Consider the following 57,671-nt stretch of genomic DNA (forward strand, 5'->3'; position numbering starts at 1 on the left):
CTGGCCAGGCCGTAGCGGTTGGCCTTGTGCATCAGCGTGTGAGCCGGGAATGGCGGCTCCATGCCGCCGGCCTTGCCGGCATCGGTGCCGATCGTCTCCGAGCCCCAGCCCTTGATGTCCTTGCTGATCAGGAACTGGATTGCTTCCGCCGTCGGGCCAGGCGTGTGTGGGCCGGTCTCGTTGGCGTTGAGGAATTCGGCTTCCGAGCCGTTGCGCTTGTACCAGTCGGTGCGCATCACCACCCATTCGCCTGATTTGATGGCGCCATGCTTGGCTTCCCACGCCTTGATGTGATCGACGGTGAGCAGGAAATCATGGTCTGCGGCGGCTTCCTTGGAGCAGTCGATGACATTGACCGGACCAATAAAGTTCTGCGCCGGAATGGTGTCGGTGGCGCCATCCGGATAATCCTTGCCGCTGATCCAGTGCTGCGGCGCGTCGAAATGCGTGCCCGAGTGTTCGCCGAGCTTCAGCCAGTTCCAGGCCCACCAGGGACCATTCTTGTCGTAACGGGAGATGTTATGGATCTCGACCTTCGGCGTGTCGACGGCAAGTTCCGGCGGCAGCTTGATCAGCGGCGTGTCAGGACCGAGCGGCGCCGACAGGTCGACCACCTTGATGGCGCCTGAAAGAAGCTGGCCGGCGACTTCGCCGAGGAGTTGTTGCGTATCCATGGTCTCTGTTCCCTCTTGTCTGATGTGCTGAAGGCTCGTCTCGGCCCTTAATATCCTACTAGACGAAAACATATGCATCTGCAATTATCTTTAAGCATAAAGGAAATGGGTGCGGGGCGTGAGCGAGTTCGACGCCATCTTTGTCGGGGCGGGCCACAACAGTCTGGCTTGCGCCGCGCATCTGGCGCTCAAAGGCTGGAAAACCGGGGTTTTTGAGCGCAGTGCAAATATCGGCGGCGCCGTCCAGACCCGCGAATTCACGCTGCCGGGTTTCCGACACGATTTCGGCGCGATGAATCTGAGCCTGTTCGCCGGCTCGGCCTTCCACCAGAAATATGCAAATGAATTGAAAGCCCACGGGCTGGAATTCGCGCCGGTTTCCGACTGTTTCGCCAGCGCCTTCCCGGACGGACGCTGGTTCGGCGTCAGCAACGATCTGGAAAAGACGGCCGCGCGCATGGCTGCCTTCTCCGCCGCCGATGCCGCCACGTGGCGCAAGCTGGTCGCCGCCTTCTCGGCGGAAGCAGAGCATCTGTTTCGCCTCTTGGGATCACCGATGAGCGCCCGCGCCCTTGCCGGCACGGTGTGGAACCTTTGGCGCAAGAAGGGCCTTACCGGCGCGCTCGATACCGGGCGCCTGCTGCTTTCCTCGCCCCGCGCGTGGCTGGAGGAGACTTTCGAGTCGCCCCATGTGCGGGCGACGCTCGCCACCTGGGGCATGCATCTCGACTTTGCGCCCGACATCGCAGGCGGTGCCGTGTTCCCTTATCTGGAATCCATGGCCAACCAGAGTTTCGGCATGGTGCTGGGCAAGGGCGGCGCCCACACCATCATTCGTGCCTTATCGGGGATGGTCACGGGCGCCGGCGGCAAGATCTTCACCAACGCCGAGGTGGCCGAAATCACGGTTTCGGCCGGCAAGGCGACGGGTGTGCGGCTCAAGTCCGGTGAGACGCACACGGCCACCAGGGCGGTCATTGCCGGCGTTGCACCCAAGGCGTTGGCCGGCACGCTTTTGCCCAACGGTTCCGGCGACGCCGGCTTCGACACGGCGATGCAAAAATTCCGCCACGCGCCGGGCACCATGATGATCCATCTGGCGCTGGACGATCTGCCGGACTGGCGCGCCGGCGCCGAGTTGCGGCAGTTCGCCTATGTGCATCTGTCACCGTCGCTCGACGCCATGTCGCGCACCTATCAGCAGGCGATGGCGGGCGTGCTGCCGGACGAGCCGGTGCTGGTCCTCGGCCAACCAACCGCGGTCGATCCGTCGCGCGCGCCTCAAGGCAAGCATGTGCTGTGGGTGCAGGTGCGCATGCTGCCGGCAGAAATCCTTGGCGACGCCGCCGGCAAGATCACGCCCGCGCATTGGGATCAGGTCAAGGATCGCTATGCCGAGCGCGTGCTCGACATCGTCGAAACCTACGCGCCCGGCCTGCGAGCCAAGATCCTTGGCCAGGCCGTGTTCTCGCCCATCGACCTCGAGCGCGAGAACCCGAACCTCGTCGGCGGCGACCAGGTTTGTGGTAGCCACCACCTGGCACAGAATTTCCTGTTTCGCCCGGCACGCGGCTACGCCGGTTGGAACACGCCTGTGGCCAATCTGCATCTCACCGGTGCCGCCACATGGCCGGGCGCCGGCACGGGTGCCGCCTCGGGCTTCATGCTGGCGCAACAGCTTGGCGGGAGGTAGCAGCCGAAACGCATTGGGGTGGAGCAAGGCAAGGTACGGTTGCCCAGGGAACCCACTGATCAAACAACGAAGCCGTGCACGGAAAACAGAAAAACCAACAAGGGGAACGACCATGACAATCAACAGACGCGAATTGCTCGGATACGGTGCCGCCGCACTCGGGGCGACGGCCATCGGCCTGCCGAGGATCGCCGGGGCGGCGGCCGGCGAACTGACCATCGCCTACAATGTCAACCTGCCGTCCTGGGATCCGACCACCGGACCTTCGGCGGTCAACCCGACCATCCAGGGCCTCTACCAGTCGGTGTTCGATCAGTTCATCCCGCAGAAGCCGGACCTGTCCTTCGCGCCGGGGCTGCTCACCGAGTGGGGCTGGAATGACGACCGCACCAAGATCATGATGACGGTGCGCGAGGGCGTAACCTGGCATGACGGCTCGCCGTTCACGCCCGAGGACGTGGTCTGGTCGTTGCAGCGGGCCGGCGATGAAAAGACCGGCAACCCGATCCAGTTCGTGTGGAAGAACGTCAACAACTTCAAGATCGAGGGCAACAAGATCACGGGCGATGTCGTGCAGTTCGACCCGGTCTACTTCAAGTGGATGTCGTTCCTCACGGGCTACATCATGCCGAAGGCCTATTACGAGAAGGTGGGCGCCGAAGGTTTCGAAAAGGCTCCGATCGGCACCGGCCCGTACATGGTCGAGAAGTTCGAACGCAACGCCTTCCTGCGGCTGAAGGCCAATCCGAAGTACTGGGGCGGCAAGCCGGCATTCGAGAACGTGACGATCAAATTCGTCACAGACGCGGCGAGCCGTGTCGCCGAAATCGAGTCCGGCTCCTCGCAGGTGACGCTCGAGATTCCCTATGAGGAGTATGACCGCCTGATCGCCAAGGACGGCCTTGCCGGCTCGATCAAGAATGTTTCCGACATCGGCATGATCTTCTTCAACGACGTCGAGGCGATGCTGGACAAGAACGTGCGCCAGGCAGCCGTCATGGCGGTCGACAAGGAGCTTCTGGTCAAGCGGCTGCTGCGCGGCTACGGCCAGCCGCTCGCCACGCTGGAAACGCCGGAATACGCGGCCTACGACGCGTCGATCAAGGTCGAGCACAATCCGGAAAAGGCCAAGCAATTGCTGGCCGCTTCCGGCTATTCGCCGGAAAAGCCGGTCAAGTTCACCATCCAGACGACCAAGGGCTTCAAGCCCAAGGACTACGAGATGATCCAGGCGATCGTCGGCATGTGGCGCAAGGTCGGCATCGAGGCCACCATTGAAGTCTACGAGATCGCCAAGCATTACGAATTGCGCGCCGCCGACAAGCTGGCGCCGGCGGCCTTCTACAACTGGGGCAACGCCATCGGCGACCCGACCACCTCGACCGGCTTTGCCATGTATGGTCCGAGCCCGCACTCGGTGTGGGACAGCCAGGATCTGATCGACATGATCAACCCGCTGTGGGGTGAGAAGGACGAGGCCAAGCGCATCGCCGGCTGGAAGGCGGTGGACAAATACATCGCCGAGCAAGCCTATGTGCTGCCGCTGATGCAGTATGCGCAGCCGATCGTGCATGCCAAGGGCGTCAACGTCGTGCAGCATGTGTCCGGCGCGCTGTTGCCGGCCCTGATGACCCCGGCCTGATATCGGCCGGGCTTGCCGCGCGCCGTCCATAGCGACGGCGCGCATCTTCTTTCGGCATACGAGCCTCCGGGCTCCAGCAAAGATTTACATGCTCCTGCAACGATTCCTGATCCGTCTTTTGACGATGCTGATCACGCTGTTCGGCGTGGCCGTCGTCGTCTTCGTCGTGATCCGCATCGCTCCCGGCGATCCGATCGCCATGATGCTGCCGCCCGGCGCGACCGATGTCGACATCGCCCGGCTGCGGGCGCTCTACGGCCTCGACAAGACGATTGTCGAGCAGTTCTTCATCTGGCTGTCCGGCGTCGTCAAAGGCGATTTCGGCACCTCGATCTCGCTGCGGCAAGACGTGCTCGGGCTTGTCTTCAACCGGCTGCCGGCAACGCTGGAACTCGCCATCGTCGCGCTTATCATGGCGGTGGCGATCGGGGGGACGATGGCCATCCTCGGCGGCCGCGAACGAGGCACGGCGGTGGAAGCCGGCATCGACATCGCCAGCGGGGCGGCACTTTCCATTCCCGACTTCCTCTGGGGCCTGGTGCTGATCCTGCTGTTCGGGGTGCTGGTGCCGATCTTCGACATTTCCGGCCGGGTCTCGCCGCAACTCGACCTGCCCTTCGTCAGCCAGTTCTATCTGTTCGAAAGCTTGCTTCGGCTCCGCCTCGATCTCACATGGGATCTCCTGAAGCACATGCTTATGCCGGCAGTGGCGTTGGCATTGCCGCTGGCGGCGATCATCTCGCAGCTACTGAAACAATCGCTGAAGGAAGTGCTCGACCTCGACTATGTCGTGCTGGCGCGGGTGAAGGGTTTTTCGGAAACGCAGGTCATCCTGCGCGAGGCGCTGAAGAATGCCGCCCTGCCCACGCTGACGCTGGTCGGCGTGCAGTTCACCTTCCTGATCGGGGGCACGGTCATCGTCGAGCGGCTGTTTTCCTATGAGGGTCTCGGCAACATGGCGATCGACGCGGTCATCAACCGCGACCTGCCGCTGATCCAGGGCATCGTGCTGGTCTTCGCGCTGTTGTTCGTGCTGATTAATCTCGCCGTGGACATGATGTATGCGCTGCTCAATCCGAGGCTGCGCCATGGATGAGAGGCGCATCTCGAGACACGGCTCAAGCGCCAGGCTTTGGCTGGCCGGCGGCTGGCTGCTGCTGGTGCTGCTGGCGGCGATCCTGGCGCCGCTGGTCGCGCCGCGGGACCCGCTCGCGCAGGATCTTATGCTCGAACGTTTGCCGCCGTTCTGGCTCGATGGCGCGGAGCCCGGCTATTGGCTGGGCACCGACAGCCTCGGCCGGGATCTCTTGTCACGCCTGATCTTCGGCGGGCGCATCGCCTTCATCGTTGCGTTCGCCGCCGCCAGCGCCGCCTGCCTTGTCGGCTCGACCCTGGGCTTGATCGCTGGCTATTTCGGCGGCTGGGCCGACCGCATCATCTCGCGCATCGTCGATGTCTGGATGGCATTCCCGCCGGTGCTGTTCGCCATCCTTTTGGTTGCCGTGCTCGGCACGGGTTTGAGCTCTGTCATCCTGGCGATCGCGATCATCGACTGGACGCGTTTCTGCCGGGTCATCCGCGCCGAGGCGATGGGCCAGTCGCGCATGGACTATGTCGAGAACGCCCGCATCGCCGGCTATGGCCGCATCGGCATCATGCTGCGCGAAGTGCTGCCCAATGTGGTGCCATCGATCGTGGCGCTGCTGTCGCTGGAAATGGGCATCGCCGTCATCGTCGAGGCGATCCTGTCCTTCGTCAACCTGTCGATCTCGACCGACGACCCGACCTGGGGCGGCATCATCGCCGAGGGCCGGCTGTCGATCCACCAGGCCTGGTGGGTGCTGGTATTCCCGCTGATCACGCTGATCCTGACCGTGCTGTCGTTCAGCCAGTTCGGCGAGGCGCTGAAGACACGTTTCGATCCGGTGCTGCGATGAGCGCCTGTCTTGATATCAAGGAGTTGAGCGCCGTGCTGCCGAACGGCCAGCGCGTGCTGCGCTCGGTGTCGCTTGCCGTGCAGCCCGGCGAAGTGCGAGCACTGGTCGGTGAAAGCGGCGCCGGCAAGACGATGATCGGCAAGGCGGTACTTGGCGTCTTGCCGTCGAGCGTGCGCATCGTCGAGGGCGATATGCGGCTCGAGGGCGAAGACCTCGGCAAGCTCAACCCGAAGGCACGGCGCACGCTGATCGGCGCGCGCACCGCACTGATCCCGCAGGATCCGCTGACCGCGCTCAACCCGTCGCGCCGCATCGGCCCGCAAACGACCGACCGGCTGGTGCGCATCCTCGGCTGGAGCGGCGAGAGGGCCGAAACCCGCATCCGGCAATTGCTGGACGAGGTGCAGATCCGTGACCCCGACCGGGTACTGAAAAGCTACCCGCACGAGCTTTCCGGCGGCATGCGCCAGCGCGTGCTGATCGCCGCAGCCTTCGCCGCCGAGCCCCGGCTGATCGTCGCCGACGAGCCGACCACGGCGCTCGACGTCACCGTGCAGAAGCAGATCCTGCGGCTCATCGCTGCGTTGCAGCGCGAGCACGGCACGGCGATCCTGTTCGTCACCCACGACCTCGGCGTCGTCGCCAAGATCAGCCAGAAGGTCTCGGTGCTCTACGCCGGCAAGGTCGTGGAAGAGGCCGAAACAGCTGCCCTCTTCGCGGCACCGCAGCACCCCTACACACGGGCACTGATGGCGGCAACGCCGCGCTACACCGATCCCCTCGCCTCGCTAAAGCCGGTCGACGAGGCAGTGCTGGCCGGGCTTGCCACGGAGATTGCGGCCGCGGACCAGGCGTGGAGGCGACCGCATGGCTGAGCCGCTGTTTTCCGTGCGCGGTCTGAAAGTCGCGCTGCCCGACATGACCCGCAAGCCGCTGATCGGCCGCGCGCCGCTGGCGGAAATCCTAAAAGGCCTGGACTTCGACCTGCCCAAGGGATCGGTGACCGGCATCGTCGGCGAGTCCGGATCCGGCAAGTCGACGCTCGGCCGTGCCCTGGTACGACTGCTGGAGCCCAGCGCCGGCAGCATCAGCTTCGACGGCATAGACATCACACATCTGCCGGAGGCGGAGTTGCGGCCGCTGCGCCGCGATCTGCAGATGATCTTCCAGGATCCTATGTCGTCGCTCAACCCGCGCCGCACCATTGCCAGCATCATTGCCGCGCCGCTGAAGCAGAACGGGCTTGGCGACAATCTCAGGGACCGCGTGGCCGAGGCCTTGCAGCGCGTCGGCCTGCCGCAGAGCTTCGCCGGCCGCTACCGCCACGAACTGTCGGGCGGCCAGCGCCAGCGCGTCGGCATAGCGCGCGCGCTGGCGCTGGCGCCGAAATTCGTGCTGGCCGACGAGATCGTCTCCGGCCTCGACGTCTCGACGCAGGCGCAGATCCTCACCCTTCTGGAGAAACTGGCGGAGGAGATGGGGCTGACGGTCGCCTTCATCAGCCACGATCTGTCGGTCATCCGGCGGCTGTGCCGGCAGGTCATCGTCATGCGCGAAGGCAGGATCGTCGAAGCGAGCGCGACGGACGCTCTCTTCGAAAATCCCCGACAGACCTACACGCGCGACCTGATCGCGGCCATCCCACTGCCCGAAATCGACGACGGCTGGCTGGATATTCCTTCCGCTGCCAAGGCTCCGACATGAATGCATACGCACGCCGAAAAGCGGGCTCGGATGTGCGACCGGCCAATGACAAAGCCCCGCCAAATGGAGGAGAAACTGACATGAAGACAACAATTCGAAATGCAGCACTCGCTGCCGCCATCCTCGGCAGCACCGGTGTGGCGGCAGCAAGCTCGATCCCCGGCATGCGCGGGCACGACCACACCGGCATCACGGTTCCCGACATGAAGCAGGCGGTCGATTTCTTCACCGACGTGGTCGGCTGCAAGAAGGCAATGTCGTTCGGCCCGTTCGCCGACGACAAGGGCACCTTCATGCAGGATCTTCTCGGCGTCGATCCGAAGGCTGTCATCGAGCAGGTCACCATGGTTCGCTGCGGCACGGGGTCGAACATAGAGCTGTTCAAATACACCGCGCCGGACCAGAAGGACCTGACACCGAAGAACAGCGACATTGGCGGTTTTCACATCGCCTTCTATGTCGACGACGTCGCGGCGGCGAAAGCCTATCTCGAGGCCAAGGGCGTAAAGACCAGGTTGGGGCCGCTGCCGGTCAAGGAAGGACCCGCCGCCGGCCAGACCATCCTTTACTTCCAGGCGCCTTGGGGCTTGCAGCTGGAAGCGATCAGCTATCCCGACGGCATGGCTTACGAGAAGAGTGCCGAGACGGTGCTGTGGAGCCCGAAGAACCCGGAAAAGTGAGCCCACGGACCGCGCGTGCGGCGATGCGCGAGCGCGCGGTCCGCTATTTCGCATAATCGTTTCGGCATAAAACTTTAAGCTTGAAATACCTTGGCCCCGGCGCGATACTGAAATCAAGCAAGCGAAGAGGAGATCGCACAGATGAAGGTTGCGGTTCTCGGCGGCGGACCAGCCGGCCTTTACTTCGCCATTTCGATGAAGCTGAGGGACGCCGCGCACGATGTGACGGTTTTCGAGCGTAATCGCGCCGACGACACGTTCGGCTGGGGCGTCGTTCTGTCAGCCGAAACGCTTGAGAATCTGGCCAGGAACGATCCGGTCAGCGCCGTCTGGATCAAGAAGCATTTTGCGTATTGGGACGACATCGCCGTGGTCCATGACGGCGTGCGCACTGTATCCTCAGGCCACGGCTTCTGCGGCATCGGCCGCAAGCGGCTCTTGATCCTGTTACAACGGCGCGCACGCGAGCTCGGCGTCAAGCTGATGTTCGAGACCGACATCGCCGATCCCAAGCCCTATATGGAGACGCATGACCTGGTCGTCGCCGCAGACGGACTGAACTCCAGGGCGCGCAACAGCTTCGTCGACATCTTCAAGCCCGACATCGACACGCGCAAATGCAAGTTCGTGTGGCTCGGCACCCATCAGAAATTCGACGACGCTTTCACCTTCATCTTCGAAAAGACCGAGCATGGCTGGGTGTGGGCGCACGCCTACCAGTTCGACAGCGACACCGCGACCTTCATCGTCGAGTGCAGCGAACAGACCTGGGCCGCCTTCGGCTTCGGCGCCATGACGCAGAAGGAATCCATCGCCGTCTGCGAGCGCATCTTCGAAAAGCATCTTGGCGGCCACAAGCTGATGACCAATGCCAACCACATCAGGGGTTCGGCCTGGATCAATTTCCCGCGCGTGCTGTGCGAGCGCTGGTCGTTCGAGAACCTGGCGCTGATGGGCGACGCGGCGGCATCGGCGCATTTCTCGATCGGCTCCGGCACCAAGCTGGCGCTGGAAAGCGCTGTCGCGCTGGCCGAGTATGTCGAAACCGAACCGGACCTAAAGGCCGCATTCCGTAAATATGAGGATGCGCGCCGCACTGAGGTGCTGAAGCTGCAGTCGGCGGCACGCAATTCGCTCGAATGGTTCGAGGAAGTCGAGCGCTATCTCGGCCTCGATCCGGTGCAGTTCAACTATTCGCTGCTGACCCGCTCGCAGCGCATCAGCCACGAAAACCTGCGGCTGCGCGACGCGGAGTGGCTTGAAAGCGCGGAGGAATGGTTCCAGCGCCAGGCGGGCGCCGGCGCCAACAGGCTGCGCCGCGCGCCGATGTTCGCGCCCTTCAAGCTGCGCGACATGCGGCTCAGCAACCGCGTGGTCGTCTCGCCGATGGCGCAGTACAAGGCCGTCGACGGCTGCCCGACGGACTGGCATTTCACGCACTATGCCGAGCGTGCCAAGGGCGGCGCCGGGCTCATCTATATCGAGATGACCTGCGTCAGCCCCGAAGGGCGGATCACGCCCGGCTGCCCGGGCTTCTATGCGCCCGAACATGAGGCGGCGTGGAAACGGCTGGTCGATTTCGTCCATACCGAGACCGAGGCGAAGATCTGCGCACAGATCGGCCATTCCGGCGCCAAGGGTTCGACCCAGGTTGGGTGGGAAGGCACGGACGTGCCGCTCGCCTCGGGTAACTGGCCAGTCATGGCGGCATCGGCGGTCGCTTGGTCGCCGCAGAATCAGGTGCCGAAGACCATGGATCGCGCCGACATGGACAGAGTGCGCGACGAGTTCGTGGCTTCGGCTGAGATGGCCGACCGCTGCGGCTTCGACATGCTCGAGATCCACGCCGCGCACGGCTATCTCCTGTCGTCCTTCATCACGCCGGTCACCAACCGGCGCACGGATGCGTATGGCGGTTCGCTGGAAAACCGCATGCGATATCCCCTTGAAATCTTTCGCGCCGTACGCGCCGCCTGGCCGGCGCAGAAGCCGATCTCAATGCGCATTTCGGCCAATGACTGGGTCGGCATCGAAGGCGTAACACCCGCCGACGCCGTCGAGATCGCGCGGCTGTTGCATGAGGCCGGCGTCGACATTTGCGACGTCTCGGCAGGACAAACTTCGGTGCTGGCAAAGCCGGTCTATGGCCGCATGTTCCAGACGCCGTTTTCCGACCGCATCCGCAACGAAGTCGGCATGGCGACGATGGCGGTCGGCAACATCTATGAGCCGGACCATGTCAATTCGATCCTGATGGCCGGCCGCGCCGACCTGGTGGCGCTGGCACGGCCGCATCTCGCCGATCCCTACTGGACGCTGCATGCGGCGGTGGCGCTCGGCGACCGTGGCGTCAAATGGCCCGATCCCTATCTGCCCGGGCGCGACCAGATCTACCGGCTGGCCGAACGCGATGCCGCAGCGGGGCTGAAAGTATGACGGCCGCCGCGATGATCGCCGGCAGCCACGCCCTTGTCACCGGCGGCGGGTCTGGTGTCGGCCGAGCGATCGCTCTGGCGCTGGCTGGTGCCGGCATCGACGTCACCATATGCGGCCGCCGCGAGGCGGAGCTGGCCAAGGTGGCTGGCGAAAGCAAAGGCGTTTTCGCCATCACTGCCGATGTCACCAATGAGGCGGCGATGGCATCGCTTTACGAGACGGCGGAGGCCGCGCGCGGGCCGTTCGACATCGTCGTCGCCAATGCCGGCATGGCGGGCAGCACGCCGGCGCACAAGACCACGCTGGCCGACTGGCAGCGGACGCTGGACGTCAACCTGACCGGCGCTTTCCTGACGGTGAAGCCGGCGCTCGCCGGCATGGCCGCGCGCAAGGCGGGCCGCATCGTCTTCATCGCGTCTACCGCCGGACTGAAAGGCTACGCCTATGTCGCGCCTTACGTGGCGGCCAAGCATGGCGTCGTCGGCCTGATGCGGGCGCTGGCTGCCGAGACGGCGAAATCCGGCGTGACCGTCAATGCGGTGTGCCCGGGGTTTGTCGAGACGGACATGTTGGACGAGTCCATCGAGCGGATCGTTGAAAAAACCGGCCGTTCGACTGAACAGGCGCGGGCGAGCCTTGCCGCGACCAATCCACAAGGCCGCTTCATCCAGCCGCAGGAAATTGCCGCCGCCGTGCTGTGGCTGTGCGGCGATGCGGCGGCGTCGATCACCGGACAGGCAATTTCGATCTCAGGAGGCGAAACATGGTAGCCGGCCCCCTGCCCGCGCCGTCGGGACCCGGCAAGGACCGCTTGCGGCTGTGGATCAGGCTGCTGCGCGCCTCGCGCACGATCGAGGCCGAACTGCGCGAGCGGCTGAAGAAGGAATTCAACACGACGTTGCCGCGCTTCGACGTGATGGCCGCGCTCTACCGAGCGCCCGAAGGCATGCTGATGAGCGATCTGTCGCGCTTCCTGCTGGTATCCAACGGCAATGTCACGGGCATCGTAGATCGGCTCGTATCCGAGGGGCTGGTCGCGCGCGCCCGCCGCAATGGCGACCGCCGCACCTCGATGGTGCGGCTGACGGATGAGGGCTCGAAGTCCTTCGCAGTCATCGCTGCCGCTCACGAGGGCTGGGTCGGCGAATTGCTGGGCAAGGTGAGCGAGGACGACGCGCGCCGGCTGACCGGCATGCTGACCTCGTTCCGCAGCAACTGGGAGGGACGCGAATGAGCAAGATGGCCGGCTTCAAGCCGAAGCATTTCCTCTGGCAGGTCGAAGGCCGGATCGCCAAGGTCCGGCTCGACCGGCCGGAGCGCAAGAACCCGCTGACCTTCGACAGCTATGCGGAACTGCGCGATACATTCCGCGACCTCGTCTATGCCGACGATGTCGATGCCGTGGTGTTCCTGTCCAATGGCGGCAATTTCTGCTCCGGCGGCGATGTCCACGATATTATCGGCCCGCTGGTCAAGATGGACATGAAGCAGCTCCTGGCCTTCACCCGCATGACCGGCGATTTCGTAAAGGCGATGCTGAATTGCGGCAAGCCGATCATCGCGGCGGTCGACGGCGTGGCGGTCGGCGCCGGCGCCATCATCGCCATGAGCTCCGACATCCGCATCGCCACGCCGGACGCCAAGACGGCATTCCTGTTCACCCGCGTCGGTCTTGCCGGCTGCGACATGGGAGCCTGCGCGATCCTGCCGCGCATCATCGGCCAGGGCCGCGCCGCCGAACTGCTCTACACCGGCCGCAACATGACGGCTGCCGAAGGCGAGCGCTGGGGGTTCTACAACAGATTGGTCGATGCCGCATCGCTCGAGGCCGACGCGCTCGACATGGCGGCGCGCATCGTCTCCGGCCCGACCTTCGCCCACGGCATCACCAAGACGCAGTTGAACCAGGAATGGTCGATGGGCCTTGACCAGGCGATCGAGGCGGAAGCTCAGGCGCAAGCGATCTGCATGCAGACGCGCGATTTCGAGCGGGCATACAAGGCCTTCGTTGCCAAGGAGAAGCCGGTGTTCGAGGGGAATTGAGGATGAGCGGTTTTTGCCCAGGCACCCCCCTCTGGCCTGCCGGCCATCTCCCCCGCAAGGGGGGAGATTGGCAGCCTCAGCGTCGCCGCTCCTTCGGCAACGTCTATTATTGGCGAAAACATGACAGCCAGATGATCTCCCCCCTTGCGGGGGAGATGGCCGGCAGGCCAGAGGGGGGTGTGAAGGAACTCGGCGCAGAAGGAGATAGGCATGCCTGACCGCTCCTTCCTCGACTGGCCCTTCTTCGAAGACCGTCATCGCGAACTGGCCGAGCACCTCGAAGCATGGTGCGCGAAGAACCTACCCGTCGATCACCATGACGTCGACGCCGCCTGCCGCGAGCTGGTGCAAAAACTCGGCCGGGACGGCTGGCTGAAGCCGACGGCGCTCGACACCGGCAATCCCGGGCCGCTTGACGTGCGGACCTTGTGCATCACGCGCGAGACGCTGGCGCGGCATGACGGGCTCGCCGATTTCGCCTTCGCTATGCAGGGGCTTGGCACCGGAGCGCTCAGCCTGTTCGGCACGCCGCAACAGCAGCAATGGCTTTTGAAGACGCGCGCCGGCAAGGTCATTTCCGCCTTTGCGCTGTCGGAGCCGCGCTCGGGATCGGATGTCGCCAATATGGAGATGACAGCGACCCGCGATGGTTACGGCTATGTCCTGTCGGGCGAAAAGACCTGGATCTCCAATGGCGGCATCGCCGATCTCTATGTCGTCTTTGCCCGCACAGGCGAGGCACCCGCCGCCAAGGGGCTATCAGCCTTCATCGTGCCCGGGGACAGCAAGGGCCTCGGCATCGCGGAGCGCCTGGAAGTCATAGCGCCGCATCCGCTGGCACGACTGTCTTTCGATCAGGTCCGCCTGCCGGCCGCCGCACTGATCGGCAAACCGGGCGACGGCTTTCGCATCGCCATGTCGGTGCTCGACGTGTTCCGCTCGACCGTCGGCGCGGCGGCACTCGGCTTTGCTCGCCGCGCACTCGATGAAAGCATCAAGCGGGTGGCCGAACGCAAGCTGTTCGGGGCGCCGATGGCCGAGCTGCAGATGGTGCAGGGCCATATCGCCGACATGGCGCTCGACGTCGATGCCGCGGCGCTTTTGGTCTACCGCGCCGCCTGGACCAAGGACATGGGCGCGGCGCGGGTAACGCGCGAGGCGGCGATGGCCAAACTGTTCGCCACCGACAAGGCGCAGGAGGTGATCGACAAAGCGGTGCAACTGCATGGCGGCGACGGCGTCCGCAAGGGTCACATCGTCGAAAGCCTGTATCGCGAGATCCGCGCGCTGCGCATCTATGAGGGTGCTTCCGACGTGCAGAAGGTGGTGATCGCGCGACAGGTGATGGGGGCGGCCTGACTCCGGTCACGTCAAGGTTTGGACTGTTTCGAACGCGGATATTGCGGAGAGTTTGAAATGCACGAGATTCTGCAGCCGGATGGCTGGGCCAAGCCGGTCGGTTACTCCAATGGCGTAGCGGCTCGCGGGCGGCTTGTCTTCGTCGGCGGACAGGTCGGCTGGAATGGGCAGTGCCAGTTCGAGACCGACGATTTCGTCGGCCAGGTGCGGCAGACGCTTCAAAATATCGTCGCGGTGCTGGCGGAGGCCGGAGCTGAGCCGCGGCACATCACGTCAATGACGTGGTATTTCACCGATAAGAGCGAATATCTGGCCAATCTCAGGGGTATAGGCGAGGCCTATCGCAAGGTGGTCGGCCGGCATTTCCCGGCGATGGCCGCGATGCAGGTGATGGCACTGGTCGAGGACCGAGCCAAGGTGGAGATCCAGGCCACCGCGGTTATCCCGGAATAATCGGCAGTCGCTTCGTCATCCTGGGTGCAGCAAGGAGCGTAGCGATACGGCGCAGACCCCAGGATGAGAAATCAGGAAGGCATCGGCCAGACTATTTTCCGCGAAGGCCGGCCCGCTCCAGCAGCGGCAGCACGTGATCGCAGAAATAGGGGAGTTCCTGCGTGTAGTTGACGAAGGACAGCGCAATGCCCTGGTAGCCATGCCCGGCAATGGCGACCATATCGGCGGCGATCGTTTCGGGCGTTCCGACCAAAGGATAGGTGCCGGCGCCGCCGGCGAAACGCTGGCGGTAGCGGTCATAGGCATACGGGTCGTGCGACCGCGAGAATTCCTTCTTGCCGGCCATATGGGCATCGACCGCCTCACGGTCGGCCAGATCGACGGCATAGCGCGTGTAATAGGCCTGCGCCTCCTCCATCGTCGGCCGGCAGACGACATGCGCCACGGTGTAGACGCCGACCTCGCGGCCAGCCTTGTCGGCCCGCTCACTGATATCGGCGACATGTTTGCCGGCATCGTCCATTTCGGAAAAGGTCGTGAACAGATAGTCGCAACGGGCGGCGGCGAAATCGCGGCCCGGACCGCCGAAAGCCGCGTTCATCGTCACCGGGCGCGGAACTTGCAGGCTGGCCGGCCGGCTGACCGCCTCCTTGAGACGATAATAAGTGCCCTCATAGTCGAGAGGTTCAGCCGACGCATAAAGCCTTTCCAGAATTTCGATCCATTCGGCGGCCTGATCATACCCCTTCTCGACCAGCGGCGTGCCGAACATGCCGAATTCCTTCGGGTTCCAGCCGCAGACGATGTTGAGGCCGGCACGGCCCTGGCTGATATGATCGACCGTCGCCAGCGCCTTGGCGGCGTAGAGCGGATGCACGAGCGGCACATGCACGGTCATGAACAGCCCGATCTGCTCGGTGGCCACACTGAGCGCCGCCGCCCAGGTGAAGGTCTCGAACGACCATTCGCGCACCCTGTTGCGGCCGCCAAAGCCGCGCCAGCGCGCGATCGGCAGCAGGAATTCCAGCCCCGCCCGGTCGGCGATCTGCGCCGCCGTCAGATTATCCTGCCAGCTTGCCGTCCAGCGTTCAGGCACATCCGATATGGCAAGGCCGCCATCGGCATTGGTCGAGAAGACGCCGAGCTTCAGTCTGTTTGGGCCGTGCAGGGGATGCGCTTTGATCATGTCCGGAACTCGCGGCGGGAGATCGACACGCTAGGCTCGCGCGAAAATATTTCAAGCCTGAAATAGCTTCGCCTCGCCGCTGTTTGCGGATATGAATTCCGGCACGACAACAAGGGGATGGAACGATGAGCGGGTTTCGCCACAAATGCATCGGCAGGGAAAGCCTCGTCGGTTCCTTTGCCGCCATTCCGCATCCCGTTGCGGTTGAGGTGATGGCGCAGTCCGGTCTCGATTTTCTCTGCATCGATTGGGAACATGCCCAGATTTCGCGCGACATGATCGAGGCGATGGTGCGCGCGGCCGACATCCATCGCGTGCCGGCCATGGTGCGCGTGCCCGGCCATGCACCGGAAGCGATCGCCGCGGCATTGGACAGCGGCGCGCAAGGCGTGCTCGTCCCGCGCGTCTCGACCGCCGCCCAGGCGCAGGCGGCGGTGAAGGCCTCGCGTTATCCGCCGACCGGCGAGCGCGGCGTCGGGCCCGGACGGGCCGCCGGCTATGGCTACCGCATCTCCGAATATCTCGCTCAGGCCAATGACAGCATCGTCGTGGCGGTTCAGGTCGAGACATCGGAAGGGCTGGCCAATATCGAGGCAATCGCCGCCGTCGAGGGCGTCGACGTGATTTTCGTCGGGCCCGGCGATCTCTCCGTATCGATCGATGCGATCGGCCTCAAAGGCGCCGACAAGCTCGCGCAAGCGATCCGCAGGATCATCGATGCGACAATCGCGCATGGCAGGACATCCGGGATCTTCTGCGCGAAGCCGCAAGATGTCGCCCGATGGGCAGCACTCGGCGCCAGTTTCTTCATCCTGGCCAGCGACACGATGCTTCTGGGGGCTGGCGCTGCTGCCGGCAAAGCCGGCGCGGATGCCGAACTGGGCAGGAGCGGCCGCTAGCGCTATCGAAAGGTATGCCAGGCGCCGCCGCTGCCAACTTTTTAAGCTTAAAACTTTTGCCTTGAAAACTGCCGCGGTTTGGATAAGCATTCCTCGATCGATGGCGACTGCCGTTCCGGACGGGCTTGCCGGACATCCATCGTGGTGCATCGGGTGGGATCAAAGGGTTTCAGTCCTTGTCGTTCATGCTGCCCCCAGTCATCCTCCAGCACGCGCCATGCGTGCGATGGCGTGCGCGCGCCAGATCCGCGATCCGCATACCGAGAGCATCGCCAACCTTGCCTTCCCGCCGATGTGCGTCTGCCGCGACCGGACAGCGCCCGACCGTATGGCAGCGAGCATGAATTGACGCCCCGCTGGGAGGTGGGGCGGCAAGAAACCGTGCGGGCATCAGCCCGCCCGATCAACAACCAGAGGGAACACCCCAGAGGGACCAACAATGAGCCTGACCCGTCGCAATCTCATCCTTCTCGCGGCCGCCATCGGCATCGCCGCCGGACCGGCAACCGCCTATGCCGCCGATGTGCTCAATGTCGGCGCCTACCCGACCAACCCGCCCTTCGAGTACAAGAACGAGAGCGGCACTTTCGAGGGCTTTGAAGTCGACATCGTCAACGAAGCGGCAAAGCGCGTCGGCATGACCACCGACATCGCCGATCTCGGCTTCCAGGCGCTGTTCGCCGCCACCACCTCGAAGCGCATCGATGTCGCCATCTCGTCGATCACCATCACGCCGGAGCGGCTGAAGTCGCAGTCGTTCACGCAGCCTTACTATGATTCCGACATGGGCATCGCCACCAAGACCGACAGCCCGATCAAGGCCGAGGCCGACCTCAAGGGCAAGATCGTCGGCGTGCTGTCCGGCTCGACCGGCGAGACCTGGGTCAAGGCGCATCAGGAGGCCGATGGCCTCAGCGACGTAAAGGGCTATGACACACAGCAGAACCTTTTGCTCGACCTCAGCGCCGGGCGCATCGACGCGGCTGTCAGCGACATTCCGGGCATGCAGTACTCCTTCACCAAGATGAAGGATCTCACCGTCAAGGAACGCATCAAGACCGGCGAACAGTACGGGCTGATGATGACCAAGGACCACCCGCTGCTCGGCAAGCTCAACGACGCGCTGACGGCAATGAAGAAGGACGGCACGCTGGCCGCGATCCACAAGAAGTGGTTCGGCAGCGACGCGCCCGCCGATTCCTCGACCGCCAAGGAAATGCCGGTGCCGAAGGCCTGAGCGGCGGCCGCCAAGGAGAACGTGCCGGCTCGAAAGGCCGGCACGTTCCGTTTGATACATAGTCTCCCGGAACCAGCGCGGCGCGGCAAAACCGCTTTCGCTGTTCCGGACCTCTGCTCCGGCGTCAAGGGACGCCAAACGGTTCGGGAAAGCCTCCCATGTCGCTGCTCGATACCTTCTTCAACGCCGACGTCATCGCGTCCAGTCTGCCGGCGCTGCTGCGCGGCTTTCTCAACACGCTGCTGCTCGGCCTGCTCAGCATCGGCATCGGCATCCCCATCGGCCTGGTGATCAGCCTGTTGCGGCTTTATGCGCCGAAGCCGCTCCGGTGGCTGGCGGTCGGCTACACCGATATCTTCCGCGCGCTGCCGGTGCTGGTCGTGCTGATCCTGATCTATTATGCGCTGCCCTTCCTCGGCATCCGCCTATCGTCCTGGGCTTCCGCCGTAACGGCCTTCGCCATCATCATGTCGGCCTATTCGGCGGAAGTGTTCCGCTCCGGCATCGAAAGCATTCCGCGCGGCCAGTTCGAGGCGTCGCAGGCGCTCGGCCTGCCGTTCCTTTTGACCTTGCGCAAGGTGGTGCTGCCGCAGGCGGTGCGCGTCGTCATCCCGCCGATGACCAGCAACTGCGTCTCGATGTTCAAGGACACCTCGCTCGCCTCCACCGTGGCGCTGCCGGAACTCCTGAAGGAAGCGACCAATGCACAGTCGCTCTATGCCAATCCCTCGCCGCTGATCGGCGCAGCCCTGGTCTATCTCATCTTCCTGTGGCCGATGGTTCGCCTCGTCAGCCTGCTTGAAGGCCGTTTCAAAACCGAGAAGACGCGCTGACCGCGCCTTCAACTTCCCCTCTACCGAGCACTTCGCAGGAGACGACCATGAACAAGCATCAAGCCGCCAATGCGACCGGCACTTCCGGCGCATTCCCTGTTGAAAGAATCCGGGCGATGTTTCCGGCCTTGCAGCGGGCAGGCGACTTCATCTTCCTGGACAACGCCGCCGGCGCGCAGATTCCGCAGAGCGTGCTCGATGCGGTGACCAACCATCTGGTATCGCACAATGTGCAGCGCGGCGGCCGCTATGGCCGCAGCGTCACCGTTGACCAATCGGTCGCCGATGCGCGGACAAGCGTGGCACTGCTGATCAATGCCTACAGCCCATCCGAGATCTGCTTCGGCATGAACGCCACCTCGTTCATCCGCCTAGTCAGCCTCGGCATCGGCCAGATGCTTGGAGAGCGCGACGAGATCGTCGTCACCGACATGGACCATGACGCCAACATCGCGACATGGCTGGCACTCGAATCCGCCGGCGCCAAGTTCAAGTGGTGGCGCATGCGCGAGGACGGCAACCTGCATATCGACGATCTGCGCCCGCTTGTTTCCGATCGTACCCGGCTTGTCGCCTGCACGGTGACGGCGCATTCCATCGGCTCGATCGTCGACGTCGCTTCGGTGGCAGGGATCGCGCACGCCGCCGGCGCCGAAGTGTTCCTCGACTGCGTGCATTACGGGCCGCATGGGCTGATCGACGTCCAGGCATGGGATTGCGACTATCTCGTCTGTTCCGGCTACAAGAATTTCTCGCCGCATATGGGTTTCCTGTGGGGCCGCTTCGAAACGCTGAAGCGACTGCCGACCTTCCGCGAGGACTTCATCCCCGACGAGCCGCCCTACAAGGTCGAGGCCGGCACCTTCATTTACGAGAACGTGTCGGGCATGGATGCGGCCGTGCAGTATCTCGAGCTCATCGGCCGCAATCTTGCTCCGTCCAACAACCGCTCGCGGCGCGAAAACATCGTCGCCGGCATGGGCGCCATCCGCGACTACGAGCTGGTGCTGGCGCGCGAGATGCTGGCTGTGCTGAAGAGCTGCGGGGCAACAATCTACGGCGTTTCCGAGGAGGCCCGGATCAACGAACGCGTGCCGACCTTCTGTTTCAACATCGGCAAATTGTCGCCGCAGCGGATCGTCGAGGAAATGGCCGAGATGCAGATCGGCATTCGCGACGGCCACATGTACGCCCCGCGCCTGATGAAGCGCCTCAACCTGTCGATGGACAGCGGCGCCATCCGCGCCTCGTTGGTGCACTACAATACGGTCGAGGAAGTCAGGCGTTTCGGTGAAGCGCTGCGGGCTGTCATCGCGAAGCTGTCGTAGCGCTCGACCCTTTTCGCGAGAGAAACCGGAGGCGTGACTGCCTCCGTTTCGTCATCCACGGGCGGAGCAAGGAGCGGAGCGACGCGGCGCAGACCCGAGGATTCATGCCGTGATATGCGAGCGTTACCACGGTGCACAACCTGCTCCGCAGCGCTTTTCGGCTGAGATAACGGCATGGATCCTAGGATCTCCGCACCGCGTTGCGGCGCTCCGCCCTAGGATGACGAATTGGAGTCACGCCGCTTTCTTCTTCGCCAGCCTCGCCTTGATGCTGGCGACATCGGCGCGCGGCGTGGCGGCGAACAGCGTCCTGGTGTAGCTGTGCTTGGGGTCTGAAAAGACCTCGTCGCGCGAGCCGTATTCGACCGCCTCGCCGAAATACATCACCATCACGTCGTCGGCGATGTAGCGCACCACGGAGAGATCGTGGCTGATGAAGACATAGGTCAGCTGGAATTCGTCCTGCAGGTCGGCGAGCAGGTTGAGCACCTGTGCCTGCACCGACAGATCGAGCGCCGAGACCGGCTCGTCCAGCACCAGAAGGCTCGGGTTCAGCATCAGCGCACGGGCGATGGCGATGCGCTGGCGCTGGCCGCCCGAGAACATGTGCGGATAGCGGTTGTAGTGCTCGTGACCGAGGCCGACCTTCTTCAGCATCTTCATGGCGAGGTCGCGCCGCTCGGCGGCCGTCTTGTCGGTGTTGATCAGCAGCGGCTCGCCCAGCACGTCGCCGATCTTCTGGCGCGGGTTGAGCGATCCGTAGGGGTTCTGGAAGACGATCTGCACCTTGCGGCGCATCTCCTTGGTCAATCCGCCCCTGGCGATGTCGACCTTGTTGCCGTCGATGAACAGTTCGCCCGATGTCGCCGGATCGATGAGCGTGATGATGCGGGCGAGCGTGGACTTGCCGCAGCCGCTTTCGCCGACGATGGCGAGCGTCTTGCCCTTATCCACGGTGAACGAGACGCCCTTGACCGCGTGCACCGTGCGCGGCCCGCTGAACAGGCCGCCGCCGATATGGTAGTCGCGAACGATGTTCTTGCCTTCGAGGACGGTGGTGCTCATGCGGAGGCTCCCGCGGCCGAGGGCGCCGGCTCGAACAGCATGTCGGAAACGGTCGGCAGCCGGTCGCCGACCGCGTTCTCCGGCAGCGCCGACAGCAGCGCGCGCGTGTAGTTGCTTTTCGGGCTCTCGAACAGCGACAGCACGTCGGCCTCTTCCATCTTGCGGCCCTTGTACTGAACGATGACGCGGTCGGCTGTCTCGGCCACCACGCCCATATTGTGGGTGATCATGATCAGGCCCATGCCGTATTTGGCCTGCAGCGAAACCAGGAGATCAAGGATCTGCTTCTGGATGGTAACATCGAGCGCGGTGGTCGGCTCGTCCGCGATCAAGAGCTTCGGATTGCAGGCGATGGCGATGGCGATCATGACGCGCTGGCACTGGCCGCCCGACATCTGGTGCGGAAACGAGCTCAGCCGTTCTTCCGGATCGGCAATGCCGACGAGCTTCATCAATTCGATGGCGCGCGCGCGGCGCTGGGCGCGGTCCATGCCCATATGGAAGCGCAGCACCTCCTCGATCTGGAAGCCGACGGTGAAGCACGGGTTGAGGCTGGCGATCGGCTCCTGGAAGATCATGGAGATATCCTTGCCGACGATCTTGCGCCGCTCGGACGGGCTGAGCTTCAGCAGATCGACGCCGTCGAAGGCCATGCGGTCGGCCTTGACGGTCGCGGTGTTGGGCAGCAGCCCCATCACCGCCAGCATCGCCACCGATTTGCCGGAACCGGATTCGCCGACGATCGCCAGCACTTCGCGCGGCTCGATCGACAGGTCGATGCCCTGCACGGCCATGAACGGACCGGCGGCGGTGTCGAAGGAAACGGTGAGGTTCTTGATCTCGAGCAGGGACATGCTCACGACCTCTTCAGCTTGGGGTCGAGCGCGTCGCGCAGGCCGTCGCCGATCAGGTTGATGGCAAAGACGGTGATCAGGATGGCAAGGCCGGGGAAGGTCACCACCCACCAGGCGCGCAGGATGAACTCGCGCGCCTCGGCCAGCATCGTGCCCCATTCCGGCGTCGGCGGCTGCGCGCCCATGCCGAGGAAGCCGAGGGCGGCGGCTTCGAGGATGGCGTTGGAGAAGGACAGCGTCGCCTGCACGATCAGCGGCGCGATGCAGTTGGGCAGGATGGTGACCAGCATCAGCCTGAGATGGCTTGCGCCCGCGACCTTGGCCGAGATGACATATTCGCGGTTCTTCTCCGCCATCACGGCGGCGCGGGTGAGCCGGGCGAAGTGCGGCTGCAGCACGAAGGCAATGGCGATCATGGCGTTGACCAGCCCAGGTCCGAGAACGGCGACCAGCACCAGCGCCAGCAGCAGCGACGGGAAGGCCAGGATGATGTCCATGATGCGCATGATGAGCGTATCCACCCAGCCGCGGCAGTAGCCGGCGAGCAGGCCGAGGATGACGCCGGAGATCAGCGCCGTGGTGACGACGACGAAGCCGATGGCGAGCGAGAAGCGCGAGCCGTAGATCAGGCGCGAGAGAATGTCGCGGCCGACGGCGTCGGTACCGAGCAGGAACTGGGCGCTGCCGCCCGCCTGCCAGGCCGGCGGCGTCAGGAAGAAGTCGCGGAACTGGTCGTCCGGCGAATGCGGGGCGAGCAGCGGCGCGAAGACCGCGATCAGGATCAGCAGCGCGAAGACGAAGAGGCCGATCACCGCGCCCTTGTTGATCGAGAAATAGTGCCAGAACTCGGCGAACATCTGCAGCCGGGCGTCCTGCGGCCTGACGACGGTCGCGGCTTCGATTGTGGCAGGGCCTTCGTTGGTCATGTCAATTCGCCCGGATACGCGGGTTGATGACGGCATAGAGCACGTCGACGATGAGGTTCACCGACATGACGATGAGCGCGATCAAAAGCAACCCGCCTTGCACGGTGAAATAGTCGCGCTTGGAAATAGCGTCGATCATCCATTTGCCGATGCCTGGCCACGAAAAAATGCTCTCGGTCAGGATGGCGCCGGTCAGGAGCGTGCCGACCTGCAGGCCAATGGTGGTGACGACCGGGATCAGCGCATTGCGGAAAGCGTGCAGCCCGATGACGCGGCGAGGCGCCAGGCCCTTGGCGCGCGCGGTGCGCACATAGTCCTCGCCGAGGACCTCGAGCATGGCCGACCGCGTCTGCCTGGCGATGACGGCAAGCGGAATGGTGCCGAGCACGATGGTGGGCAGGACGAGGTGCGACAGGGCCGAGCGGAATGCACCCTTCTGTCCGGAGATCAGGGAATCGATGGTCATGAAGCCGGTTACCGGCTTGAAGAAATAGAGAAGGTCGATGCGGCCGGAAACCGGCGTCCAGTGCAGCATGCCGGAGAACACGATGATCAGCAGCAGCCCCCACCAGAAGATCGGCATGGAATAGCCTGCCAGCGCCGTTCCCATGGTCAGTTGGTCGAACCAGGAGCCGCGGCGGATCGCGGCGAAGATGCCGAAGGCGACGCCGATGACGATGGCGAAGATCATGGCGAAGATGGCAAGTTCGACCGTCGCCGGGAACCGCACCAGGAAATCCTTGAGCACCGGCGTCTTGGTGGAAAACGAGGTGCCGAAATCACCGCTGAGGATATTGGCCAGATAGGTCAGGTACTGTCGCCAGATCGGCAGGTCGAAGCCGAACTGGTGCATCAGCGCAGCGTGACGTTCGGGCGACAGGCCGCGTTCGCCCGCGAGCACCAGCACCGGATCACCGGGCAGGATGCGCACGAAGCCGAAGGCGAGGATGGTTATCCCGATGAAGGTCGGGACGATGAGGGCGAGCTTGCCGAGGATATAACGCAGCATGGCGGGCGAGGTGGGACGGCGCTGTGGCGCCGCCCCGTTTCGCGAACCTTATTCGGCGATATCGACGCCGTCGAAGCGATGGATGCCGAGCGGATCCATCGCAAAGCCGGAGACGGTCTTCTGCATCGGCATGAACACCTTGGAGTGTGCGAGCGTCGCCCACGGTGCCTGTTCCTTGAAGATGACCTGCGCCTGTTCGTAGAGCTTGGTGCGCTCGGCCTGGTCGGAAACCGTCTTGGCCTTGTTGATGAGCGCATCGAAGTCCTTGTTGCACCATTCCGCGCGGTTGTTCGAACCGACGGAAGCGCAGCTCAAGAGCACACCGAGGAAGTTGTCCGGATCGCCATTGTCACCGGTCCAGCCGACGATGACGGCGCCGTCGTGATCGACCGCCGAAGCGCGCTTGAGGTATTCACCCCAATCGTAGCTGACGATGTTGACTGTGACGCCGACCTTGGCGAAGTCGGCCTGGATCAGCTCGGCGGTGCGGCGCGCGTTCGGCATGTAGGGGCGCGACACAGGCATGGCCCAGACATTCATCTTGAGGTCCTTGACGCCGGCCTCTTCGAGCATCTTCTTGGCCGCATCCGGATCGTACGGATCGTCCTTCACGTCCTTGTTGTAGGACCACATGGTCGGCGGGATCGGGTTGACGGCCACCTGGCCGGCGCCCTGGAAGACCGCGTCGATGATAGCCTTCTTGTTGATGGCCATGTTGAGCGCCTTGCGCACGCGCACGTCGTCGAACGGCTTCTGCTGGGTGTTGTACATCAGCGCACCGACATTGAGGCCTTCCTGCTCGTCGACCTTCAGGTTCGGATCGGCCTGCAGGCCGGCGATGTCGGCCGGCGCCGGGTAGGACATGATGTTGCATTCGCCGGCCTTCAGCTTCTGCGCACGGACCGCCGGATCGGTGGTGATGGCGAAGACAAGGTCGTCGATCTTCTGCTTGCCGCCCCAATAGTCGGGGTTGGCCTTGTAGCGGATGGCAGCGTCGGTCTGGTAATCGACGAAGATGAACGGGCCGGTGCCGATCGGCTTCTGGTTGAACAGTTCAGGCGTCTTGTCCGCCTGCAGCTTGTCGGCATATTCCTTGGAAACGATTGAGGCGAAGTCCATGCCCAGCGTCGGGATCAAAGTGATCGCCGGCTCCTTGAGGGTGAACTTCACCGTCAGGTCGTCGACCTTCTCGACCTTGGTGATGTTGTCGCCGAACTGGTCATTGTAATACTGGTAGGCAATGCCCGGTATGTACTGGAACCAGGGGCCGTTCTTGTCGACCTGACGCTGGAACGAGAACACCACGTCGTCGGCGTTGAAGTCGCGCGTCGGGGTGAAATAGTCGGTAGCGGCGAACTTCACGCCCTTGCGAAGCTTGAACGTGTATTCCTTGCCATCGTCGGAAATGGACCAGCTTTCGGCCAGGCCCGGCGAGACCGTCGTCTTGCCATGGTCGAATTCGACGAGGCGGTTGAAGACCGTACGCGAAGACGCATCGAACGTCTGTCCCGCGGTGTAGGGCGCCGGGTCAAAGCCTTCCGGCGAAGCTTCGGCGCAGTAGACCAAGGTTTTTGCGTTGGCCACGCCGCCCAGGACGCTTGCAGCCAGCAACGCGGCTGCAAAAGTCAGTTTCTTCCTCATTGAGCACTCCCTGATGTTTTTCCAAGCCCCTCTATCAGGCTCGCGAAGCGCGCATATAAGCACCGTTTCTCCGGCTTTGGAACACCCAGTTTGCCTACCCCATGGTAAGCGGGAAAAAAATCCTCCTCTCCGCAAAAAAATGGAAAAATTCAGTATTTTTTTCTATTCACGACATTATTAACGACCGCATTTTTTTATTGATCACCAATCTTACGAGATCAACGTCGCGCCCGCTTTCATATGACCGGGGATGCCGGACGATGCAGGGCCGCTGCGCCCGTGGCGGGAAAGATTTTCGGCGGCAAATCTTTCGACGGCTTGCCGCTGGGGCAAGGCTTGCACGCCCGCCGATAGAGGCCATACATAGACAAGGCACCGTCGGCAGCGGGGGACGCCTCTCTTAGCAGGAGGCGAGCGCGGCAGGGGCGAACAAAACAGGGAGGGACGGTTGGCAAAAGCATCGAACAGGACGGCTCCGCCGAAGACGGCCAAGGCGACCCTGAAGCCGGCCGCGGGCGCCGACAAGCAGCCAACGCCCTCCGCCAAGAACGCAAAGAGCACAAAGGCAAAGGCCGCAGGGAAACCTTCCGCCGGCAAGGCGGACGCTGTTGTCAAACCGGCCGCGAAGCCGGCGGCCAAAGCCGTCCCCGCAAAGACGTCGGCGAAGGCCGGAACTGCTAAAACCGGGACGACAAAGACCAGTTCGACCAAGGCCGGGACGACGAAGACTGGCGCGAGCAAGACCGGGGCGACCCGGACTAGCAAGACTGGGGCCGCACAAGCCGCATCCGTGGCCAAGCCGGCACCGGCGGCCTCGAGACCGGCGGCCGCCAAGCGATTGCCGAAAGCGCTCACCGCCCTTGCCGCAGGCTTGCCGGAAAAGCCCTGGCTGGAAAGCTACCCGAAGAACATGCCGGCCGAGATCGGCGCCCTGCCCTACAGCTCCATCGGCGATTTCCTCGTTGCCGCCTGCAAGCAATTTGCCGGCCAGCCGGCCTTCACCTGCATGGGCAAGTCGATCACCTATGCGGAACTCGAACGGCTTTCGGCGGCGTTCGGCGCCTACCTGCAATCGACCGGGTTGCCCAAAGGCGCACGCGTCGCCCTGATGATGCCGAACGTGCTGCAATATCCGGTGGCGATGATGGCGGTGGCGCGCGCCGGCTACACGGTGGTCAACGTCAACCCTCTCTACACGCCGCGCGAGCTGGAACACCAGCTCAAGGATTCCGGGGCACAAGCGATCATCATCCTGGAGAACTTCGCCAGCACCTTGCAAGCGGTGATCGCCAGGACGTCGGTCAAGCACGTCGTCGTCGCGGCCATGGGCGACATGCTCGGCGGGCTCAAGGGAAGCATCGTCAATCTGGTGGTGCGCCGCGTCAAGAAGATGGTGCCGGCCTGGTCATTGCCCGGCCATGTCAAGTTCAACGCGGCGCTGAAGGTGGGCAGCGGCATGGGTTTCAAGCCGGCCAAGGTGGCGGCCGACGATATCGCGTTCCTGCAATATACCGGCGGCACCACGGGAATCTCGAAGGGTGCTATCCTGCTGCACAGCAACGTGCTGGCCAATGTCGCGCAGAATTCGCTGTGGCTGCAGGACGCTTACACGGTCAAGCCAAAACCCGCCCATCTCAACCTCATCTGCGCACTGCCGCTCTATCATATCTTCGCGCTGACCGTGAATGCGCTGATGGGCATGCAAATGGGTGGACAGAACATACTGATCCCCAACCCGCGCGACATCCCCGGCTTCGTCAAGGAAATGGGCAAGTATCCGATCCATATCTTTCCAGGCCTCAACACGCTGTTCAACGCGCTGCTCAACAATGAGGATTTCCGCAAGCTCGACTTCAAGCCGCTGCTCCTGACGCTGGGCGGCGGCATGGCGGTGCAGAAGGGCGTCGCCGAGCGCTGGAAGGCGCTGACGGGCTGCCCGGTCAGTGAAGGCTACGGCCTGTCGGAGACGTCGCCCGTGGCAACGGCCAACAAGTTCAGCTCCGGCGAATTCACCGGCACGATCGGCCTGCCGCTGCCGTCTACCGAGATCGCCATCCGCGACGAGGAGGACAACAATTTGCCGCTCGGCGAGGTCGGCGAAATCTGCATCAAGGGGCCGCAGGTGATGGCGGGCTACTGGAACCGGCCTGACGAGACCGCCAAGGTGATGACCAAGGACGGCTTCTTCAAGTCGGGCGACATGGGCTTCATGGACGAGCGCGGCTACACCAAGATCGTCGACCGCAAGAAGGACATGATCCTCGTTTCCGGCTTCAACGTCTATCCGACCGAGCTCGAGGAAGTCGTGGCGCTGCATCCCGGCGTGCTCGAAGTGGCGGCAATCGGCGTGCCGGACGAGCATTCGGGCGAAGTGCCGAAACTGTTCATCGTCAAGAAAGACCAGGCGCTGACCGCCGAGGCCATCACCGCCTATTGCCGTGAGAACCTGACCGGCTACAAGCGGCCCAGATACATCGAATTCAGGACAGAACTGCCGAAGACGCCGGTCGGAAAGATCCTGCGTCGCGCATTGCGCGAATAGGAGCCGGCTTGGACCACGATCTTGCCGGCGACGATGCGCCGGACCGGCGCCAGCGCCTCGACCCGGCCGAGTTCATCAAGGCCAACATGCGCCTTGTCCCTGCGCCTGCGCTTCCAGAAATCCGGTTTTACACGGCGCACCCCAGCAGCGGATTGAGACGGCTCGTCGAGCCCGAAGGCGATGCGGAAGATGCACCGGAGCCACAACCGCCCTACTGGGCCTACGCATGGGCCGGCGGCACCGTGCTCGCGCGCTATGTCCTCGACCATCCGATGACCGTGGCGGGACGCCGCGTGCTCGACCTTGGTGCCGGTTCCGGCATTGTCGGCATCGCTGCCGCGAAGGCCGGGGCCCGCGAAGTGATCGCCGCCGAGATCGACCGAAACGGCGTCGCCGCGCTCGGTCTCAATGCAAAAGACAACGGCGTCACGATCTCGGTGATCTGCAAAGACATTACCACCGGTCCGCCACCGGCGGTCGACCTTGTGCTGGCCGGCGACGTGTTCTACGGACCCGATGTCGCCGAACGCATGATCCCCTTCCTCGACCGCTGCCTTGCCGATGGCGTCGAGGTCCTGATCGGCGACCCGCGCCGCGCCGATCTACCATTGTCGCGGCTCAGGCTGCTCGCCGAATATCAGGTGCCGGATTTCGGCGACGCGAAGGGCGCCGCAAGCAGGCCGAGCGGCGTCTTTTCCTTCGAAGCCGAGACGCCGCTAGCGACGAGATCAGATCGTCTCCTTGACCCGCGCTGAAAGGAAATCCGGCAGGTCGACAACCGAATCCAGGATCACGTCGGCAATTCCGGCCAGAGATTCACGCGTGCCGGTGCCCGAGAGCACGCCGACCGCCAGGCCGCAGCCGCCGGCACGCGCCATTTCGAGATCGTGGCGGTTATCGCCGATCATGGCGACCTGCGTCGGCTTCAGGCCGGTGAGATCGCAGAAGGCCTGGATCGTATCCGGCGCCGGCTTGGGATTGGCCACCGCGTCATAGCCGTAGGCGGCGTCGAACAGCTGCGCGACGCCGAGCGTCACCAGCGTTTTTTCCGCGCCGCTGGTCGAATCGTTGGTGGCGACGCCGAGCCGATAGGACCTTGCGTGCAAGGTGCCGAGCGTTTCGACGATGCCCGGCAGAGCCACCGCCATCGCCGAGCCCTGCACCGAGGTGATCTGGTTGAAGCGGGCGACGGCCAGCATCTGGTCTTCGTCGGACAGGCGCGGAAACCACAATTCGACGACGTCGAGATTGGTGCCGGAGGCAAAGATGGAGTCGGGCTTGAAGCGCCTGTTGGCGAAATCGAAGCCCGCGGCCGCAAGCAGCCTGTCGGCCTTCCAGCGGTCGCCTTCGGAGGCGTCCATGGCCATGAAGTCGGCAACCCCGAGCCAGGTCGCATTGAAGTCGACAAGCGTTCCATCCTTGTCGAACAATATTCCCTTGATGTCTGCCAACTCAGTCACTCCGAACCACGCAATTGGTGGATGTGTTCCACCAGGCCGGCGGTCGAGGCATCCCGCTTTGCGGCACTTTCCTTGCCTTCCACGACTGGCAGAAGGCCGGTGGCCAGTTCCTTGCCGAGCTCGACGCCCCATTGGTCGAAGGAGTTGATGTCGAACAGCGTTCCCTCGACGAAGACGCGGTGTTCGTAGAGAGCGATCAGGCGGCCGAGCGTGCGCGGGTCGAGCTTGCGATAAAGAATGGTCACCGAGGGCCGGTTGCCGGAGAAGACGCGGTGCGGGGCAATGCGATCGACATCGGCCGGCTTCATGCCCTTGGCCAGCATCTGCGCGCGCGCTTCCTCCAACGTGCGGCCCCTCATGAAGGCTTCCGACTGCGCCAGGCAGTTGGCGAGCAGCAGGTCGTGGTGGTGCTTCAGCTCAGGTTCGTGGCCGTTCGCCGCGGCGAGGAATTCGACCGGAATGAAATCGGTTCCCTGGTGCAGGAGCTGGAAGAAGGCGTGCTGGCCGTTGGTGCCGGGCTCGCCCCAGACCAGCGGCCCGGTCGGCGTCGCCACGGGGCCGCCGTCCAGGGTGACGCTCTTGCCGTTCGATTCCATGTCGAGCTGCTGGAGATAGGCCGGCAGCCTGGACAGGCGCTGGTCATAGGGGATGACCGCGCGGGCCGGGTATTTGCAAACGACGCGATGCCACCAGCCGACAAGGCCAAGCAGCACCGGCAGGTTTTTGGCCAGCGGCGCGGTGCGGAAGTGTTCGTCCATTTCGTGCGCGCCATCGAGGAAGGCGCGGAAATCGCGTGGACCAATGGCGATCATCACGGGAAGGCCGATGGCGCCCCACACAGAATAGCGGCCGCCGACCCAATCCCAGAAGCCGAAGACGCGGTCCGGCTCGATGCCGAACTTCGCCACCAGGTCGAGTGCCGTCGAGACAGCGGCGAAGTGCTTGCCGATCGCTTCCTTGCCGAGCGCCTTCTGGACCCAGTCGCGCGCCGTCTGCGCATTGGTCATCGTTTCGACCGTGGTGAAGGTCTTGGAGGCGACGATAAAAAGCGTGCTCTCGGCGGAAAGGCGCTTCAGCGTGTCGTGGATATGGGCGCCGTCGATGTTGGAGACATAGTGCGCGCGCGGACCGTCATGATAGGGCGCCAGCGCCAACGTCGCCATGGCCGGGCCGAGATCGGAGCCGCCGATGCCGATATTGACGATGTCGGTGATCTTCTTGCCGGTGGCGCCTGTCGCCTTGCCGGAACGCACCGCGTCGGCGAAGGCGCCCATCGCGTCCAATACGGCGATGACCTCCGCCTTCACATCCTGCCCGTCGAGCACGATGCCCTTGCCGGTCAGGTTGCGCAGGGCGGTGTGCAGAACAGCGCGGCCCTCTGTAACGTTGATCTTCTTGCCGGCGAACATGGCGGCGCGGCGGCCTTCGAGATCGGCGGCGTCAGCCAGATTCTCCAGCAGGTCCATCGTGCGCGCATCGACGGCGCATTTCGACCAGTCGAGCAACAGGTCGCCGTAGCTGGCGGAGAACGTCTTGAACCGCTGCGGATCGGCGGCGAAGGCCTGGCGCATATCGCCGGCTGCCGCGGCGCGATGGTCGCGCAAGGCGGCAAGCTGTTTTTGGAAGGCTGACTGATCCACCGGCGGGCTCCTGGGACTGTTAAATTATCTTAGCAGACCGGATGTTTCCGGCGCGTGTCGTCGCGCCAAACTATTGAGCCGAATTCCGTCCGGTCAATACGCGGCGATGACGCACTGCGTTACACGGGATGCGAAGGCCGAAAGATCACTGGCATAAATCCCAAAGATCAGAAAAATTGATTGGCGCAACCCCTTGTGCCACCGTTACATTCGACTGGTCCAGCCAAACGAAAAAAGCTGGCCATCGAGGAACATTTCCCATGCCACAGCGCAACGACACGGCCATATGGTCCGGCCTGTTCCGGATTTCGGCCGAATCCGGCCAGACTTTGCAGGCACAGATCCGCCAGGCGATCGTGGCCGCTATTCTCGACCGCCAGATCGCCGCTTCGATGCCGCTTCCGTCATGCCGGATATTGGCCGAAAAACTCGGCGTGGCGCGCGGAACCGTGGTGCTGGCCTTCCAGCAACTGGTCGACCAGGGCTTCCTGGTGGCGCGCGAGCGGCGCGGCCATTTCGTCAATCCCGACGTTTTGGCGACGCCGGCCAAGCCGCACCAGAAGGCGCCCGACCAGGCCAACGAGATCGACTGGAAGGCACGCCGGCAGATCGCGGCCAGCGACATGCCGCCGCCGGCCAAGCACGAGAACTGGATCAAGTCGTCCTACCCCTTCGTCTATGGCCAGTTCGATCCGGCGCTGTTCCCGACCGCCGAGTGGCGCGAGTGCAACCGCATGGCGCTTGCCGTGCTGGAGATCCGCAACTGGGCCTCCGACATGGTCGATCGCGACGATCCGCTGCTGATCGAGCAGATCCAGGCGCGGCTGCTGCCCAGGCGCGGCATCTTCGCCAACCCCGACGAGATCATCGTCACGCTGGGCGCCCAGAACGCGCTCTACATGCTGGCGACGCTTTTGATGACCAAGGGCTCGAAGGTGGCGATGGAGGATCCGGGCTACCCCGACGCACGCTCGATCTTCCGGCTCGCCGGCGCCGACATCCAGCCGGTGCCGGTCGACCAGTCCGGCATCGTAACCTCTTCGATTCCCAACGATTCCGGCTTTGTCTTCGTCACGCCCAGCCATCATTGCCCGACCATGGTGCCGCTGTCGGCGGAACGCCGGCAGGACCTTCTGGCGCGCGCCAACCGCTACAACCAGATCATCATCGAGGACGGCTATGACAGCCAGCTTCTCGACGAGGCGCCGCAGCAAGCCTTGAAGAGCCTCGACCGCTCCGGCCGCGTGATCTATGTCGGCTCGATGTCGAAGACGCTGGCTCCGGGCCTGCGGCTTGGCTACATCGTGGCCTCGGCTGGACTAATCGCCGAACTCAGGGCGCTGCGCCGCTTCATGCTGCGCCATCCGCCGGCCAACAACCAGCGCGCGGTCGCGCTGTTCCTGTCGCTCGGCCACCACGAAGCGCTGGTGCGGCGGCTGTCGAGCGCCTTCGACGAGCGGCGCAAGCGCCTGGTCCATGCGATTTCCGCTTTCCTGCCCGAGTGGCGTTCGACCGACTCGGCCGGCGGCACGTCGCTGTGGCTGGAGGGACCGCGCGGCACCGATTCCCGCGGACTGGCCGAGGCCGCCGCCTCGCGCAGCGTCATCATCGAGCCGGGCGACCGCTTCTTCGACCGCACCGAAAAGCCTTCGCGTTTCATGCGCTTGGGCATCTCCTCGATCGCGCTGCAGCATATCGAGCCCGGTATCCGCGAACTTGCAACCGCCGCGGGCCGCAGGCCGGCCGCCGCCTGATCACCTGGGCCTGACCACCTCCCGGGAGCCGCGCAACAGCGGCTCCTGCTTCTTTAGCACTGGCATATGCAACCGGACCGGCTGGCTCATAGGCTGTGCCAATGCCGGCGGCATAGTCGAGGCCTAAAGGGGACGAAGCAGCCGATGGTGGACCAACCGCCGCCCTGCTTCCGAGAAAAGGTGGAGTGCTTCCATGTCAGTGGCTGTCGAAAAGCAGGAAGCGGCCGACCAGCGTTCGCGCCGCTCCGGCGGACGCGAAGCGCGTCGCGCCATGCGGGCGGCGCCGCTCGCCGACGACATCAGGCCGGTTCGCGCCGGCCTTGAGGGGGGGAGCTATGGCCCCCTGCGCGGCACTGATTGCGAGCGCATCCACGAAGCGGTGCTGACCCTGCTGGAGACGGTCGGCTTCGCCAACGCAATCCCGTCCTGCATCGAGGCGCTGACCAAGGCCGGCGCCAGCCATGGCGACGACGGCCGTATCCGTTTCCCGCGCGCACTGGTGCTCGACACGATCAAGCGGGCGGCGCGGCATTTCACGCTGCACGGCCAGGACCCGAAGCACGACATGGTGATCCAGGGCAAGCGCGTGCATTACGGCACGGCGGGTGCTGCCGTGCATCTTGTCGACGTCGAGAAGCGCGAGTATCGCGAATCCTTGCTGCAGGACATCTATGATGCCGCGCGCATCGTCGACGGGCTCGATAACATCCATTTCTTCCAGCGGCCCATGGTGCCGCGCGATATTCCCGATCCGCTCGAAATGGACTTCAACACGCTCTATGCCTGCGTGATGGGCACGTCCAAGCATGTCGGCACGTCCTTCACGGTGCGGGAGAACGTGCAACCGGCGCTCGAAATGCTCTACGCGATCGCCGGCGGCGAGGAGAATTTCCGGGCCCGGCCGTTCGTGTCGAACTCCAACTGTTTCGTCGTGCCGCCGATGAAATTCGCCGAGGACGCCTGCGGCGTGCTCGAGGCCTGCGTCGAAGGCGGCATCCCGATCCTGCTGCTTTCGGCCGGACAGGCCGGGGCCACCGCTCCGGCGGCGATCGCGGGTGCGGTGGTGCAAGCCGTGGCCGAAGTGCTGGCCGGCCTTGTCTATGTCAACACCATCAAGCCGGGCCATCCGGCGATCTTCGGTACCTGGCCGTTCGTGTCGGATCTGCGCACCGGCGCCATGTCCGGCGGCTCGGCCGAACAGGCGGTGCTGACCGCGGCCTGCGCGCAGATGGCGCAGTTCTACGACCTGCCAGGCGGTTCGGCCGCAGGCATGACGGATTCGAAACTGCCCGACATCCAGTCCGGCTATGAAAAAGGCATTACCAATGTGATGGCCGGCCTTTCCGGCCTCAACCTGGTCTACGAATCGGCCGGCATGCATGCGTCCCTGCTCGGCTTCTGCCTGGAAAGCCTGATCATCGACAACGACATGCTGGGCCATTGCCTGCGCTGCGTGCGCGGCATCGAGGTGACGGACGACGCGCTGTCGATCGACACCATTGCTGATGTCTGCCTGAAAGGCCCGGGCCACTATCTCGGCAACGAGCAGACGCTGAAGCTGATGCAGACCGAATATTTCTACCCCGCCGTCGGCGACCGGTTTTCGCCGAAGGAATGGAACGAGAAGGGCCGACCCGACATATTGCAGCGGGCGATCGTCGAGAAGAAGCGCATCCTCGCCGAACGCTTCCCGCGCCATGTGCCGAAGCCGCTCGACGACAGGCTGCGCGCCCGCTTCGGCGACATGATCAAGCTGCCGCGCAACGGCATGGGCGGCTGAGAACGCCCCCCCTTTGAAAATAGGTTAATCCGCGCTCAGCCCATAATGTTCGACGACCTCGGTATTGACCAGCTTGGCGTGTAGCGCCATCAGCACGATCTGGGCGTCGAAACTGTCTCCGGCATCGACCGCGGCCTCTATCCGACGCTCCACGTCCTGCCGCGGCTGCGCGCCATGAGAGCGCTCGAATGCCTCAGGCCCAGCAATACAATAGCTGAACAAACACGCCACTTGCGCATAAGCCTGCGGCGGCGGCTCGTCGGGCCAGTGATCCTTCATCAGGTTGACGATGGTGAGCTTTACGCCCTCCGGCACAAGGGCGGGATGCAAGTCGGCTCCGCGCAATGCGGCATCGAGCTGCCTGAGGTCGCTTGAACGGCCGAACATGCCGAGGAAACCGAGGGAAGAGCGTCGTTTGGCCATCATGGTCCAATCTGTTTCCCAGCAAATTGAGTGGCCTGGCAACGGAATGCAAATGCCGTGCAGGTGGTTTCTGCCCATGTCAGCTGGCTATTCGTGACAGCGACGCATTATCTGCGCCCCGGTTCGAACAGTTCCACCAGATTGCCGGATGGGTCCCGCAGCAATATCTGGCTGCCGCCCATGCCCTTGACGATTTCGTTCCTGAAAGCCTGGCCGGCAGTTTTCAGCTTGCGAACCACGCCTTCGAGATCCTCGACCTCGATCTGAATGCGGTTCCAGCCACCGGGTTCGGGCACGCTGCCGTCGGGCATCGGCTGCGACGCCCCACCAGGGCCGCCAGCGGCATTGAGCAGAAGCCGCAGGTTGCCCCTGGAAAGCATGGCGAAGGACGGCGCCGGGTGCATGGCGACCGTGAAGCCGAGATGGTCGCGGTAGAAGGCGATCGCCCTGTCGACGTCATTGACGATATAGCGAACGTTGACCGTTTCCATGGTCTCCTCCGTGCCGAAGCTACCCACTCGCCGCAAGCAATAAGACACCCGCCAGGGCCGATCCGGCAAGCGTCGGCAGCATGCCGATTTTCAGCTTGAGGATGGCGATCATGGTAGCGCAGGACAGCAGCGCGGCACGCCAGTCGATCGAGGACAGCACCGGCATCTCCATTCCGAGCCCCGTCGCGCGCACGTCGCGGAAGATGACGTGCAAGGCGAACCACAGGGCCAGATTCATGATGACGCCGACGACCGCCGCGGTGATCGCGCCCAATGCCGCCGACAATGCCTTGTTGCCGCGCAGCGCCTCGATGTAGGGCGCGCCGAGGAATATCCAGAAGAAGCACGGCGTGAAGGTAACCCACAGCGTAAGCAGCGCTCCAAGCGATCCGGCAAACAACGGATATGGCGATCCGGAATGGCGCAAGCCTGCAAGGAAGCCGACGAACTGCAGGACCAGGATGAGCGGTCCTGGCGTGGTTTCGGCAAGGCCCAGGCCATCGACCATTTCGCCTGGCGCAAGCCAGCCAAGAGAACCGACGGCCGCTTGCGCGACATAGGCCAGAACGGCATAGGCGCCGCCGAAAGTGACGACCGCCATGAGGCTGAAGAAGCCGCCGATCTGCGTCCAGACGCTGTTTGCCGATGTGAACGCCCAGATCAGCACAACCGGTCCAAGCCAGATCGGCAGCCAGATCGCGATGGTGCGCGGCGCGTGCCATCGCGTCGGCCTGGTGTGGGCCAGTTCGCCGCGCTCGAACATCAGATCGACCGCGCCCGTGGCGTCGGGAGCTTCGTCCTTGCCATGCGCGGCGCCAGAAAACAGGGCCGGCGCGATGCCGTTTCCGACCCATCCCACCAGTCCTGCAAACAGGACGAGGAGCGGAAAGGGGACGTTGAGCACGTAGATGCCGACAAAGGCGCAAAGCGCGATCGCCGCCATAACCCGGTTCTTCAAGGCGCGCCGGCCGATGCGGATCACGGCCTCGACCACGATCGCCAGCACCGCCGCCTTCACCCCGAAAAACAGCGAGTCGACCAGCGGCGCATCGCCATAGAGCGCATAGAGGATGCTCAAGGTCAGCATGACGACCGCCCCGGGCACGACGAAGAGGATGCCGGCGACAAGACCGCCGATTGTCTTGTGCAGCAGCCAGCCGATGTAGATGGCGAGTTGCTGGGCCTCGGGGCCAGGCAGCAGCATGCAGTAGTTCAGCGCATGCAGGAAACGCTGCTCGCCGATCCAGCGCTTTTCCTCGACCAATTCCCTGTGCATGAGCGCGATCTGCCCAGCCGGTCCGCCGAAACTGAGCAACCCGATCTTCGCCCAGAGTTTCGTGGCCTCGCGGAAGCTCGGGACCGCAGGCGCCTCGATGAGGTCAGCACTTTCCTCGGAAAGGAGGGAGCTCATGACGCCTTCGCCCCGGCCGGCCAATTGTGCGTTTCGTCGGTGGCATCGCGGCACCAGCGGAAGAACGCGTCGTAAAGCAGCATGCCGGCATCCAATTGTTGCAGGTCATCCCGAAACATGCGCGACAAGCCAAGCGAGGCGGCGAGAAATCCCGCCGCCTGCGGAACCAGGTCGAGGCTGGCCGTGTCGGCTGCGCGCACGATCACGGCGAGGCGGTCGAGCGCTTCGGATTCGAGCCCGAACTCCTCGAGCATCGTGTCGAAGGTGCAGCGCTCGCCGCGATGGCTCCAGAACGCATTGTCGATGTCGAAAGGCACGGCCTGAAAACGATCGGCGACATCGGGCACTTCCGCGGCGTCGACGAACAGGAAGACCGCTTGAGGATCGACGAAACGGCGGATCAGCCAGGGGCAGGCAATGCGATCGACTTTGGGCCGGGCCCGCGTCACCCAGACGGTGCGGCCCTTGTCGTCACGAGGCGGCATCCTGTCGGCACGGACCAGAAGGCCGTGGGCGTCCCGCCAGGCTTCGAAGCCGCCTTCGAGCGATTCGGCGGCAATCCCTTCATGACGCAACCATGCGGCGACGCCTTGCGAGAGCTTTTTTCCCTGCTGGCAGACGACCGCCACGCGGCCACCGGCGAAGTCGGCTGCCCAAGTCTGGACGGTTTTGAAATCGCGCCGGTACGACGCCGGCAGCAAACGTGGATCGGCGTTGTAGTCGTCCTCGGTACGGATATCGAGGATTGCAGGCGCGCCCGGCAAACCGACCATACGGATCAGTTGCGGCACGGTGACAGCGGTTGTTGACGGCATGGCGTCCACCTCCTGAAAGAGAAGCCTGGACGCGAACGTTGGGCTGACGCCTCACGGGGTCGTCGCGATGAACCCCTTGCAGCGATGGTGGATTTGTTGGGCAGGCTTGTCAAGGACGCAATGTCCCCGGCCTGTGGCAGGCCGCGAAACGGAAAGACGACCGGCGGCCGATCAGGCCGCCGATCGTCGATCGCTATCCGTCAATTGTCGCTTCAAACAATCGATGAATGTCCCGGGGAATAATCAGTGATTGTCCCGGGGCACGCCCTTCGTATGAGCGACGTCCTGGTATTTCACCGCCGGTTTCAGCACCATGCCGCCCGAGAACTGGTCGACCATACCGCGCTGGATTTCCTGCCATGGTGTCTGGTGCTCGGGATAATGGTAGCCGCCATTGTTCTGCAGCTCGGCGCGGCGGCGGGTGATCTCGTCATCGGTGACGAGAATGTTGGCCGTGCCCTTTTTCAGGTCGATGCGAACGCGGTCGCCTGTCTTGAGCAACGCAAGCCCCCCGCCGATGGCGGCTTCCGGCGAGGCGTTGAGGATGGAGGGCGAGCCTGACGTGCCGGACTGGCGGCCGTCGCCGATGCAGGCCAGCGCGTGGATGCCCTTCTTGATGAGATAGGCCGGCGGCTGCATGTTGACGACCTCGGCGCCGCCGGGATAGCCGACCGGACCGGCGCCGCGCATGAACAGGATGGTGTGCTCGTCGATCCCTTGCGCCGGGTCGTCGATGCGGGCGTGGTAATCCTCCGGACCGTCGAAGACCATGGCATTGCCCTCGAAGGCCTCGGGGTCCTTCGGGTTGGAGAGATAGCGCTCGCGGAATTCGGGCGAGATGCCGCTGGTCTTCATGATTGCCGAATCGAACAGATTGCCCTTGAGATTGATGAAGCCGGCATTGGCCTTCAGCGGCTCGGCGACAGTGCGGATGACCTCGCGGTTCTCGTTGACGGCATCGCGGCAATTGTCGCCCATTGTCTTGCCGTTGGCGGTCAGAGCATCCGGATGCGGCAGCAGCCCGGCTTTCATGAGCTCCGCCACCACGGCCGGCACGCCGCCCGCGTGATGGTAGTCCTCGCCCAGATATTCGCCCGTCGGCTGGAGATTGACGATGAGCGGCACGTCGAGGCCGATCTTCTGCCAGTCGTCATTGTGGAGCGGCACGCCGAGATGGCGGGCGATGGCGTTGAGATGGATCGGCGCGTTGGTGGAGCCGCCGATCGCCGAATTGACGACGATGGCGTTCTCGAAGGCCTTGCGCGTCATGATGTCGGAGGGCTTCAAATCCTCGTGCACCATATCGACGATGCGTTTTCCCGTCTCGTAGGCGATCTGGCCGCGCTCGCGATAAGGAGCCGGAATCGCGGCCGAGCCCGGCAGCTGCATGCCGAGCGCCTCGGCCAGCGAGTTCATGGTGGTGGCGGTGCCCATGGTGTTGCAGTAGCCGGTGGACGGCGCCGAGGAGGCGACGATGTCCATGAACTCGTCGTAGCCGATCTCGCCGGCCGACAGGCGCTGGCGCGATTCCCAGACGATGGTGCCCGAACCGGTGCGCTTGCCCTTGTGCCAGCCGTTAAGCATCGGACCGACCGACAGCGCTATGGCCGGAATGTTGACGGTCGCCGCCGCCATCAACAGCGCCGGCGTCGTCTTGTCGCAGCCGATGGTGAGCACGACGCCGTCAAGCGGATAGCCATAGAGCACTTCTACCAGGCTGAGATAGGCAAGGTTGCGGTCGAGAGCTGCGGTCGGGCGCTTGCCGGTCTCCTGGATCGGGTGGCAGGGGAATTCGAAAGGAATGCCGCCCATCGAGACGATGCCTTCGCGCACGCGTTTGGCGAGCTCGATGTGGTGGCGATTGCAAGGCGACAGGTCGGAACCGGTCTGGGCAATGCCGATCAGCGGCTTGCCCGACATCAGTTCGGCGCGCGTCAGCCCGTAATTCAGGTAGCGCTCCAGATAAAGTGCCGTCATGCCCGGATTGTCGGGGTTGTCGAACCACTCCTGCGAGCGAAACTTTTTCTTTCCTGTGGGGGCGCCAGCCATCATGGTCTCCGTATTTGTATGACAAATCGATATGACAACGCGCGGATGCAGGCAAGGGGCACGCGTGATCTGAATCCGGACTTTGGTGCGATAGACATCAATCGGGCCGCACGCTACCAACAATCCGACATTGGTCGTCCGGGAGGTTCTGATGGCTTTGGTGATCGAGGGCGAGGAGCGCATCGCCGCACCCCTCCAGAAAGTTTGGGAAGCGCTGAACGATCCGGCGGTGCTGAGAGAAAGCATCCCCGGCTGCCAAAGCCTGGAAATGAAGTCGCCGACCGAGATGGCGGCGACGGTGGTGCTGAAGATCGGCCCGATCAAGGCGACCTTCAACGGCGAGGTGACGTTGAGAAATCTCAATCCCCCGCATGCCTACACGATCCAGGGCGAAGGCAAGGGCGGCATCGCCGGCTTCGCCAAGGGCGGCGCCGACGTGACGCTGACCGAGGATGGACCTGGCACCACCGTTCTGAAATATGCGGCCAAGGCCGAAGTCGGCGGCAAGATTGCCCAGCTCGGCAGCCGGCTGATCGAATCGACCTCGAAGAAACTGGCGGGACAGTTCTTTTCGAGCTTCGGCGAGAAGGTGGGTGCTGCTTAGGCTGGTCTATCCAGCGTTAGCGCCCCTGGACGACATTACTCGAAGACGATGCTCGGCACGGCGTCCGCGGCCGCGCCGCGCTCTTCGTTGACCCTGTCCCAGACCTTCGAAGCGATATCGCGATAGATCTTCGCTTCGGCACTGTCGGGCTTCGATGCCACCACCGGCGCACCTTCATCCGAGCTTTCGCGAATGCCCATCTCCAGCGGCACCTCGCCAAGGAAGGTGACGCCGAGGCGCTCGGCCTCACGGCGTGCGCCGCCATGGCCGAAGATGTCGTAGCGCTTGCCGGTGTCGGGGGCGAGGAAATAGCTCATGTTCTCGACGATGCCGAGCAGCGGCACGTCGACTTTCCTGAACATGTTGAGGCCCTTGCGAGCATCGATCAGGGCCAGATCCTGCGGCGTCGAGACGATGACCGCGCCGGCCAACGGCACCTGCTGGGCCATGGTGAGCTGGGCGTCACCGGTGCCAGGGGGCATATCGACGACGAGCACGTCGAGCGGCCCCCATTCGACTTCGCGCAGCATCTGCGTCAGCGCCGACATCACCATCGGCCCGCGCCAGATCATCGGCGTTTCCTCGTCGACGAGGAAGCCCATCGACATCACCTTGAGACCGTAATTCTGCATCGGTTTCAGGATCTTGCCGTCGACGGTCTGCGGCCGGCCGCGGATGTTGAGCAGCCTTGGCATGGACGGGCCATAGATGTCGGCATCGAGCACGCCCACTTTCAGCCCGTTGGCGGCGAGGCCGAGGGCCAGATTGACGGCTGTGGTCGACTTGCCGACACCGCCCTTGCCGGACGCAACCGCGATGATCGCCTCGATGCCGGGCACGCCGCGCTTGCCCTGGCTGTGCGAGGCAGGCGCATGGGGCGCCGGGCGCGGCGCGGCAACGGGCGAGGCGGGACGTGGCGCCGGGCGCGCCGCGACAGGCGCCTCCATGCCGCCGCCCTTCTTCTCCGCCGTCAAGGCGACGACGGCGCCAGCGACACCTGGAATAGCTTTCACGACACGCTCGGCCGCGGCGCGCAATGGCTCCATCTCCTGCGCCCTGGCGGCCGGAACGGTGATCGAGAAGAACACTTTCGAATCGGCGATGAAAATCTCGGAAACCATGCCGAGGTCGACGATGTTGCCGGTGAAATCGGGGCCATTGACCGTTTTCAGGCGCTCGATGACGGTTTCCTTGGTGACGGACATGGCTGTTGCTTCCCTGGCGTTCGGCTGCTGCTCACATAGTGCAGATCGCCGGCGGCTCCAAGCGCCAGGCCGCGACATCAGCCTGCCAGGCGAACCGCCAGATAGGTCAGTGCCGAAATCGCCGCCGTCGCCGGCAAGGTGACGACCCATGCGATGACGATGTTGCCGGCTATGCCCCAGCGCACCGCCGAGACACGGCGGGCGGCGCCGACGCCGATGATGGCGCCGGTGATGGTGTGCGTGGTCGAAACCGGAACACCGAGCCATGTCGCAGCGAAGAGGGTGATGGCGCCGCCGGTCTCGGCGCAGAATCCCTGCATCGGGTTGAGCCTGGTGATCTTCGAGCCCATCGTGTGGACGATGCGCCAACCGCCGAACAGCGTGCCCAGCGCCAATGCCGACTGGCAAGTCAGGACCACCCAGAGCGGCACGTAGAAATCCGTTCCGAGCATGCCTTGGGAATAGAGCAGCACGGCGATGATGCCCATGGTCTTTTGCGCATCGTTGCCGCCATGACCGAGCGAATAGAGGGAGGCGGAAAAGAACTGCATGACACGGAAGGTACTGTCGACGGCGAACGGCGTCTGGCGCACGAACAGCCAGGAAACCACCAGGATCAGGAGAAGCGCCAGGACAAAGCCCGTCGCCGGCGACAGGACGATGGCGGCGACCGTCTTGCCGAGCCCCGCCCAGACGATGGCACCCGTGCCGGCCTTTGCGACGCCTGCCCCCACCAATCCGCCGATCAACGCATGCGAACTGCTCGACGGGATGCCGGCGATCCAGGTGACGATATTCCAGACGATGGCGCCGACCAAGGCGGCGAAGATCACCGCCGGGGTGACGATGCTTGCATCGATGATACCTTTGCCCACGGTTTCGGCGACATGAAGGCCAAAGAACATGAAGGCGATGAAATTGAAGAAGGCCGCCCAGAACACCGCGTAATGCGGTCTCAGCACCCGGGTCGAGACAATGGTGGCGATCGAGTTGGCGGCGTCGTGCAGGCCGTTGAGGAAATCGAAGAACAGCGCGACGGCGACGAGGCCGACCAGCAAGGGAAAGGCGATCGCGACTTCCATCGCTAGACGTTCTCGATGACGATGCCGCTGATCTCGTTGGCGACGTCCTCGAAGCGGTCGACCACCTTCTCCAGTTGGCCATAGATCTCCGAGCCGATCAGATAGGCCATCGCATCGCTGCGGCCGTGCCGCCTGAAGAGATCCTTCAGGCCCTGCTCATGCAGATCGTCGGCTCGGCCTTCGGCACGCATGACTTCCTCGGCGAGTTCGTTCAAGCGCGCACTGTTGGCGCCGACCTTGGCCAGCAGCGGGATCGCCTCCGCGACGAGCCTGGCGGCATCGACAATGACGGCGCCCATTTCCTGCATCAGCGGATCGAATTCCCTCTTCTCGAACAGCCGCACCGTCTTGACGGTCTTGTGCATCATGTCGATGGCGTCATCCATCGACTGGATCAGGTCCTTGATATCGCCGCGGTCGAAAGGCGTGATGAATGAGCGCCGCACGGCAAGCAGGACTTCGGCGGTGATATGGTCGGCCTCGTCCTCGAGATCGACGATCTTTTGGCACCAATGCTCGATGTCCTTGCCCAGGAGGAGCTGCTGCAGGGCCTCCGCGCCACCGACCACCGTGCGGGAATGCCGCTCGAACAGGTCGAAGAAGCGATCTTCGCGCGGCAACAGCTTGCGGAACCAGCCCAGCATGTTCGTCCCTCCCGGCGCACCAGTTCCATCCACATAGCGCCGCATGCGCCCATGGGGAACAGTAAGCCGGCTGAAAGATGTGGATGCAGCCAATTGCAGGCACCGCTCGCAATTGGCTGGCCGCCGGCAAAGCGGGGCTCGTCAGGCGACCGGAGCGACCTATTTCCAAGGAGACGCCGGGGACGACAAGCAGCGAAGGAGAAACGATCATGCTTGCAAACAGCAACGCGACGGCCAACCTCGCGGTGAAAGACCTGGCGAAGGCAAAGGCTTTCTATGAGGGGACGCTCGGCCTGAAACAGGTGCATGACGAGGGTGGCGAACTGATCGTGTACAAAAGCGGCGACACCACGATCAATGTCTATCGCTCTCAGTTCGCCGGGACCAACAAGGCGACGGCGGTGACGTGGACGGTCGGCGATGAGATCGACACCGTCGTCAGCGGGCTGAAATCGAAGGGCGTTGCCTTCGAGCACTACGAGATGCCCGGCCTGAGCCTGGAAGGCGACATCCATGTCGGCCACGGCATGAAGGTCGCCTGGTTCAAGGATCCGGACGGCAACATCCTCAATCTCGTCGACCGATAAGTTTCTGCGATCAAGCATCGGCTTGGGGCGATCGACATCGCAGTGGCCGGCAGCCCTCTGGCGCGGTGCGGCGGCGGCGGTTAGCTTCAGATATGATCGACAAGCTGGAATTTTTCATCGCGCTGGCCAAGGAAGAGCATTTCGGGCGGGCTGCCGAAGTGTGCGGCGTCACCCAGCCCACCTTGTCGGCCGGCATCAAGCAACTTGAGGGTCAGCTGGGCGTGATGCTGGTCCTGCGCGGCTCGCGCTTCCAGGGCCTGACCCCGGAGGGCAAGCAGGTGCTGGTGTGGGCGCGCCGCATCGTCGGCGATACCAGAACCATGCGCGAGGAGATGCGGGCGGCGCGGCACGGCTTGTCGGGACGTATCCGCATCGCCGCCATTCCCACCGCGCTCGCCATGGTGGCGCGGCTGACGACGCCATTCCGCGAAAAACACCCCGGCGTCACCTTCTCGGTACTGTCCCGGACCTCGATCGAAGTGCTGTCGCTGCTCGGCAATTTCGATATAGACGCCGGCGTCACCTATCTCGACAACGAACCGCTCGGACGAGTGACCAGCGTACCACTCTACGATGAGCGCTATCAGCTGATCACCGCCATCGGAAACCCCTATTCCGACCGCGACAAGGTGACATGGGCCGAGATCAGCCACCTGCCGCTCTGCCTGCTGACCCCGGACATGCAGAACCGCCGCATCATCGACCAGCACCTGGCCGAGGCCGGTGTCGAGGTCCGGCCGACGCTGGAATCCAATTCGATGATCGTGTTGTTCTCGCATATCCGCACGGGCAAATGGTCCTCGATCATGCCGCTCAACCTCACGGAAACGTTCGGCTTTTCCGAACCTATCAGGGCTATCCCGATCGTCGAGCCGGACGCCAGCCACACGGTCGGGCTGGTGGCCGCGTTGCGCGAACCGCATACGCCGCTGGTTTCGGCGCTGCTGGACGAGGCGATGGCGCTTGCAGACGATTTCCGCGCCCACCGCTAGGTTAGGGAATACAGGTGCTGGAACTCGATAGAAAATTTCTATCGAACGACGGATCAGCTTTATTGATTTCAGGGGTTTCTCCTGATTTTGTAAAGACTTAGCGATAAAGCCACCGACCAGGGAGGGCGCTGCGTGACGATGCAGCCTGCAAGTACCGAGATCGCATCGCGCACGGCCGCGATCATCCAGGAGCTGAAAGATCTCGAAGGTCCGCTGCTGCCGATCCTCCATAACATTCAGGAAGAGTTCGGCCATGTGCCGCAGGCAGCACTCCCGGTCATTGCCGACGGACTGAACCTTTCCAGAGCAGAGGTGCACGGCGTCGTCACCTTCTATCACGATTTCCGCGCCCGCCCGGCAGGCCGGCATGTGCTCAAGCTCTGCCAGGCCGAAGCTTGCCAGTCGATGGGTTCCGACGTGGTCGCCGCCAGGATCAAGCAATTGCTCGGCATTGATTTCCACGAGACGGCGAAAGACGGTTCGGTGACCCTGGAGCCGGTTTATTGCCTCGGGCTGTGCGCCTGCTCGCCCTCGGCGATGCTCGATGGCGAGGTGATCGGGCGGCTCGACAACGAGAAGATCGAAGAAATCGTCGCAAAGGTGCGCTCATGATCCCGCGCATCTACATTCCCGGCGACTCCGGCGCGCTGGCGCTCGGTGCCGAAAGGGTCGCCAAGGCAGTTCGCGCTGAACTCGCCGAGCGCGGCGTTGAGGCCAAGATCGTCCGCAACGGGTCGCGCGGCGCCTATTTCCTAGAGCCTATGGTCGAGGTCGCCACAGCAAACGGCCGCGTCGCCTACGGGCCGGTGAAGCCGTCCGACGTCAAGAGCCTGTTCGACAATGGCTTTCTCACCGGCGGCCATCACAAGCGCTGGCTGGGCGCGCCGGACAAGATCCCGTTCCTGGCCAAGCAGACCCGTCTGACCTTCGCGCGCTGCGGCATCAACGACCCGCTGTCACTCGACGCCTATAAGTCGCTTGGCGGGCTGAAGGGCCTGCAGAACGCGGTGGCCATGGCCCCGGCAGAGATCGTCAGCCAGGTTACGGAGTCCGGCCTGCGCGGCCGCGGCGGCGCCGGCTTCCCGACCGGCATCAAATGGAAGACCGTGCTCGATACGACATCCGAGCGCAAATACATCGTCTGCAACGCCGACGAGGGCGACAGCGCCACCTTCGCCGACCGCATGATCATGGAGGGCGATCCCTTCGTGCTGATCGAAGGCATGGCGATCGCCGGCATCGCCACCGGCGCGACCAAGGGCTTCGTCTACATCCGCTCGGAATATCCGCATGCGGTGGCGGTCATGAACAAGGCCGTCGAGGTCGCCCGCAAGGCCGGCGTGCTCGGCGTCAGCGTGCTCGGTTCGGCCACCGCCTTCGACATGGAGATCCGCGTCGGCGCGGGCGCCTATGTCTGCGGCGAGGAGACCTCGCTTCTGAACAGCCTGGAAGGCAAACGCGGCGTGGTGCGCGCCAAGCCGCCGCTGCCGGCAATCCAGGGCCTTTTCGGCAAGCCGACGGTGATCAACAACGTCATCTCGCTGGCTTCGGTGCCCGTCATCATGGACAAGGGCGCCGCCTACTACAAGAATTTCGGCATGGGCCGCTCGCGCGGCACGATCCCGATCCAGATCGCCGGCAACGTCAAGCGCGGTGGCCTGTTCGAGGCGGCTTTCGGCATGACGCTGGGCGAAATCATCGACGATATCGGCGGCGGCACGGCCACCGGCCGGCCGGTGAAGGCGGTGCAGGTCGGCGGCCCGCTCGGCGCCTATTTTCCGCGCGCGCTGTTCGACACACCGTTCGACTATGAGGAATTCGCCAAGCGCGATGGACTGATCGGCCATGCCGGCATCACCGTATTCGACGACACCGCCGACATGCTGAAGCAGGCGCGCTTCGCCATGGAGTTCTGCGCCATCGAAAGCTGCGGCAAGTGCACGCCCTGCCGCATCGGCTCGACGCGCGGGGTGGAGACCATCGACAGGCTCGCCGCCGGCATAGAGCCGGAGAAGAACCTCGCCCTGGTTACCGATCTCTGCAACACGATGAAGTTCGGATCGCTCTGCGCGCTGGGCGGCTTCACGGCCTACCCGGTGATGAGCTCGATCACGCATTTCCCCGAGGATTTCAAGCCCGCGCCGGCGCGCGTGGCTGCTGAATAGGAGCTGGCAGATGAACATCAAGGCCGACTTCCCGACGCTTATCGAAGAGATCGATTACGGAACTCCGCAATCGAAGGCTGAGAAGCGGATCACGCTGACCGTCGACGGCCGCAGCATCAGCGTGCCGGAAGGCACGTCGATCATGCGCGCCGCGATGGAAAGCGGGGTCGAGATCCCGAAGCTATGCGCCACGGACATGCTGGACTCGTTCGGTTCCTGCCGCGTTTGCCTGGTCGAGATCGAAGGGCGCGGCGGCACGCCGGCGTCCTGCACGACGCCTGTCGGCGAAGGCATGGTGGTGCGCACGCGGTCGGAACGGCTCGACGCCATTCGCCGCGGCGTCATGGAGCTCTATGTCTCCGACCATCCGGTGGGCTGGAACGAGAAGGCCGGCACCGGCGCCAGTGAGTTCGACGCGGTGGCGAAGTCGGTTGGCCTGACCGAGAACCGCTACGGCGTCGAAGGCCGCAATCACGTCAAGGAGGATGGCGTCGCGCCCGGCCACGGCTCGCTGGCCGTCGACTACGTCGCGCGTGACGAATCCAATCCGTATTTCACCTATGATCCGGCGCAATGCATCGTCTGTTCGCGTTGCGTGCGGGCCTGCGAAGAGGTGCAGGGCACCTTCGCGCTGACGATCGAGGGCCGCGGCTTCGAATCGCGCATGGTCGCCGGCATGCACGAGGATTTCATCGCTTCCGAATGCGTGTCCTGCGGCGCCTGCGTGCAGGCCTGCCCGACCGATGCGCTGCGCGAGAAGACAGTGCTCGCCAAGGGCCTGCCGGAACGCTCGGCCGTCACCACCTGCGCCTATTGCGGCGTCGGCTGCTCGTTCAAGGCCGAAGTGAAGGACGACGAGGTCATCCGCATGATGCCCTACAAGGAGGGCAAGGCCAATCACGGCCATTCCTGCGTGAAGGGCCGCTTCGCCTATGGCTATGCCACTCACAAGGACCGCATCCTGTCGCCGATGATCCGCGAGAAGGTCAGCGATCCCTGGCGCGAAGTGAGTTGGGAGGAGGCGATCGCCCACACGGCCAAGGAGTTCCGCCGCATCCAGTACCAGTACGGACGTACGGCGATCGGCGGCATCACCTCGTCGCGTTGCACCAATGAGGAGACCTATCTGGTCCAGAAGCTGGTGCGCCAGGGCTTCCGCAACAACAATGTCGATACCTGCGCGCGCGTCTGCCATTCGCCGACCGGCTACGGGCTCGGCCAGACCTACGGCACCTCGGCCGGCACGCAGGATTTCGATTCCGTCGAATTCACCGACGTCGCCGTCATCATCGGCGCCAATCCGGCTTCCGCACACCCGGTGTTCGCCTCGCGGCTGAAGAAGCGGCTGCGCCAGGGGGCCAAGCTGATCGTGCTCGACCCGCGCCGCACCGAGATGGTCAAGTCGGCGCATATCGAAGCCGACTACCACCTGCCGCTGAAGCCCGGCACCAATGTCGCCGTGCTGACGGCGCTCGCACATGTCATCGTCACCGAAGGCCTGTTCGACGAGGCCTTCGTCCGCGAGCGCTGCGACTGGACGGAATTCCAGGACTGGGCGTCCTTCGTCGCCCTGCCGGAGAACAGCCCCGAAACCGTCGGCAAGCTGTCCGGCGTCGATCCCGAACTGATCCGCGGTGCGGCACGTCTCTACGCCAAGGGCGGCAACGGGGCGATCTACTACGGCCTCGGCGTCACCGAGCACAGCCAGGGCTCGACCACGGTGATGGCGATTGCCAATCTCGCTATGGCCACCGGCAATATCGGTCGCCCGGGCGTCGGCGTGAACCCGCTGCGCGGCCAGAACAACGTGCAGGGCTCGTGCGACATGGGCTCCTTCCCGCACGAACTGCCAGGCTATCGCCATGTCTCGGGCGACGCGGTGCGCGACATCTATGAAAGCCTGTGGGGCGTGAAGCTGGACGACGAACCCGGCCTGCGTATCCCCAACATGCTGGATGCCGCCGTCGACGGCTCCTTCAAGGGCATCTACATCCAGGGCGAGGACATCCTGCAGTCCGATCCCGACACCAAGCATGTCGCCGCCGGACTGGCCGCGATGGAATGCGTGGTCGTGCACGACCTTTTCCTCAACGAGACGGCGAACTACGCGCATGTGTTCCTGCCGGGCTCGACCTTCCTTGAGAAGGACGGCACCTTCACCAATGCCGAGCGCCGCATCAACATGGTGCGCAAGGTGCTGGAACCGAAGGCGCGTTACGCCGATTGGGAAGCGACGCAGGAGCTTGCCCGTTCCGTCGGGCTGGACTGGAACTATGCGCATCCGTCCGAGATCATGGACGAAATCGCCAAGACGACGCCGAGCTTCTCCGGCGTCTCCTTCGAGTTGCTCGACCGCCTCGGATCGGTGCAGTGGCCCTGCAATGAGAAGGCCCCTCTCGGCACCCCGGTCATGCATGTCGACGGCTTTGTGCGCGGCAAGGGCAAGTTCATCCGCACCGAATATGTGGCGACGGACGAGCGAACCGGGCCGCGCTTCCCGCTGCTTTTGACCACCGGCCGGATCCTGTCGCAGTACAATGTCGGCGCGCAAACGCGGCGCACCGACAATATCATGTGGCACTCCGAGGACCGGCTGGAGATCCATCCGCACGACGCCGAGAACCGCGGTTTGCGCGACGGCGACTGGGTGCGGCTGACCAGCCGCTCCGGCGAGACGACGCTGCGCGCGCAGATCACCGACAGGGTGTCACCGGGCGTGGTCTATACGACCTTCCACCATCCCGACACGCAGGCCAACGTCATCACCACGGACTTTTCGGACTGGGCGACCAACTGTCCGGAATATAAGGTGACGGCGGTGCAGGTCGGTGCCTCCAACGGACCATCGGAATGGCAACGCAACTATGACGAGCAGGCGCGCAACAGCCGCCGCATCGCCCCGCTGGAAGCGGCGGAGTAGTATAGAGACAAAATCTTGACGGCAGGTCGACCCCCACTCCGTCGAGCTTCGCTCGACACCTCTCCCCCGATCGACGGGGGAGAGGAAAGGCGCGAGCGTGCGTCAGCTGGCTTCCTTCCTCTCCCTCCGGAGGGGGGAGAGGTGGCGCTGCGTAGCAGCGACGGAGTGGGGGAAGCCCTCCGAGAGCAAATGCCGTTTAAGGCTGGCAAATCCCTTTGCTTCCTCGACGAAATGTCCAGCAGGACAGGCGGTGCTGCGTGAAGCGTGCCGCCATTTCCCAGACCTCCCGCCTAGCCCATCGCGCCAGCGGCACGGCAGCGGCCCGCCGCATGGTGCCGGAAGAAACGCCGGTGGCGTTCTCCTTTGCCGGCACGACGCACGCGGTGATGATGGCGAGCCCGGCCGATTTGAAGGATTTCGCGCTCGGTTTCTCGCTGACCGAAGGCATCATCGCTTCATCCGACGAAATCGAGGCGATCGAGGTCGAGGATCTCGGCGCCGGCATCGACATCCAGATTCGACTGAAGGACCAGGCCAACACGCGCTTCGAGGCGCGGCGGCGCAGGCTCGCCGGACCGGTTGGCTGCGGGCTGTGCGGCATCGAATCCATCGAGGAAGCGATGCGCTCGGTCGATACAGTTGGTGCGTCTAAACTTACGCTTGATGCCGGCGACATCGTCCGTTCCGTCAAGCTTCTCGCCAAGATGCAGCCGCTGCACAGCGAGACGGGCGCGGTGCACGCCGCCGGCTTCTATATCCCCGGCAAGGGCACCGTCATTGCGCGCGAGGATGTCGGCCGTCACAACGCACTGGACAAGCTGGCCGGCGCATTGGCCAAGGCCGGCATCGACGGCGCGACCGGCGCGGTGGTGGTGACGTCGCGCGTCTCCGTCGAGATGGTGCAGAAGACGGCGACGATCGGCTCGCCCTTCATCATTGCCGTCTCTGCGCCGACCGCGCTCGCCGTCCGCACCGCCGAACAGGCCGGCATGACGCTGGTGGCCTTGGTTCGCGGCGACGATTTCGATATTTTCACCCATCCGGACCGGGTGGTTCGCGGAGTTGCCAAACATGTCGCATGACGAAGACCACATCATGAGCACCAGCGAGAAGCTGGTGCGGATGGCCAACCAGATCGCGGCCTTTTTCCACTCCAGGCCGCGCGAAGAAGGCGTGGCCGGGGTGGCCGAGCATATCAACAAATTCTGGGAGCCGAGGATGCGGCGTCAGTTCTTCGAGATGCTGGACAGCGGCGGCGACGGCTTCGATGAACTCGTCGTGGCTGCCTCGACCAGGATCAAGCGGCCGGTCTCGCCCGCCGAGGCCGATCTGAAGCTCGGGCTCAAGCTTCCCCCAGGCGACGTAGCCGTCTCGCAAAAATAGCCATTGGTTCGCGTCCGCTTATATTTCCTTCCGCTAAAGTTTAAGCTGCCGCACGCGACGCAGCTCTGCTATGGTCAGCGATCCGAAATCGCCAGGCCGGGCGGAACAACTCGTGAGGCCGATCGAGACCCGATACGCCCGTAGCGGCGATGTGCGGATCGCCTATCAGGTGGTCGGCCAAGGCGCGTTCGATCTCGTCTTCGTGCCGGGCTTCATCTCCAATCTCGACCTGCATTGGGAGGATGAAGGCTATAGCAGGCTGCTGAAACGGCTTTCCGCCTTCTCAAGGCTGATCCTGTTCGACAAGCGCGGCACCGGCCTGTCCGACCGCGTCGATGCCAACCATCTCCCCAGCCTCGAAACGCGCATGGACGACGTGCGTGCGGTGATGGACGCGGCCGGCAGCGGCCGCGCGGCCCTGCTCGGCGCCTCGGAAGGCGCTCCGATGGCCATGCTGTTCGCCGCCACGTATCCGGAGCGGACGCGCGCCCTGGCGCTCTATGGCGGCTATGCCCATTTCCACCGATGGGTAATGCCGCCGGAACGGCTGGAGGCATTCATCGCGACGACGGAAACCGCCTGGGGCACAGGCGCCACCTTGCCGCATTTTGCGCCCGGCCGCGTCGAAGACAGTCACTTTGCCGCCTGGTGGTCGCGATTCGAGCGGCTGTCGGCAAGTCCAACGGCGGCGGCGGCGCTGGCGCGCATGAATGCCGGCATAGACGTGCGCGGCATACTCTCGGCGATCAGCGCGCCGACGCTGCTGATCCACCGCCGCAACGACGCGCGCGTCGATCCCGATGCCAGCCGCTTTCTCGCCCGGAAAATCCCGAACGCCCGGCTTGTCGAAATCCCCGGGCGCGACCACCCGGTGTGGACCGGTGATGTCGACCGGGTCGCCGACCTGATCGAGGAATTCCTGACCGGCGAGCCGGCCGTGGCCGACAGCGAGCGCGTGCTCGCCGCATTGCTGGTGACGCGTATCTACGATACGGCGCGCCTCGGCGATCGCATGTGGAGCGAGCGCAGCCAGCGATTCCAGGAGACCTGGCGATTGCTGGTGGGGCGCCATGGCGGACGTGTCGCAGGCACGCATGGCGAGCTGATGATCTCGCGCTTCGACGGTCCGGCGCGCGCCATACGCTGCGCGGCGGCATTGCGCGAAGCGGCGCAGGAGATCGGTGTGGCCAGTGCACAGGGCGTGCATGTCGGCGAGATCGAGATGCGCGGACCGCCGGTCGGCTTGACTGCACGCGTGACCATACAACTTGCGGCCCATGCCAGCCGCGGCGAGATCCTGGCGTCGCGGCTGGTTTCCGACCTGGCGACCGGCTCCGGCCTACACTTCATCGATGGCGGACGCATTGCGCTCGACGAGTTGGACGAGCCGTTGGCGTTTGTTCTTGCGACGTCCGAGCAGCATCTGGAACCCGCCTGCCGATCCAAGCCCAGGCCTGCCGAACCGGCCGCGCTGACGGCGCGCGAAAGCGAGGTGGTGAGCCTGATCGCCGACGGCAAAAGCAATGCCGCGATCGCCGCCGAGCTCAACCTCAGCGAGCATACGGTCAAGCGTCACGTCGCCAACATATTGCTCAAGCTCGACCTGCCGTCGCGGGCGGCGGCGGCCGCGTTTTCGGCACGGAACCCTGGCCCGCACGGGCCATAAAGGCCATGGCGCTTTCGGGCGAAGCGGCCGATGGCGTCGGGGATTATCAATTCTTCCCATGCAGGCCAGGCGATATCGCCGTGACGGTACTGCGAAGGGAGGATGAAATGGTGAAATCAAGTCGCAAGACCAGATTGCTCGTCATCGCGGCCGGCGTCGGCGCCTTGCTGGCCCTGGCTCCGGCGCGGGCCGAGGATGCCTCGGCGACGGCAGCATACAAGGACATAGAGGCCACGCTCGGCTCCGTACCGGACATGTTCAGGACTTTGCCTGACGTGGCGGTCGCCGGTGCCTGGGCCGAGATAAAGTCGATGCAGCTCAACCCCAAGACCGCACTCGACGGCAAGACCAAGGAACTCATCGGGCTTGCCGTCGCCTCGCAGATTCCTTGCCAGTACTGCGTCTACTTCCACACCGAGGCCGCCAAGCTCAACGGCGCGACCGACGAGGAGATCAAGGAAGCGGTGGCGATGGCGGCGATCGTTCGCCACTGGTCGACGATGCTCAACGGCAGCCAGGTCGACCTCACAGCCTTCAAGAAGCAGACCGACGACGTGTTCGCGGCCGTGAAGGCCAAGTCGCAGTGACACTATCGCTGCACGGCGATGACCGCCGGGCAGCACTTTGCTCATCAACCGCCCGATCGGGAAGACGGGCCCATGGAGGACGAAATGCTGACCAAGACACAGACCGTTGACGGCGCGGCAATCAAGAAAGCCATCGAAGGGCGCGACGGACAGATGCTGTCGAGCTTTTACGCCGACGATGCGGTGTTGCGGGTCGTCGACCGCAATAATCCGCCGAGCAAGCCGCGCGAGATCCGCGGCCGAGCGGCGATCAGCACATTCTGGGACGACATCTGCAGCCGGGCAATGACCCACAAGGTCGATACCACCATTGCCGATGGCGACAATCTCGCCTTCACGCAAGCCTGCGCCTACCCGGACGGGACCAAGGTGTTCTGTGCGGCGATGCTGGAACTCAAGGGCGGGCGGATTGCACGGCAGACGGTCGTGCAGGCCTGGGACGAGTAAGCGGCATCAGCCGCATCTTCGGAGGAGGAAAACATGTTCAGCGCCAGATGGCAGATCGACGCCAGGTTCGGACACAAGCAGACCGTGCTCGACCTCATGCGGAAATGGGAATCCGAGATCGGTTCGCAGGTCGGCGTCGCCGACCTGAAGTTCCAGATCATGACGGGTTCGATCGGCGCGCGGGAGGCGACGGTCGAATCTCACCACCAGGTCGAAAGCCTGGCCCAGTTGGAAGAGTTCTTCGCCAGGATCGGCAAGATCGACGCGCATGCCAAATGGGGCAAGGAGATCGAGCCTTACGTCGTGTCGGGCACCAGCCTCTGGCAGATTTTCCGCATCGTCGAATAATGCATGTCGCCCAAAGGTGCCCATAGAACAACGATCTGAAGCGCGCCGCATCGGTCCCTTTCGACGCGACGCGCTTTCGCTACCATGACGGCTTCCGCCTGCCCGCTATGGCTCTCCCGGGCCATTTCCCCACTGGCCCTTTCGGGCGAAGCAGCGAGGAGCCGGATCGGTGCAATGTGCTCTCCTGCACCATCCTGCGCACCCGACGGATGGACGGCACAAGCAAAGCAACAAGATAAATCGTCGCGTCGAAACCATATGGCGCGGGCGCGATCAGGGAGGAAACCGATGACCGACGAAACCTATGCAAAACTGCGTGAAGGCTTGCGCGGAGAGCTGATCCTGCGCGGCGAAGCCGGCTATGAGGAGGCCCGCAAGGTCTACAACGGCATGATCGACAAGAGTCCGGCGCTGATTGCACGCTGCGTCGATGTCGCCGACGTGATCGCCGCTGTAAGGTTCGCGCGCATAAACGACCTCCTCATCGCCGTGCGCAGCGGCGGCCACAACGGCGCGGGATTGGGGATTTGCGACAACGGTCTCGTCATCGACCTGTCGATGATGAAAGGCGTCCATGTCGACCCGAAAACCCGCACCGTGAGGGTCGCGCCCGGCTGCACTTCGGGCGACGTGGACCACGCCACCCATCCTTTCGCGCTCGCCGTTCCGTTCGGCATCGTTTCGACCACGGGCGTCGCCGGCCTTACCCTCGGTGGAGGAACCGGCTATCTCACGCGCAAATACGGCCTCACCATCGATAATCTGATCGAGGCCGATCTGGTGCTGGCCGATGGCAGCATGGCGAAGGCCAGCAAAAGCGAGAATCCCGACCTGTTCTGGGCGCTCCGGGGCGGCGGCGGCAATTTTGGCGTGGTAACCAGCTTCCTGTTCCAGGCTCATCCGGTGAACATGATCTTCGGCGGTCCGGTGTTCTGGGACGCCAGGCACGCGTCGGCGGTCATGCGTACCTATCGCGACTACCTGCCGGAAGCGCCGGAAGACCTCGGCGCTTTCGTCGGCCTCAAATCCGTCCCTTCGAGCGATCCTTTCCCGCGCGAGCATTGGGGCAAGCGCGCCTGTGCCATCATCTCGTGCTACAACGGCACGGAGGAGGACGGGCGCAAGGCCATGGCGCCGCTGCTGGACACCTTGCCGCCGCCAATGTTCAACTGGATGGGCGTAATGCCGTTCCCGGCGATGCAGTCGCTATTCGACCCGCTCCTTCCGAAAGGCCTGCAATGGTACTGGAAGGGCGATTTCGTCAAGTCGCTTCCCGACGAAGCGATCGCGACCCATATCGCCCAGGCCGCCCAGGCGCCCAGCGAATTGTCGCTTATGCATCTATACCCGATTGACGGCGCCGTCCGCCGCGTCGGCAAGGACGAGACCGCCTGGAACGCGCGTGACGCAAGCTGGTCGATGGTCATCGCCGCCATCGACCCCGATCCGGGCAAAGCCGCCGACCTGACCGCGTGGGCACGGAATTACTGGGCGAGCGTCCATCCCCATAATGGCGAGGGCGGCTACGTGAACTTCATGATGGACGATGAAGGAGACGCGCGCTTGCAGGCGAGCTATGGCGGAAATTACGAGCGGCTGAGCCAGGTTAAGCGAACCTACGACCCATCCAATGTCTTCCGGGTCAACCTGAACATCAAGCCTGCGACATCGGCGATGCCGGGCCGGACGGCCGCGTAGTGCCGGGGTCTCGCCGCTGATGCCGTTCGGCGGCCGTGCCTGTCAAATGCAGCGCAATCGCGAAGTGGAATGGCGCTGACGACCCTCTCAAGCGGGGTCGCCGGCGCCGGCCACAGCCATATAAGATCTGCCTTTGCCGGAAGGAGACAGATTACCCGTGCGCCACCATCACATGGCGCACGGCGGTATAATCCTCCAGCGCGTAGAGCGACATGTCCTTGCCGTAACCGGACTGCTTCAGCCCGCCATGCGGCATCTCGTTGGTCAGCATGAAGTGGGTGTTGATCCAGGTGCAGCCATATTGCAGGCGAGCGGCCGTCGCCATGGCGCGCGAGACGTCCCTGGTCCACACCGACGATGCCAGCCCATAATCGCTGTCATTGGCCCAGTTCACCGCCTCGTCGACTTCCGTGAAACGGGTGACCGAGACCACCGGGCCGAAGACTTCGCGGCGCACGATCTCGTCCTCCTGCAAGGCGCCGGCGACGACGGTCGGCTGGTAGTAGAAGCCGGTGCCCTCGCCCGGCTTGCCGCCGGTGGTGATCTCGATGTGCTTCAATTCCGAGGCGCGCTCGACGAAGCTCGAGACACGGTCGCGTTGGCGGCGCGAGATCAGCGGGCCGATCTCGTTCTCGGCATCGTCCGGCAGATTGTACTTGATGGTCGACACGGCCGAGGAGAGATCGGCGACGAGCTTGTCGTAGACCTTCTTGCCGGCATAGATGCGGCAGGCGGCGGTGCAGTCCTGGCCGGCATTGTAGTAGCCGAAAGCGCGCAGGCCGTTGACCACGGCGCCGAGGTCGGCATCATCGAAGACGATGACCGGGGCCTTGCCGCCGAGTTCCAGATGCGTGCGCTTGACCGACTTGGCGGCCGCCTGCAGCACCTTCTTGCCGGTGGCGACATCGCCGGTGATCGAGATCATGTTGACCTTGGGATGGTTGATCAGCGTATTGCCGACGCTGTCGCCGCGTCCGAGCACGACATTGACGACCCCTTCGGGCAGGATTTCGGCCAGGATCTTCGCCAGTTTCAGCGCCGTCAGCGGCGTCTGTTCCGACGGTTTGAAGACGACCGTATTGCCGCCGCCGATCGCCGGCGCCAGCTTCCAGGCCATCATCATCAACGGGTAATTCCACGGCGCGATGGAAGCGACGATGCCGATCGGATCGCGCCGGACCATCGAGGTGTGGCCCGGCAGGTATTCGCCGGCTACCTGGCCTGGCATGGAGCGGACGGCGCCGGCGAAGAAACGGTAGCAGTCGACGATCGCCGGGATTTCATCATTGAGCACGGCATTGATCGGCTTGCCGCAGTTCAGCGCCTCGAGCGCCGCGAATTCCCTGGCTTCGGCCTCTATGCGGTCGGCGATCTTAAGG

Annotated in this window: 52 protein-coding genes (2 of these 52 only partly in view); 34 read left to right on the forward strand and 18 right to left on the reverse strand. The window is 63.9% G+C overall.

What is annotated here, in order from left to right; all coding sequences use genetic code 11:
• A protein-coding gene (locus tag FJ979_RS08010) for a cyclase family protein (RefSeq protein WP_140559697.1) crosses the window boundary here: on the reverse strand, positions 1-674 show its 5' portion. 118 nt of this gene lie to the left of the window's left edge; only the first 674 of its 792 coding nucleotides appear in the window; its start codon is at positions 672-674; its stop codon lies off the left edge, out of view.
• A gap of 118 nt (positions 675-792) precedes the next feature.
• On the opposite strand from FJ979_RS08010, the gene FJ979_RS08015 reads away from it, so the two are divergent.
• The 13 genes from FJ979_RS08015 (at position 793) to FJ979_RS08080 (ending at position 14,621) form a co-directional block, all read left to right on the forward strand.
• Complete coding sequence (locus FJ979_RS08015; protein ID WP_140580468.1) at positions 793-2,367, forward strand: NAD(P)/FAD-dependent oxidoreductase; 1,575 nt, start codon at positions 793-795, stop codon at positions 2,365-2,367.
• 112 nt (positions 2,368-2,479) lie between these two features.
• Positions 2,480-4,009 carry an ABC transporter substrate-binding protein gene (locus FJ979_RS08020; protein WP_140523766.1) on the forward strand — a complete coding sequence of 510 codons (1,530 nt, stop codon included), beginning with the start codon at positions 2,480-2,482 and terminating at the stop codon, positions 4,007-4,009.
• A gap of 88 nt (positions 4,010-4,097) precedes the next feature.
• Complete coding sequence (locus FJ979_RS08025; protein ID WP_140580470.1) at positions 4,098-5,105, forward strand: ABC transporter permease; 1,008 nt, start codon at positions 4,098-4,100, stop codon at positions 5,103-5,105.
• Positions 5,098-5,946, forward strand: a complete 849-nt coding sequence (locus FJ979_RS08030) for an ABC transporter permease (RefSeq protein WP_140523761.1) — start codon at positions 5,098-5,100, stop codon at positions 5,944-5,946. Before FJ979_RS08025 ends, FJ979_RS08030 begins: the two co-directional genes overlap by 8 nt.
• Positions 5,943-6,821 carry an ABC transporter ATP-binding protein gene (locus tag FJ979_RS08035; RefSeq protein WP_140496969.1) on the forward strand — a complete coding sequence of 293 codons (879 nt, stop codon included), beginning with the start codon at positions 5,943-5,945 and terminating at the stop codon, positions 6,819-6,821. Before FJ979_RS08030 ends, FJ979_RS08035 begins: the two co-directional genes overlap by 4 nt.
• On the forward strand, positions 6,814-7,650 hold the full coding sequence (locus FJ979_RS08040) for an ATP-binding cassette domain-containing protein (protein WP_140559702.1): 837 nt from the start codon (positions 6,814-6,816) through the stop codon (positions 7,648-7,650). The genes FJ979_RS08035 and FJ979_RS08040 overlap by 8 nt, the downstream gene beginning before the upstream one ends.
• 80 nt (positions 7,651-7,730) lie before the next feature.
• Complete coding sequence (locus FJ979_RS08045; protein WP_140580472.1) at positions 7,731-8,330, forward strand: VOC family protein; 600 nt, start codon at positions 7,731-7,733, stop codon at positions 8,328-8,330.
• Positions 8,331-8,471: 141 nt separating this feature from the next.
• A complete protein-coding gene (locus tag FJ979_RS08050) occupies positions 8,472-10,766 on the forward strand; it encodes a bifunctional salicylyl-CoA 5-hydroxylase/oxidoreductase (protein WP_140580474.1) in 2,295 nt (764 codons plus the stop codon).
• A complete protein-coding gene (locus FJ979_RS08055; RefSeq protein ID WP_140523750.1) occupies positions 10,763-11,536 on the forward strand; it encodes an SDR family NAD(P)-dependent oxidoreductase in 774 nt (257 codons plus the stop codon). Before FJ979_RS08050 ends, FJ979_RS08055 begins: the two co-directional genes overlap by 4 nt.
• Positions 11,530-12,000 (forward strand): MarR family transcriptional regulator, encoded by a 471-nt coding sequence (locus FJ979_RS08060; protein WP_140513060.1) that lies wholly within the window; start codon positions 11,530-11,532, stop codon positions 11,998-12,000. Before FJ979_RS08055 ends, FJ979_RS08060 begins: the two co-directional genes overlap by 7 nt.
• Entirely contained in the window at positions 11,997-12,809 is an 813-nt protein-coding gene (locus tag FJ979_RS08065) for an enoyl-CoA hydratase family protein (protein WP_140496981.1), read from the forward strand. Before FJ979_RS08060 ends, FJ979_RS08065 begins: the two co-directional genes overlap by 4 nt.
• A 210-nt stretch (positions 12,810-13,019) precedes the next feature.
• Positions 13,020-14,168, forward strand: a complete 1,149-nt coding sequence (locus tag FJ979_RS08075; protein WP_140580475.1) for an acyl-CoA dehydrogenase family protein — start codon at positions 13,020-13,022, stop codon at positions 14,166-14,168.
• A gap of 57 nt (positions 14,169-14,225) precedes the next feature.
• On the forward strand, positions 14,226-14,621 hold the full coding sequence (locus FJ979_RS08080; RefSeq protein ID WP_140580477.1) for a RidA family protein: 396 nt from the start codon (positions 14,226-14,228) through the stop codon (positions 14,619-14,621).
• 91 nt (positions 14,622-14,712) lie between these two features.
• Here the strand turns inward: FJ979_RS08080 and FJ979_RS08085 are convergent, their stop codons facing one another.
• Positions 14,713-15,807: an LLM class flavin-dependent oxidoreductase gene (locus FJ979_RS08085; protein WP_140580478.1), complete on the reverse strand. Its 1,095-nt coding sequence runs from the start codon at positions 15,805-15,807 to the stop codon at positions 14,713-14,715.
• Positions 15,808-15,932: 125 nt separating this feature from the next.
• Here FJ979_RS08085 and FJ979_RS08090 point away from each other — a divergent pair, with 125 nt between their 5' ends.
• From FJ979_RS08090 to FJ979_RS08105, 4 genes are all read left to right on the forward strand, one after another.
• Positions 15,933-16,706: an HpcH/HpaI aldolase/citrate lyase family protein gene (locus FJ979_RS08090; RefSeq protein WP_140580480.1), complete on the forward strand. Its 774-nt coding sequence runs from the start codon at positions 15,933-15,935 to the stop codon at positions 16,704-16,706.
• Positions 16,707-17,145: 439 nt separating this feature from the next.
• Positions 17,146-17,943: an ABC transporter substrate-binding protein gene (locus tag FJ979_RS08095; RefSeq protein ID WP_140496991.1), complete on the forward strand. Its 798-nt coding sequence runs from the start codon at positions 17,146-17,148 to the stop codon at positions 17,941-17,943.
• Positions 17,944-18,101: 158 nt separating this feature from the next.
• The gene (locus tag FJ979_RS08100) at positions 18,102-18,776 is read left to right on the forward strand and encodes an amino acid ABC transporter permease (RefSeq protein ID WP_140556801.1); all 675 of its coding nucleotides are present in this window, start codon (positions 18,102-18,104) and stop codon (positions 18,774-18,776) included.
• A 47-nt stretch (positions 18,777-18,823) separates the two neighbouring features.
• The gene (locus tag FJ979_RS08105) at positions 18,824-20,104 is read left to right on the forward strand and encodes a cysteine desulfurase-like protein (protein ID WP_140523731.1); all 1,281 of its coding nucleotides are present in this window, start codon (positions 18,824-18,826) and stop codon (positions 20,102-20,104) included.
• Positions 20,105-20,338: 234 nt separating this feature from the next.
• Here FJ979_RS08105 and FJ979_RS08110 read toward each other — a convergent pair whose 3' ends face one another.
• The 5 genes from FJ979_RS08110 to FJ979_RS08130 form a co-directional block, all read right to left on the reverse strand.
• Positions 20,339-21,169, reverse strand: a complete 831-nt coding sequence (locus tag FJ979_RS08110; protein ID WP_140556803.1) for a dipeptide ABC transporter ATP-binding protein — start codon at positions 21,167-21,169, stop codon at positions 20,339-20,341.
• Entirely contained in the window at positions 21,166-22,023 is an 858-nt protein-coding gene (locus tag FJ979_RS08115; protein ID WP_140497000.1) for an ABC transporter ATP-binding protein, read from the reverse strand. The genes FJ979_RS08110 and FJ979_RS08115 overlap by 4 nt, the downstream gene beginning before the upstream one ends.
• Before the next feature lie 2 nt (positions 22,024-22,025).
• On the reverse strand, positions 22,026-22,880 hold the full coding sequence (locus FJ979_RS08120; protein WP_181169874.1) for an ABC transporter permease subunit: 855 nt from the start codon (positions 22,878-22,880) through the stop codon (positions 22,026-22,028).
• Between the two features lie 70 nt (positions 22,881-22,950).
• On the reverse strand, positions 22,951-23,958 hold the full coding sequence (locus tag FJ979_RS08125; RefSeq protein ID WP_140497004.1) for an ABC transporter permease subunit: 1,008 nt from the start codon (positions 23,956-23,958) through the stop codon (positions 22,951-22,953).
• 48 nt (positions 23,959-24,006) lie between these two features.
• Positions 24,007-25,599: an ABC transporter substrate-binding protein gene (locus FJ979_RS08130; RefSeq protein WP_140497006.1), complete on the reverse strand. Its 1,593-nt coding sequence runs from the start codon at positions 25,597-25,599 to the stop codon at positions 24,007-24,009.
• 448 nt (positions 25,600-26,047) lie between these two features.
• Here FJ979_RS08130 and FJ979_RS08135 point away from each other — a divergent pair, with 448 nt between their 5' ends.
• Complete coding sequence (locus FJ979_RS08135) at positions 26,048-28,141, forward strand: long-chain fatty acid--CoA ligase (protein ID WP_140580482.1); 2,094 nt, start codon at positions 26,048-26,050, stop codon at positions 28,139-28,141.
• An 8-nt stretch (positions 28,142-28,149) separates the two neighbouring features.
• The gene (locus FJ979_RS08140; RefSeq protein ID WP_181175315.1) at positions 28,150-28,896 is read left to right on the forward strand and encodes a methyltransferase; all 747 of its coding nucleotides are present in this window, start codon (positions 28,150-28,152) and stop codon (positions 28,894-28,896) included.
• Here the strand turns inward: FJ979_RS08140 and FJ979_RS08145 are convergent.
• Together FJ979_RS08145 and pgi are read right to left on the reverse strand one after the other, a co-directional pair.
• Positions 28,870-29,592: an HAD family hydrolase gene (locus FJ979_RS08145; RefSeq protein ID WP_140497010.1), complete on the reverse strand. Its 723-nt coding sequence runs from the start codon at positions 29,590-29,592 to the stop codon at positions 28,870-28,872. The genes FJ979_RS08140 and FJ979_RS08145 overlap by 27 nt on opposite strands.
• A gap of 5 nt (positions 29,593-29,597) precedes the next feature.
• On the reverse strand, positions 29,598-31,241 hold the full coding sequence (gene pgi / locus FJ979_RS08150) for a glucose-6-phosphate isomerase (RefSeq protein WP_140580483.1): 1,644 nt from the start codon (positions 31,239-31,241) through the stop codon (positions 29,598-29,600).
• Positions 31,242-31,501: 260 nt separating this feature from the next.
• Between pgi and FJ979_RS08155 the strand changes: the two genes are divergently transcribed.
• On the forward strand, positions 31,502-32,995 hold the full coding sequence (locus FJ979_RS08155; RefSeq protein WP_140497014.1) for a PLP-dependent aminotransferase family protein: 1,494 nt from the start codon (positions 31,502-31,504) through the stop codon (positions 32,993-32,995).
• A 193-nt stretch (positions 32,996-33,188) separates the two neighbouring features.
• Positions 33,189-34,775 (forward strand): trimethylamine methyltransferase family protein, encoded by a 1,587-nt coding sequence (locus FJ979_RS08160; RefSeq protein WP_140497016.1) that lies wholly within the window; start codon positions 33,189-33,191, stop codon positions 34,773-34,775.
• 24 nt (positions 34,776-34,799) lie between these two features.
• Here FJ979_RS08160 and FJ979_RS08165 read toward each other — a convergent pair whose 3' ends face one another.
• The 5 genes from FJ979_RS08165 to FJ979_RS08185 all read right to left on the reverse strand — a co-directional run bounded on the left by FJ979_RS08165 (position 34,800) and on the right by FJ979_RS08185 (position 39,964).
• Complete coding sequence (locus FJ979_RS08165; RefSeq protein ID WP_140497299.1) at positions 34,800-35,198, reverse strand: hypothetical protein; 399 nt, start codon at positions 35,196-35,198, stop codon at positions 34,800-34,802.
• A 107-nt stretch (positions 35,199-35,305) separates the two neighbouring features.
• The gene (locus FJ979_RS08170) at positions 35,306-35,689 is read right to left on the reverse strand and encodes a VOC family protein (RefSeq protein WP_140580485.1); all 384 of its coding nucleotides are present in this window, start codon (positions 35,687-35,689) and stop codon (positions 35,306-35,308) included.
• Positions 35,690-35,708: 19 nt separating this feature from the next.
• Positions 35,709-37,100, reverse strand: a complete 1,392-nt coding sequence (gene chrA, locus FJ979_RS08175) for a chromate efflux transporter (RefSeq protein WP_140497020.1) — start codon at positions 37,098-37,100, stop codon at positions 35,709-35,711.
• Entirely contained in the window at positions 37,097-37,915 is an 819-nt protein-coding gene (locus tag FJ979_RS08180) for a sulfurtransferase/chromate resistance protein (protein ID WP_140497022.1), read from the reverse strand. The genes chrA and FJ979_RS08180 overlap by 4 nt, the downstream gene beginning before the upstream one ends.
• 243 nt (positions 37,916-38,158) lie before the next feature.
• Complete coding sequence (locus FJ979_RS08185; RefSeq protein WP_140580487.1) at positions 38,159-39,964, reverse strand: IlvD/Edd family dehydratase; 1,806 nt, start codon at positions 39,962-39,964, stop codon at positions 38,159-38,161.
• Positions 39,965-40,115: 151 nt separating this feature from the next.
• Between FJ979_RS08185 and FJ979_RS08190 the strand changes: the two genes are divergently transcribed.
• Positions 40,116-40,568, forward strand: coding sequence for a carbon monoxide dehydrogenase subunit G (locus FJ979_RS08190; RefSeq protein ID WP_140580489.1), 453 nt, complete (start codon positions 40,116-40,118; stop codon positions 40,566-40,568).
• 35 nt (positions 40,569-40,603) lie between these two features.
• Here FJ979_RS08190 and FJ979_RS08195 read toward each other — a convergent pair whose 3' ends face one another.
• From FJ979_RS08195 to FJ979_RS08205, 3 genes are all read right to left on the reverse strand, one after another.
• Positions 40,604-41,773 carry an Mrp/NBP35 family ATP-binding protein gene (locus FJ979_RS08195; protein WP_140580491.1) on the reverse strand — a complete coding sequence of 390 codons (1,170 nt, stop codon included), beginning with the start codon at positions 41,771-41,773 and terminating at the stop codon, positions 40,604-40,606.
• A gap of 77 nt (positions 41,774-41,850) precedes the next feature.
• Positions 41,851-42,855: an inorganic phosphate transporter gene (locus FJ979_RS08200; RefSeq protein ID WP_140497030.1), complete on the reverse strand. Its 1,005-nt coding sequence runs from the start codon at positions 42,853-42,855 to the stop codon at positions 41,851-41,853.
• A 2-nt stretch (positions 42,856-42,857) separates the two neighbouring features.
• The gene (locus FJ979_RS08205) at positions 42,858-43,499 is read right to left on the reverse strand and encodes a DUF47 domain-containing protein (RefSeq protein WP_140550195.1); all 642 of its coding nucleotides are present in this window, start codon (positions 43,497-43,499) and stop codon (positions 42,858-42,860) included.
• 209 nt (positions 43,500-43,708) lie between these two features.
• Here FJ979_RS08205 and FJ979_RS08210 point away from each other — a divergent pair, with 209 nt between their 5' ends.
• The 12 genes from FJ979_RS08210 (at position 43,709) to FJ979_RS08265 (ending at position 56,292) form a co-directional block, all read left to right on the forward strand.
• Positions 43,709-44,086: a VOC family protein gene (locus FJ979_RS08210; RefSeq protein WP_140580493.1), complete on the forward strand. Its 378-nt coding sequence runs from the start codon at positions 43,709-43,711 to the stop codon at positions 44,084-44,086.
• Positions 44,087-44,178: 92 nt separating this feature from the next.
• Positions 44,179-45,078, forward strand: coding sequence for a LysR family transcriptional regulator (locus FJ979_RS08215; RefSeq protein WP_140497036.1), 900 nt, complete (start codon positions 44,179-44,181; stop codon positions 45,076-45,078).
• Positions 45,079-45,210: 132 nt separating this feature from the next.
• Entirely contained in the window at positions 45,211-45,690 is a 480-nt protein-coding gene (locus FJ979_RS08220) for a formate dehydrogenase subunit gamma (protein WP_140497038.1), read from the forward strand.
• A complete protein-coding gene (locus FJ979_RS08225; RefSeq protein WP_140580495.1) occupies positions 45,687-47,243 on the forward strand; it encodes an NADH-quinone oxidoreductase subunit NuoF in 1,557 nt (518 codons plus the stop codon). Before FJ979_RS08220 ends, FJ979_RS08225 begins: the two co-directional genes overlap by 4 nt.
• A 10-nt stretch (positions 47,244-47,253) precedes the next feature.
• Positions 47,254-50,163, forward strand: coding sequence for a formate dehydrogenase subunit alpha (gene fdhF, locus FJ979_RS08230; RefSeq protein ID WP_140580497.1), 2,910 nt, complete (start codon positions 47,254-47,256; stop codon positions 50,161-50,163).
• Positions 50,164-50,420: 257 nt separating this feature from the next.
• Complete coding sequence (gene fdhD, locus FJ979_RS08235; RefSeq protein ID WP_140580499.1) at positions 50,421-51,245, forward strand: formate dehydrogenase accessory sulfurtransferase FdhD; 825 nt, start codon at positions 50,421-50,423, stop codon at positions 51,243-51,245.
• The gene (locus FJ979_RS08240) at positions 51,235-51,546 is read left to right on the forward strand and encodes a formate dehydrogenase subunit delta (protein WP_140559723.1); all 312 of its coding nucleotides are present in this window, start codon (positions 51,235-51,237) and stop codon (positions 51,544-51,546) included. Before fdhD ends, FJ979_RS08240 begins: the two co-directional genes overlap by 11 nt.
• Positions 51,547-51,658: 112 nt before the next feature.
• Positions 51,659-53,212, forward strand: a complete 1,554-nt coding sequence (locus FJ979_RS08245) for an alpha/beta fold hydrolase (RefSeq protein WP_140497048.1) — start codon at positions 51,659-51,661, stop codon at positions 53,210-53,212.
• A 107-nt stretch (positions 53,213-53,319) separates the two neighbouring features.
• Positions 53,320-53,799 (forward strand): carboxymuconolactone decarboxylase family protein, encoded by a 480-nt coding sequence (locus tag FJ979_RS08250; protein WP_140580500.1) that lies wholly within the window; start codon positions 53,320-53,322, stop codon positions 53,797-53,799.
• Positions 53,800-53,817: 18 nt separating this feature from the next.
• The gene (locus FJ979_RS08255; protein ID WP_224518980.1) at positions 53,818-54,246 is read left to right on the forward strand and encodes a nuclear transport factor 2 family protein; all 429 of its coding nucleotides are present in this window, start codon (positions 53,818-53,820) and stop codon (positions 54,244-54,246) included.
• A 33-nt stretch (positions 54,247-54,279) separates the two neighbouring features.
• Positions 54,280-54,594, forward strand: coding sequence for a hypothetical protein (locus FJ979_RS08260; protein ID WP_140580502.1), 315 nt, complete (start codon positions 54,280-54,282; stop codon positions 54,592-54,594).
• A gap of 288 nt (positions 54,595-54,882) precedes the next feature.
• On the forward strand, positions 54,883-56,292 hold the full coding sequence (locus FJ979_RS08265) for an FAD-binding oxidoreductase (protein ID WP_140580504.1): 1,410 nt from the start codon (positions 54,883-54,885) through the stop codon (positions 56,290-56,292).
• 151 nt (positions 56,293-56,443) lie between these two features.
• Here FJ979_RS08265 and FJ979_RS08270 read toward each other — a convergent pair whose 3' ends face one another.
• On the reverse strand, positions 56,444-57,671 hold the 3' portion of the coding sequence (locus tag FJ979_RS08270) for a gamma-aminobutyraldehyde dehydrogenase (protein WP_140580506.1). Its footprint extends 200 nt past the window's final position; only the last 1,228 of its 1,428 coding nucleotides appear in the window; the start codon falls outside the window, past its right edge; its stop codon occupies positions 56,444-56,446.

The sequence above is a fragment of the Mesorhizobium sp. B1-1-6 genome, assembly GCF_006443035.1.
GTDB lineage: Bacteria > Pseudomonadota > Alphaproteobacteria > Rhizobiales > Rhizobiaceae > Mesorhizobium.

Coding starts and splice junctions, on each gene's coding strand:
- FJ979_RS08020 (WP_140523766.1), top strand. CDS start 2,480: ATGACAATCAACAGACGCGAATTGCTCGGATACGGTGCCGCCGCACTC.
- FJ979_RS08025 (WP_140580470.1), top strand. CDS start 4,098: ATGCTCCTGCAACGATTCCTGATCCGTCTTTTGACGATGCTGATCACG.
- FJ979_RS08030 (WP_140523761.1), top strand. CDS start 5,098: ATGGATGAGAGGCGCATCTCGAGACACGGCTCAAGCGCCAGGCTTTGG.
- FJ979_RS08035 (WP_140496969.1), top strand. CDS start 5,943: ATGAGCGCCTGTCTTGATATCAAGGAGTTGAGCGCCGTGCTGCCGAAC.
- FJ979_RS08040 (WP_140559702.1), top strand. CDS start 6,814: ATGGCTGAGCCGCTGTTTTCCGTGCGCGGTCTGAAAGTCGCGCTGCCC.
- FJ979_RS08045 (WP_140580472.1), top strand. CDS start 7,731: ATGAAGACAACAATTCGAAATGCAGCACTCGCTGCCGCCATCCTCGGC.
- FJ979_RS08050 (WP_140580474.1), top strand. CDS start 8,472: ATGAAGGTTGCGGTTCTCGGCGGCGGACCAGCCGGCCTTTACTTCGCC.
- FJ979_RS08055 (WP_140523750.1), top strand. CDS start 10,763: ATGACGGCCGCCGCGATGATCGCCGGCAGCCACGCCCTTGTCACCGGC.
- FJ979_RS08060 (WP_140513060.1), top strand. CDS start 11,530: ATGGTAGCCGGCCCCCTGCCCGCGCCGTCGGGACCCGGCAAGGACCGC.
- FJ979_RS08065 (WP_140496981.1), top strand. CDS start 11,997: ATGAGCAAGATGGCCGGCTTCAAGCCGAAGCATTTCCTCTGGCAGGTC.
- FJ979_RS08075 (WP_140580475.1), top strand. CDS start 13,020: ATGCCTGACCGCTCCTTCCTCGACTGGCCCTTCTTCGAAGACCGTCAT.
- FJ979_RS08080 (WP_140580477.1), top strand. CDS start 14,226: ATGCACGAGATTCTGCAGCCGGATGGCTGGGCCAAGCCGGTCGGTTAC.
- FJ979_RS08085 (WP_140580478.1), bottom strand. CDS start 15,807: ATGATCAAAGCGCATCCCCTGCACGGCCCAAACAGACTGAAGCTCGGC.
- FJ979_RS08090 (WP_140580480.1), top strand. CDS start 15,933: ATGAGCGGGTTTCGCCACAAATGCATCGGCAGGGAAAGCCTCGTCGGT.
- FJ979_RS08095 (WP_140496991.1), top strand. CDS start 17,146: ATGAGCCTGACCCGTCGCAATCTCATCCTTCTCGCGGCCGCCATCGGC.
- FJ979_RS08100 (WP_140556801.1), top strand. CDS start 18,102: ATGTCGCTGCTCGATACCTTCTTCAACGCCGACGTCATCGCGTCCAGT.
- FJ979_RS08105 (WP_140523731.1), top strand. CDS start 18,824: ATGAACAAGCATCAAGCCGCCAATGCGACCGGCACTTCCGGCGCATTC.
- FJ979_RS08110 (WP_140556803.1), bottom strand. CDS start 21,169: ATGAGCACCACCGTCCTCGAAGGCAAGAACATCGTTCGCGACTACCAT.
- FJ979_RS08115 (WP_140497000.1), bottom strand. CDS start 22,023: ATGTCCCTGCTCGAGATCAAGAACCTCACCGTTTCCTTCGACACCGCC.
- FJ979_RS08120 (WP_181169874.1), bottom strand. CDS start 22,880: ATGTTCGCCGAGTTCTGGCACTATTTCTCGATCAACAAGGGCGCGGTG.
- FJ979_RS08125 (WP_140497004.1), bottom strand. CDS start 23,958: ATGCTGCGTTATATCCTCGGCAAGCTCGCCCTCATCGTCCCGACCTTC.
- FJ979_RS08130 (WP_140497006.1), bottom strand. CDS start 25,599: ATGAGGAAGAAACTGACTTTTGCAGCCGCGTTGCTGGCTGCAAGCGTC.
- FJ979_RS08155 (WP_140497014.1), top strand. CDS start 31,502: ATGCCACAGCGCAACGACACGGCCATATGGTCCGGCCTGTTCCGGATT.
- FJ979_RS08160 (WP_140497016.1), top strand. CDS start 33,189: ATGTCAGTGGCTGTCGAAAAGCAGGAAGCGGCCGACCAGCGTTCGCGC.
- FJ979_RS08165 (WP_140497299.1), bottom strand. CDS start 35,198: ATGGCCAAACGACGCTCTTCCCTCGGTTTCCTCGGCATGTTCGGCCGT.
- FJ979_RS08170 (WP_140580485.1), bottom strand. CDS start 35,689: ATGGAAACGGTCAACGTTCGCTATATCGTCAATGACGTCGACAGGGCG.
- chrA (WP_140497020.1), bottom strand. CDS start 37,100: ATGAGCTCCCTCCTTTCCGAGGAAAGTGCTGACCTCATCGAGGCGCCT.
- FJ979_RS08180 (WP_140497022.1), bottom strand. CDS start 37,915: ATGCCGTCAACAACCGCTGTCACCGTGCCGCAACTGATCCGTATGGTC.
- FJ979_RS08185 (WP_140580487.1), bottom strand. CDS start 39,964: ATGGCTGGCGCCCCCACAGGAAAGAAAAAGTTTCGCTCGCAGGAGTGG.
- FJ979_RS08190 (WP_140580489.1), top strand. CDS start 40,116: ATGGCTTTGGTGATCGAGGGCGAGGAGCGCATCGCCGCACCCCTCCAG.
- FJ979_RS08195 (WP_140580491.1), bottom strand. CDS start 41,773: ATGTCCGTCACCAAGGAAACCGTCATCGAGCGCCTGAAAACGGTCAAT.
- FJ979_RS08200 (WP_140497030.1), bottom strand. CDS start 42,855: ATGGAAGTCGCGATCGCCTTTCCCTTGCTGGTCGGCCTCGTCGCCGTC.
- FJ979_RS08205 (WP_140550195.1), bottom strand. CDS start 43,499: ATGCTGGGCTGGTTCCGCAAGCTGTTGCCGCGCGAAGATCGCTTCTTC.
- FJ979_RS08210 (WP_140580493.1), top strand. CDS start 43,709: ATGCTTGCAAACAGCAACGCGACGGCCAACCTCGCGGTGAAAGACCTG.
- FJ979_RS08215 (WP_140497036.1), top strand. CDS start 44,179: ATGATCGACAAGCTGGAATTTTTCATCGCGCTGGCCAAGGAAGAGCAT.
- FJ979_RS08225 (WP_140580495.1), top strand. CDS start 45,687: ATGATCCCGCGCATCTACATTCCCGGCGACTCCGGCGCGCTGGCGCTC.
- fdhF (WP_140580497.1), top strand. CDS start 47,254: ATGAACATCAAGGCCGACTTCCCGACGCTTATCGAAGAGATCGATTAC.
- FJ979_RS08240 (WP_140559723.1), top strand. CDS start 51,235: ATGTCGCATGACGAAGACCACATCATGAGCACCAGCGAGAAGCTGGTG.
- FJ979_RS08250 (WP_140580500.1), top strand. CDS start 53,320: ATGGTGAAATCAAGTCGCAAGACCAGATTGCTCGTCATCGCGGCCGGC.
- FJ979_RS08255 (WP_224518980.1), top strand. CDS start 53,818: ATGACCGCCGGGCAGCACTTTGCTCATCAACCGCCCGATCGGGAAGAC.
- FJ979_RS08260 (WP_140580502.1), top strand. CDS start 54,280: ATGTTCAGCGCCAGATGGCAGATCGACGCCAGGTTCGGACACAAGCAG.
- FJ979_RS08265 (WP_140580504.1), top strand. CDS start 54,883: ATGACCGACGAAACCTATGCAAAACTGCGTGAAGGCTTGCGCGGAGAG.